This window comes from Streptomyces sp. NPDC014870 (assembly GCF_043081505.1).
Classification (GTDB): Bacteria; Actinomycetota; Actinomycetes; order Streptomycetales; family Streptomycetaceae; genus Streptomyces.
Genome location: NZ_JBIBWQ010000002.1, coordinates 114,705 through 170,442, shown reverse-complemented (window position 1 = coordinate 170,442; position 55,738 = coordinate 114,705). Strand labels below are relative to the sequence as shown.

The window sequence follows — 55,738 nt, the reverse complement described above, 5'->3', positions numbered from 1 at the left end:
GGCGATCGAGGCATCCAGGCATACAACTTCCATGGAAAGGGGCAGCGATGAGCGACCAGAGCGCCGGGCTGCCCGACCCGACGAACCACGGTGTGGAGCCGTCGCAGCCGCAGCCGCGGGAGTTCCCGGCCGAGCCCACCGGACGGCCGACCGGGTTCCAGGTCGGCGCACCGCACGCCGAGCCGCTGCCGACCGCACCGAGTTTCCACCAACACGGCGACCGCGGAGTCCAGGCGTACAACTACTCCGTGCACCTGAACGGTGACTACGTCCACCCGCTGCCCATCGATGCGCGCGACCCCGCCTCCCGGGCGAGCGAGGACGGACGCTTCGTCGAGCCCCGGGTACCGAACCGCCTGCCGGACGCCGCCAAGATCCTTGACGAGCAAGGCGTCGTCGTGCTGTGCGCGCCCGCCGGAAGCGGCCGACGGACGGCGGCGGTACGTCTCCTGCGCCGTGCGGCGGCACCGCAGGAGCCGTCGCTGTTCGATCTCGAACCGGAATGGTCGAAGCCCGGGACCCACTGCCTGCCGGTGCAGTCGGCGGCGGGCTACGTGCTCGATCTCTCCGACCTCCCCGACGAGCCCCCCGCCCGCTTCGGACAGGACCTGGCACTCCATGGTGCGACGCTGCGTAAACAGGGGTCCTTCCTGGTGGTGCTCGCCACTCCGGGGGACTGGCAGGGCCCGTGGGCCGACGCCATCAACGAGACCACCGTACGGCTGGAGTCCCCCCCTGCCCGACGCCTGGTCGAAGCCGAGCTCGACGCGCGCAATCATCGGGACCGCGTGGCGTGGTTGGGGGACAAGGAACTCGCCGCCATCTGGGCCACCGACCCGCCCGCCCGCGAGGCGTGCAGGCTGGCCCAACTCCTCGTCTCCGCCAAAGGCAGGGAACAGCTCAAGGAGACCGTGGACCGCTTCGGTGACTGGCACACCACGGTGGAGAATCTGCTCAACAAGCGCAGTACGGCGGACGGTGGCCCGTCGCTGTTGTCAACCCGGGTCACGGTGTGGGCGGGAGCGTTGCTCGACGGAGGGCGCCGCGGTTCCGTCATCCGCGCAGCCGACGACCTGCTCGCGTCGCTGGGCCAGGCCCGCGGGCCGGCCGATGTGCTCACCGACGCGACGTCGTCCTCCCGGCTCCAAGCTGCCGAGATCTTGCCCGTCGGGGACCGTGCCCACCACGACCGGAGCCGTCAGGGGCTGCCCGCTGCCATCCTGCGTCACCTTTGGGACGAGTTCCCCACCCAGCACGACCTGCTGACGAAGTGGGCGGTCGGTGTCGTCTCGGATCGGTCCATCCCGGAGGACGACGCCCGTTCGGCGAGCGAAGCCCTCCTGTCCCTGGCGGTGCGCCGGCATGACCGGAGCATGCTCGACGCCCTCGCGACGGGCCTCACCGGGCCTCGGCGGATCCTGGCCGTCGAGGCGCTCACGAAGGCCGCGGCCGACGCGGAACTCGGCCGCTACGTCCGGGACCGGCTTCTCAAGTGGGCTGAATCCAGCGCTCCGGAGAAGCTCGATCTGGTCATCGACGTCTGTGGCGGACCCTGGGGCCTGGAGCAGCCCCCACTCGCCCTGACCCGCCTGGGCAAGGCGGCGGGCGGGACTGAGTTCGGTGCCGGGAAGTTGATCGACGCCTTCCAGGGGCTCGTCCAGCGGGCACCCGAGACGGTGGACAGGCCGGTCGTGCAGTGGCTGAGGAAGTACGGATCCGAGGCCGGTGGGAAGGCGCGCCGCCAGGCGTTGGGGGCCTTCCTGGCGCTCGTCTCCGGTGACGCGGGCACAGACCTGGTACTCGCCTCGGCGCATGCCCCGCGCAACAGGGAGCATTTCGTCCACGCCTGGCAGTCGCTCCTGTCCATCGACGACGCCGTGGAAGCCGTCATCAGGCAGCTCACCCGGTGGCAGGAGCGGTTCGAGCACGACGCCGACCGAGAGGAGGCGGTGATCGCCTTGCTCGCGGAGGTCTTTGCCCCGCCTCGGCTGCGGCCGCGGCTCGACCGGCTTTTGGTGGCCGAAGGTGCGGTGGTCCGGCCGTTCTGGCGGGACATCCTCGGCCGCGCCGTGCAGCACTACGGCCTCGTACGAAAGGCGTCGGAGGCGTGACTGATCGTCCCGGCCCCTGGTGGAGACGGCGGGTCGGCCGGTTCACGGCGTACTGGCCCACCTGTCTGCCGGGCGTTCGCTTCCTCGCGCGCGGGACTCTCACCTACCTGGTCTATCCCCGGGCGGCCGGGACCCGCCACGGGGTCGCCGCGCGAGCGGCGGCCCGCCTGGCCCTGGACGAACTCGGTCGTGGCATCGCCGGGAAGCATCGGCCCGAGGAACTGGAGTGCGCTCGACAGAGGCTCACCCTGGCGGTCTCCCCGTGGCGCACCCCCGACGGCCATCCCGGCCTCTGGCTCAAGGCACGCCTCACCCTGCTGCTCCCCCAGCAGGACGCCGACCGGGCCCAGAGGCACCAGAACGCCCTGCGCGACGTGGAATTCCAGCTCGCGCAGGACCGGTTGCACCGAGAAGAGCTGGCACGGACCGTCTGCGCCGACCGGGACACCGCTCGCCTGTGGTGGCTGGAGCGACATCTGGACGACCTCTCGAGTCTCGACTGGGAGGCATTCCGGTCCACCATCCTGCCCATGGTCGGGACGTCGGTCTCCGAGTACACGGAAGCCGAGCGTCTCGCGCACGCCCTCCTCTACGCCTGGGAACGGTTGGATGCCGTGCCGGGGCAGCAGGCGCGATTCGTGGCCACCGCCCGCACGCTCTTCGACCAGATGGACTGGGCCGACGGGTTCCCCTGGCCATCGCCGTCCGACGACTTGGAGCCCGTGGCACCGCTGCCCGCGACCGCCCTCTTAGCAAGGGAGGACGAGCGGTGAAGAGCTCCATATTGCGCTGGCTGCTCGACCCGCTCACCAGTCTGTTGGCCCTCTGCCTGTGGTCGCGGGAGCGTGGCCGCAGACCGTACGATGCAGCGTGGCGGCTGGCCAGGGTCATGCGCCACCCGGACGAGCTCGTGTATCGCGTTCACGGCCACCACCCCGACGATCCTGGAGACGTACTTCCTTGATCACGGGGCAGTGCGGCCTGCGGGGGGGGACAAGCCATTCGAGCATGCCCGCTCGGCCTCCGAACGCTATGCAGTCAGCATTCGCGCGGCAGGACAACGGCTCCACCAGCGGTTGCCCTCTCCTAGATCAGCGTTCGCTGGGGAGAATCTGGGGAGAATGAAGCCGCGTCGGGGAGCGGTTGGGGAGAATCAACCGCTCAGAACGGCGTCACCGCGAAAGCCCCGGAAACAAGCAAAGCCGCAGGTCTGCACGGCTCGTACAGCGATCCGTGCAGGTCAGCGCCCCGAGGGCGAGGACTTCAAGAAGATCTCGTCGTGGGCGGCCATCCTCTTCGCCCCCACTCTGGTGGGAACGATCTACGGCATGAACTTCGACACCCTTGCCGGAGCTGCACTGGGTGGGCGGGTATCCGTTCGCGGTGGTGCTGATGGCGGTGGTGTGCACGAGCCTGTACGTGGTCTTCAAGAAGAAGGACTGGCTGTAGCAAACCCAAGCACCCTCTGATCAACTTCACAAACACGAACGTCCGCCTGGCGGTGTTCCGAACCCCTGGGGGAATGCGGCGAGAATGCGCGGCGGCTGGGGAGTGGACGCCCCCGCTTGCAGCACTGCGGCCACCACGGGAACGATCCCACGGCAAGGTTGAGGGTCGGCGGTCACCGAGGGTGTCGGGCTAAGAATTCCTAACAAAAGTGGTGGGCCTGACCTGGTCAGAGGTCGGTGTCGTGCACGAGGCTGCCGCGTAGCGGGGGGTGGGCAGCCGCGTATTCGCACGCGATAAACCCGGCGACGCCGGCGGTCATCCTCGGGATACTGGTCGCCCGTGGATGAGGTCAACGTCGTCGTCGCCCATTCCGAGCGCGCGACTCCACGCGTCGGCGACGTGTTCCTGAAGGTGGACGCCGATCGGGCGCGCATCGACGTCGAGGTCGAGGCGATGTCCCTTGCGCCGGCCCCGACCCCGGAGGTCCTGTGGCGCTTGATCTGGTCCTCCGGCCGCGCACGGTGCCGGGCGGGGAGGGCGTTCCCTGCCTCGACCTGGATGGCTCCGGGCAGGACCGTCTTGACGCAGATCCCGTACGGGCCCAGTTCCCGGGCGAGAGAGCGGGTCAGGCCCAGCAGCCTGGCTTTCGCCGTGCTGTACGCGACGAGGTGCGTCCGGCCGATGCGGGCGTTGACGCTTCCGATGTTCACGATCCGGCCCCAGCGCTGCTCGACCATGCCGGCGTGAACGCGTGGCAGGCGCGGTAGTGGGCGGTGAGGAGGGACGCCCGGGGGTCAGGCAGCTTCGCCGTGCGGTTGCGGATTCGGGGCCCTTCCCGGTCGGAACGTGGTGGTCAACGGCCAGATCGCCGAATAGACGAGGATCTTGGTCAGCGGGTTCAGCCAGACCAGCAGCGGCGCGCCCTCCTGTACCCCTCCGACCAGGGCGATCAGACCGACCGTCAGGCCGACACTGATCCCGTACGCCAGCGGGAAGCGCAGCCAGGAGAGCCAGGCCGCGGCGATCGCCTGGCGGCCGTACAGTGTCGGTGTCGTGGGTTTGGGCGCGTTGCCGTAGCGCTGTGCGAACTTCTGGTCGGCCCAACGCAGCGTGCTGTGGCCGTAGACCACGGTGACTCCGATGTAGGCGGCCGAGAGGCCGTGCCAGATACTCGGCTCCGCGCCGTTGCGCACACTGATGACGGTCGCTGCCAGCAACACGACGTCCAGCAGAGGCACGCACAGGAGAAGCGCCCCGCCCACTCTGCGCCGGCCGGCGATGTAGCGCACCGCCAATCCGCTCACCAACAGCACCCAGAACAGGACGTCACAGGCGACGATCAGGTAGAAGATGGCCTAGCTCCCCGGGCTCTCCATGGTGGCGCCCAAGGGCGGTCGTTCCCGGCCGAGTTCGCCGTTGCGAAGGGCCTGCAAGGGGTCGCCGGAGTCGTGAACGGGCCGACGATCGCGCTCATCCTGTCACTCGTACCGGTACTTCAGCGAGTCCGCCTCCGCCTGCTCGATGTCGGCGATCGTCAATCGGGGCATCCGCAGCTGGGCCAGCGTCACCTCGGCCGAGGTCGGCTGGGCGTCCGCCGGCAGCCACTGCTCCGGCTTCCAGGACCCTGAGCGCAGGAGCGACTTGGGACAGTGCGGGTACACCTCCTCGATCCCCACGACCAGGGCGCTGGCCGGCGGCTTGCCCACCGCGGTCAGCTGCGACAGCAGGTCCGGACGGGTGGAGACACAGGCTCGGCCGTTCACCCGGAGCGTCGTGGTGCGCCCCGGGATGACGAACAGCAGCCCGGCCCGGCCCGTGGCGATCACGTTCCGCAGGGTGTCCAGACGCTTGTTGCCCGTTGCGTCCGGTATCGCCACCGTCCGCTCGTCCAGGACCGCGACGAATCCGGCGGGGCCGCCGCGCGGGGACACGTCACAGTTGCCCTCGGCGTCCGCACTGGCGACCAGGACCAGCGACGAGCATCCGATCAACCGGCGGGTCTGCTCGGTGAGTTCGGTCATCTGCTTGCGCAGGGCCGTGTCCTTGGGGAGTTCGTAGACCTGCCGCAACGCCTGTTCGTCGGGCACGGCGTCCAGGAGGAGCGAGTCGAAGGCACTGCCGGTCAGGGAGGTCGTCATACCCCGAACCTAGGCCGTGTTTCGAAAGTGGATCTTGGGCGTTGGATGATCAGGGTTCATGGGGCGGGGAGATCTCACGGACGAGCAGTGGGCGGTGCTGGAGCTGTTGTTGCCGAAGGGGACGAGGGCGGGGCGGCCGCCTGTCTGGCCTCGGCGGCGGCTGATCGATGGCATACGGTTCCGGGTCCGTACCGGTGTTCCGTGGCGGGACGTGCCCGTCGAGTACGGGCCGTGGGGCCGGATCTATGACCTGTTCCGCCGGTGGCAGCGGGACGGCACTTGGCACCGGGTCCTCACTCAGCTCCAGGCCCTGGCCGATGCGCGGGGTGCGATCGTGTGGGACCTGAGCGTCGATTCCACGGTGTGCCGCGCCCACCAGCATGCGGCTGGGGCACGGAAGCAGGGTGACCTGCAGAAGGAACCCCCGGGCGGCATCTTCACCGAGCCCGCTGATCATGGCCTGGGACGCTCGCACGGTGGATTCACCACCAAGCTCCACTTGGCAGTCGAGCAGGGCCAGAAGCCCATGTCGATCGTGTTGACTGCTGGGCAGCGCGGGGACTCTCCACAGTTCGAACCTGTGCTGAAGAAGGTCCGCGTGCCCCGCATCGGGCCGGGCCGGCCGCGCGTCCGTCCCGATCGAGTACGCGCTGACAAGGCGTACGCCTCCCACAGGAACCGCGCCTACCTACGCAAACGCGGCATCCTCTGCACCATCCCGGACAAGGCCGACCAGGCCCTCCATCGCAAGAAGCGCGGTTCGCGCGGCGGCCGTCCGCCGAAGTTCGACAAGATCGACTACCGCGCACGGCACGCCGTCGAGTGTGGCATCAATCGCCTCAAGCGCCACCGGGCCGTGGCCACCAGGTACGACAAGCTGGCGGTCCACTACGAGGCAACTGTGCTGGTCGCGGCCATCAACGAGTGGCTGTGACCGCAGGCTCGCACCGGTCTTTCGTTAATCCTTTGCCGAGGAACCGATGCCCAGCTAAGTTCTCCCAGCCGCCTGATGTTGTTCGGGACCGGCGCTGTCGACGAGGAGGTGTGGAGCACATGCGCAGGAGTGCCCAGCAGTTGAGTCCGCGTACTGATCTTTGCCACTTCCTCACGACGGAGACACCTTGTCGTCTCGCATCACCCCACTGACCGACCCCGCTCACGGCCCGAACAGCCGGCGACTTGCATGGCTGGCGTCCGACGCTGATTCCATCCCCACCGGGACCGCCTTCCTGCGCCTGTTCAACAGCCCCGAACAGGAACATCTGGCCGAACTGACCCTCCAGGTCCATCCGGCGGAGCGACGCCGGCACATCGGCTCGCAGCTCCTCGGCGCCGCCGTGGCCGCTGCTCGGGACGATGCCCGCCGCTGCGTCATCGCACAGGCCGAGGCCGGATCGCCGGGCGACCACTTCCTGCCCGCGCACGGCTTCCGGAAGGTCCTCACTCTGAGGTTCACCCGCCTGCCGCTGGCCGACGCGGACATCAGCGCCCTCGCCCGCATCATCGAGCGCCCGCACTCCGGCTACCGGCTGACCTCATGGCACGGAACCGTGCCCGACGACCTCGCCGAGACGTTCGCCGCCTCACGTCGCGCCATGGACGACATGCCCATGGACGACACCGACTACGGCATCGTCGCCTGGGACGTGGACCGGGTCCGGGCCGCGGCGAAGGCCGTCGAACAGCGCGGCGACCACCTGCACACCGTCGCCGCCGTCGACACCTCCGACGACTCGATCGCCGGCTTCACCGAGCTGGTCGTCCCCGGCAACGGCACAGGTGACGCCCAGCACTACGGCACCGGCGTGCTGCCCGAGCACCGTGGACACGGCCTTGGCCGATGGATGAAGGCCGAGTCGATCCGACACGCCCATGGGCGCTACCCGGACATCGGCGGCCTCCTGACCGACACCGCCGACAGCAACACACATATGAGACAGATCAACGACAGTCTCGGCTACGTCCCCACGCACACGACACATCAGTACCAACTCGACCTCTAGCAGCGGACGGACGGGCCGGACCTGGACGTCACATTGTCCGGCCCGTCCATCCTTTCGATACACGGCCTAGTCCCGCTCCCGCAGGACCTTCACGGCCCGGTCGAAGGCCGAGTCCTTGTTCTGGTCGAACTCCTCCGTGGTGAAGACCGGCTCGGTGAGGTGCGGTGGGATGCCCGCGCCGTCGAAGGTCCTGCCCGACCGGGTCAGCAGCTCCTCGTTCGGCAGCCAGACCGACATGCCGTTGGGGAGCTTGCGCACCATGACGTCCGAGAAGACGCCCTGCGTGGGCTGCCCGATCCGCACGGTCCGGCCGGGCCGGTCCATGAGGGCCTGGGTGAAGGTCTCCCCCGCGCTGACGGTCGAGCCGCCGGTCAGCACGGCGACCGGCCCGGTGTAGCGGGGGCCCTGGCCGGGCGTGACGTACAGGGGCTGGAGGCGTGTGTGCCGGGTGGGGTCCGTGGGATCGTTGCGGGCCCGCTTGGAGTAGGCGAGGTAGGGGGTGTCGGTCAGCCGCCCGGCGATGTGGAGACCCATGGCGTCGGAGCCGCCGCCGTTGATCCGCAGGTCGATGACCAGGCCCTTCAGGTGCCGGGTTCGCTCCTTGCTCAGGACCGTGTCCAGCGCCTTGTCGAGCTCGGCCAGCTCGGCGGTGTAGGGGGCCTTGTCGCCGGCGTAGCCGCCGAAGCCGGAGATCCGCAGGTAGCCCTGACCGCCGGGGAGGTCGGCGTAGGTGATCCGCCCGGCGCCGAAGTCCTGGAGGTTCCGGGCGTCCTTGAGGTCGCGCTCCACGACGAACTTCTTGACCTTGGCGTCGAGCGTCCCGCCGGGCATGACGGTGCCGGGGCGGGGCTGCCCGAAGAACCGGTCGGGGAAGCCGTCCTTGTCGCCGTCGACGTCCCAGACGGCGACGTGGGCGTCGTGGAGCGGCTCCACCATCTTGCTGAAGACGGCGAAGAGTTCGTCCGGGGTCGTCCCTTCGTGGACCGTGGGCCGGTACCGGTCGCGTACGGCGTGCCAGTCGATGCCCTTGGCGGCGAAGAAGGGGTAGTTCTCCTCGAACGTCTGCCAGAAGACGTCGAAGGTGGCGAGCGGATCCCCGGGGGCGGGAGGCGTGCAGGCGTCGGGCAGTTCCGTCATCCGGCGCAGGTTCCGTTCGCCGACGTCGCCGGCCAGCCGTACGGAAGCGTGGTCGCGGTCCCCGCGGGTGCGCACGGTGAGGACGGTGCGTCCGGGCGTGGTGTAGGTGCCGGGGCCGGTCCGCTGCGCGGTGTCGCCCGCGATGCAGCTGACGGCGGTGGTCTGGTACTCCTGGAGGGTTCCGTTCCGGATGGACAGCACGGTGCCGTAGCCGTCGGTGCGCCAGATTCCGTCGGTGGCCGACTGGTGGGCGGTGGCGGCCGGCGCGACTGCGCCGACGAGGGCCAGGGCGACGGCGGTGGCCGTGACGATGCGCACGATCTTGCCTTCTCTGTAGGCGACTTGCTGGGTACGGTCCCTACCGTCGCCGACACGTGATCACCGGGCCATCCGGCTGTCCGGCCGACCGGAGGTGGGGCCAGCCCCCGCTACCACCCGCCCACCGGGGGCAGTGCCCCCGTCCACCCCCGTTGTGGGCAATCGTTCCTCCCCCAGACTCCGTCCGGGGGGACCCCCAGGGCGGAACGGGTGGGCACAACGGAACGGCGCCCCCTGCCGGGCCTAGTTGCGAATCGAGCACATGCTCGATAAAGCCATGCGCCGGTTGATGGGCGGAGCGCAAGGGGTGGGATGAGAGAGCATGGGCTGTCGATTTGGCCTGACCTTGAGTGAGTGATCATGACTGCAGCTGAGCTTGTGTCGGCATACTTGTCGGCGCTGGAGCGGGCGGATGCCGAGGCGGTGCTGGAGTTGTTCGCGCCTGGAGCGACGGTGCACTCTCCGCTGTACGGCCCCCGACCGGCCACGGAGTTCTATCCCGAGCTCTTCGCCGATACCAGCCGGGCGCGCCTGACGCTGCTGGGGGTGGCGGAGGGCCGGACCCAGCAGGGGGCCGCACTGACTTCGTTCTGGTTCCACTTTGATTGGCGCCTGCCGTCCGGAGCTGCCGCGCCGTTTGACGTGGTGGACCTGGCTGAGCTCGCCGAGGACGGCCGTATTGCCACGCTGCGTATCGTGTACGACACCGTTGACGTGCGTCCGGCGTTCGAACGCGAGACCGGCAGTTCGTGGCGGCCCACCACAGATCAGAGCTGACGGGCTGCTGTCCACCCTGGCTGTGAAACGATCTTCAGATGTCTCGGGGCGATCTGACGGATACACAGTGGGAACGGCTGGAAGCCGTGTTGCCGCCGATACCGAAGATGGGCCGACCGCCGCGGAATCGGCGGCAGGTCTTCGACGGGATCTGGTGGCGGGCGCGGACGGGCTCGCCGTGGCGGGATGTGCCCGAGCGGTATGGGCCCTGGGAGACGGTGTATGCGGTGTTCCGGCGCTGGCAGATCGGCGGCATCTGGCCCCGCATCTTGGAGAAGCTGCAGGTCAAGGCTGATGCCGACGGCATCATCGAGTGGGAGGTCTCGGTCGACTCCACCGTTTGTCGAGCGCACCAACACGCCGCCGGCGCCCTCAAAAAGGGGCTGACGATCCGAGTCGGACGCGTCCGAACGGCCTGGCGGCCGAGCCGGACGACCATGGTCTCGGCCGCTCCCGCGGTGGGCTGACCACCAAGATTCACCTCGCGGTGGACGCTTCCTTCCACGTCCTTGCGGCTGTCATCACCGCGGGCCAGCGGGGCGACGCACCGGTCTTCGAGCGGGTCATCGAGAAGATCCGCGTCCCTCGGGTCGGCGTTGGGCATCCGCGCACTCGCCCGAAGCACGTCCTTGCGGATCGCGCCTACTCCTCGCGCCAGATTCGGTCCTACCTGCGCAATCGCGGGATCGCGCACACCATCCCAGAGAAGCGCGACCAGGCCGGCCACCGGATCCGCCGTGGGTCGGCCGGTGGCCGCCCGCCCGGATTCGACCGCGAGATGTACAAGCGCAGACACAAGGTCGAGTGCCGGATCGGTCTGTTGAAGCAGGCCAGAGGCGTCGCGACCAGGTACGACAAGCTTGCCGTCCGCTACGAGGCCACCGTCCAACTCACCCTCATACGGCAAGCGCTGTGACCACATCTCAAACACGTCCTACTAGGCCGGTCCGTGGCGACCACGACCTGGTGGTCGATACGGATCCCCCGAACGCACGGTGGCGGAAGCCTCCCTCTCCTCCGTGGCGGGGACGGAATGCGGCGTGCTGGGTGGGTACACGCCCTGTCGCCCCGTCAGGCGGCGTTGCCCTGAGGGGGGTTCAGCAGACGTCTGATCACATGGAGACAGACCGTCGCGCCGACCACGAGGCGACGCTGCTCGATCCCGGTGCGTGGGTCGAAAGCCACGCGATAGCCCTGAAGGCCGTCGAACGCGCGCACGGTCGAGGCCGTCACCTCGGCGACGAGTCCGTCGCTGTCGTCCCATACCCGCCAGGCCCTGCCCAGGAGTGCGTTGCGGGTGATCCGCAACGTGCCACTTTGGGGCGTCCCCACGTCGAGCAGCCGGGTGTGGTGGAGGCGGCCCGCCGCACGGACCTCGCCGATCGGGTCACCCTCGGGGCCGGTCACCCGGAAGCCGGGTCTGGTGAACCCACCCCTTCCGGAGAGCAGGTCGACTCGCAGGAGCGGGCGGTCGTCGAGGTCGTGGAGTACGTACGCGAAGGTGCCGCGTTCGTCGAGGTACGCCAGGACCGTGCCGTCCTCCGCAGCCATGTGCATCCTCGGCCCCACGTACCGGCGCAGGACCGAGCGCCGCGGCTCCGCGAGGATCACCGTGTCGAGGCCGAACGGCCGGTGAACCGGGCTCGTGTCATTGCCGCCACCCATGCCGTGGCCTCCCGCCCTCGCCGCTCCCGTGGCCCGAGCCCGAGTATGGCCGCGCCGAGGGGTGAGGGACAGCGTTGTGCGCGGAGAGAAGTGGGTGGTGACCTGCCCTCAGTGGAGCGTGAGGGCCGCGCTCTCACTCGGTGTGCGGCGGTACGCCGCGGTACGCCAGGCCCTCGTCACGGACTCCCGCGCCACGTCCGTCGCCGATGCCGTGTCCGCGGGCAACCGCGGCGGGGCCCCGAGGTGGACATGGAGTCGGGGGCGGCGCAGAGGAGCGGTCAGGAGGCCCGCGAGTTGCTTGGCGACGCTCCCCGAGGTGATGCGGCGGGCGCCGGCCTGCCCAAGGGGCACCAACGGCACCCCGGCGGCAGCTGCCAGCCGGGCGGGGCCGCTGCGGAAGGCCTGTGGCGGGGCGTCCGCCGCGTCGGGGCGGTCCGGGATGCCGCCCTCTCCGTACACGAGGACGTAGCGGCCCGCGCGGAGGGCCGCCTCCGCTCCGATGAGGGCCTCGGCCGCTCGGGCGGTCCCGCGCCGCACGGGCACGTACCCCTCACGCGTCAGGGCGCGGCCGAGCAGAGGGATGCGCCACAGACCGGCCGCGCAGAGCACGACGGGTTCGACTCCCATGCGGCGCAGGGCCGCGAGGACGACGACGGGGTCGGCGAGGCTGGTGTGGTTGGCGACGATCACGGCACCGCCCTCGGGCATCCGAGGGATGTCGGCCGTGACGGCGAGCCGTCCCAGGGCGGGAACCACTGCTGCGGCGAGTCGACTGAGCATGCGGGGCGGCCTTTCCGGCTGTCGCGGTGTTGCCCTCATCGTCGGGCCGCGTGGCCGCCGCGGGCCTGAGCGCCGCTACTCAATCCGCCCTGTGTACTCGACCCGGCGGGGCGGTGTGCCGGGCGGAGGGCGGGTGGCGCGGCGAGGTCGTCGGGCCACCCGCCCGGTGATCAGTTCGCGTTCACGAGGTCGTGCGCGGGGACGGTCACGGTGCGCTTGCCGGGGGTGCCGCCGAGGACGATCTTCCGCAGGGCGCTGTTGTTGTCGAGGTTGGTCTCCTTCAGGCGCTTGGCCGGGTTGGCCAGGACCTGGATGTAGTACGTGCCGTTGGGGACGTCCGTGATGTCGAAGGACTGGCCCGGCAGGTCCTGGGTGTAGGTGTCACCGGAGCCGACGTCGAGGACCTCGCGGACGGAGATGGAGTTCTCCTGGCCGCAGGCGGTGGACAGGTCGGTGTTGTACGGGTGCCAGTTGGCGTTCTTCACCGTGTAGTCGACGGCGTCGGTGTTGGCCAGGCAGAAGGCCTCCTTGCCGCTGCGCACCGCTTCCTTCTGGTCCGCCTTCAGCAGCCGGTAGCTGGCGAAGTCGGTGAAGTGCCAGTGCACATGGCCGGGGCGCGGGTCCCACTCCATGGTGCCGGTCGGGGTGTAGCCGACCTGCTTGCCGTTGGCGTCGTAGAAGTACTGGTACGCGTCCATCATGGCCTTGCCGGGCGAGCGGAAGCCGTCCACCACGAGCTGGGCGGGACCGGCGTTCCAGACGTTGGCGCTGAAGGCCAGGTAGTCCTTGCCGGGTACGTCCTGGCCGCCGTCGCTGATGGTGATGCCGTAGGCCGGCAGCGACCGCAGGTCGGGCTTGGGGACGTTCGCCGGGACGGAGGCCTTGCCGGTGGGCCGCTGGGACATCGGATTGAGGGCAGGCGCCTTGCGCGATCCGTCGGTCTGCCCGGCGGTGTCGCCCGTCTGCAGCTGCATGTCGGCGCGCGCGGCCTGCTGCTGCTTCTTGAGCGCCCAGGGCAGGGCCGGCGGGGCGGCCTTCAGCGGTCCGTGGCCGACGTTGTACGAGACGCCCGCGCCGCTGGTCTCCGGCGCGCCCGCCTGGGCGGGCGTCGGGGCGTGCCCCGGCCCGTGCCCGGCGTGCGCGGCCGGGGCCTGGTGGGCGGAGCCGTGCCCGGCGTGCTCCCCGGCGGCGGCCGACCGGGCGGCCGCGCCACCCGGGCCCTCCTCCCAACTGCGCTCCTGGACAGTGACCTTGACGGTCGCGGGCTTGTCGGCGATACCGAAGAGGTCGCGGTACTTCTTGGCGACCCCGATCTTGGCCGTGTAGGTGCCGACGGCGAGCTTCAGGGGCTGGGTGTAGGAGCCGGCGTAGGTGTTGGACGCCCACCCCTTCTCGACGCCCCAGACGGAACCGAGGGTGAACGGGTTGGTGGGACAGCTCTCCGGATACTTCGAGGTGGCGGGCGCGTCGGGCCGTACCCGTCCGCTGGCGTTGTTCGGGCAGAAGCTCTCCGCCCGGCTGACGACCTTCTTGCCCGCCTTGTCGGTGAGCGTGATCTCCGTGAAGCCGGGCAGCCCGGAGAAGTCCTTCACGGTGCCCAGCGGCAGCGTCTTGGGCTTGGCCTTTCCGCCGTCGAACACCGTCTGGTTGATGGTCACCGGGTCCTTGTAGGACTTCCTGGTCACCTTGAACTCCAGCGGGCTGCCCTCCGCGGTCAGGTAGGTGCCCAGGTCGAGATAGACGCCGGGCTCCTCCTTCCACGAGGTGAGCGTGACGGCGTCGGTCGCCGCGATGAGACTCAGCTTGGGCCCCGTCGCGGCCTTCGCCTGGTCCGGCGCGGCGGTCATGAAACCGGCCGTGACGGCCATGGCGGCGACGGCCGTGGTACCGGCGAGCAGCGGACGCCGCAGCCGGGTGGTGCGCTTGGTGGTCATCGTTCCCTCGTCCTCCGGATGCTGTGAGAAGGAAGCGGACAGCGGGCCACCGGCCCGGCAGGACTGGGCAGAACTGGGCAGCGCGGGACTGCGGTCGTGCGGTCCGGCCGGCGCGGTGAGAAGCACTCGCTGCGCCCGTGGGGTGAGAGGAGGGGACGGGATGCCGGGTTGTCCGGCGGGGCGAATCCGTCGGGATGTTGGCCGAATTCCACCGCCTCGGGTGAAAGCCGACCACGCCGTGCGGCGCCGAGGAGTTCGGCGCCGCACGGTCGTGCGTCAGGGTCGTGCGTCAGGGTTGCGCGTCAGGGAGCGTCGCGTGACGCGTCAGGGGCGGGCGGCGAGGGCTTCGACCTCGAAGAGCACTTCGGGCGTGGCCAGGCTCGCGACGCCGATGAGGGTCTGTGTGGGCGGTTTCGTGCCCCAGAGCTCCTGTACGGCCCCGGCGATCGGGCCGAGCTTGCTGACGTCGTGGTTCACCACGTACGTCCTGAGCTGGACGACGTGACCGAGGTCGAGCCCGTGGGCGGCGAGGGCGACGCCGATGTTGTGGAACGTCCGCTTGACCTGCTCGGCGAAGTCGGCCGAGACGACCGCGCCGTCGGGCCCCGAGCCGTACTGGCCCGCGACAAGCACCAGTTCGGTGCCCGCGGGGACGGTGGCGGTGTGGCTGTAGCCGAACGGGGTCGGGTCGTGCAGGCCGTCCGGGTTGACGATGGCGTGTGCCATGCGGGTCACCTCTCCTGTGCGGTGGATGGGGCAGGTCTGTGGGGTGCGGGTACAGCCTGGCGGGCAATCACGACACCCTGTGTCACGTATTCCGGTAGCGTTCCGGCCGTGCGCGCCGATCGGTTGGTCTCGCTGGTGCTGTTGTTGCGGCAACACGGCCGGTTGTCCGCGGCGGCTCTGGCCCGCGAGCTGGAGGTGTCCACCCGGACCGTGCTGCGTGACATCGACGCGCTGTCCGCCGCCGGTGTTCCGGTCTACGCGGAACGCGGCCGGCACGGCGGTTTCGCGTTGCTGCCCGGTTTCCGTACCGAGCTCACCGGCCTCAACCACGACGAGGCGCTCGCGCTGCTGGTCGCCGGATCGCGGCGCGGCGCGCAGGTGTTCGGCCTCGGCTCGTCGCTCGCCTCGGCGATGCTCAAGGTGGTCGACGCGCTGCCCGCGAGCTACCGGGCCACCGCGGCGGGCGCGGCCCAGCGCCTGCTCGTCGATCCGGAGACGGATCTCCTCTCGCGCCGGCCGGTCACCGACGAGGTGCCGGACGTCATCGCGGCCGCGGTCCGGAGCGCGGTGTTCGCCGGGCACAAGCTGCGCATCCACTACGCGGCGGTGGACCAGGCGCCGAAGTGGCGCACGGTGGACCCGATCGGCCTGGTCACCGTGCGCGACCAGGGCTACCTGCTCGCGATCCGCTCCGGCGAGGACCGCACCTACCGGCTCTCCCGGGTCCTGGCCGCCGAGGAGCTCGCCGAACCCGCCGAGCGGCCGGAGCGGGTCGATCTGGACCGTGCCTGGCAGGAGCGCGCCAGGCGGTTCCGTACCGGCGGCGACACCGTCACCGTACGCATGCGGATGGACCCGGCCCGGCGCGAGGAGCTGGTCGGCACCGCGCTCGCCGTCCTGGCCGAGGAGGCCGACCCGGCGGACGGGTGGTTGCGTCTCGAGGTCACCTTCCAGGATCCGAGGCACGCCGAGTGGGCCCTGTGGCAACTCGACACGAGCGGGGAGGCGTTGGCCCCGCAGTGGTTGCGCGACGCGCTGCGCGACCGCGCGACGGCCGTCGCCCGCCGCTACGGGGGTTGAGGATCCGCAGGCCTCTTTCGGGCCGCAGGCCTCCTTCGGGCGCAGGCCTCCTTCGGGCGCAGGTCTCCTTCGGGCGCAGACTCCTTCGGGCCTCAGGCCCCTTTCCCCGTACCAGTCCCGCACATTGACGTTGCGTCAGGTCGCTCCTCTTCGCCCGTCCCGCATGTCCGGATCTGCAGGGGGTTCGTCATGGCGGCCCGGCGGTCCCGCGGCTGACGATGGAGGCCGTACCGGGACTCGCCGTCTGCGAGGAAGGGAATCGTGGACGGCTCCGCGCATTCGCTCTCCGCTGCTTCGGCGTGTGCCCTCACATTCCTGACGAGTTGGGAGACATCCATGCGTGCCAAGGCGAGGACCCTCACCGCGGTGACCACCGCGGTGGTTTCGGTCGCCCTGCTGGCAGCCTGCTCGGCCGGCGACGCCGAGGCGAAGGGCGACCAGGCGAGCAAGAAGGGTGGCGGCAGCGGCAGCGCGGCAGCCCCGGCGGCCACACCGCCGACCGCGAAGGCCCCTTCCGCGTTCCTCTCCTTCCCGTCCGCCGGTCTCGGATGGAAGGAACTTCCGGGGTCGGGCGGCGTGACGTACGCGAACGTGCGCGGCGATCTCGCGGGGAGCGGCAGCTACGAGGCGTTCGTCCGCTTCCCCGCGGGGAAGGACAATCCGATGCACGTCCACAGCCAGGACCTCCCGACCGTCGTCCTGAAGGGCACCTTCTACGCGGACATCGACGGGAAGCGCGTCCAGTACCCGGCCGGCTCCTACTACCGCCTCCCCGCGGACAAGCCGCACCTGAGCGGATGCGAGAAGGGAGAGGAATGCCTCCTCTTCCAGTACCAGGACGACCACTTCGACCTGGTGCCCACCAAGACCGGGCAGGAGGAGTAGGAGGCCCAGGGGACGACCCGGTCGACGGGCCGGGTCAGACGACCACCCGGTAGTGCGTCGTCAGACGGTGGTCGTCGTCGAGGACGTGGAACGCGAGGCCCGGCGGCTGGTCGCGGTCCGCGGGCCGGTCGCCCTCCCACGGCATCCGCAGGGTCCAGGTGACGGCGGGTCCGACGATCAGGGGGCGGCCGGCGAAGACGGAGGCGGCCGCGGTGTGGGCGTGTCCGGTCAGGACGGCGACCACATGGGGATGCGCATCGAGGAGTGCGGCCAGTCGCCCGGGCTCTTCGAGCCTGCACGAGTCGGGCAGCGGGTGGTGGAGGTCGACCGGCGGCTGATGGAAGGCGATCAGGGCCGGGGTGGACGGCGCCAGCGCGGTCAGCCGGCTGTCGATCCAGTCGAGCGTCGCCGCGTCCAGGCGTCCTTCGTCGCGGCCGGGGACGGTCGCGTCGCACATCAGGACGGCGGTCCCGGCGATGTGGTGGATCCGGTTGACGGCCCGTCGTCCGGCTCCTCGCCCAGCAGGGCCTTGAGGTAGGCCGGGCGCGCGTCGTGGTTGCCGGGGCAGGTCAGTACGGGGAAGGGGGCTGCCAGGATGCGGGCCGCCTCCTCGTACTCGGCCTCCTCGCCGTGATCGGCGATGTCTCCCGTGACCAGGACCGCGTCGACCGGCCGCGGGAGGGCCCGCAGGTGGTCCATGACCTGGATGGCGCGGCGGGTGGCCCGCTCGCTGCCGTCCAGGTGCAGATCGCTGATCTGGGCGAGCAGCAAGGTCATCTCGCATCCCCCTCGTTTCCCGACTAACGGAAGTTCTGTCGTTTTCCGTTAGGTGACCCTAGGGTGTGTGTACGCGTGTGATCAAGGGCCGCCGACCGGGCGGAGGAGGAGACGGTGATGGAGGAACGCTGGGTGGCGCTGGAACTGGCGAGCACCATCCGCCACGACGGAGCCGGCGGTGTCACCGACGACCTCGCCACCGCTCCGGGGACCACCCGCTGGATCCAGGAGCGGGCCGACCTGCCGGTCCTCGCCCTTCCGGCCGGAGGGATCGTGGCGGACGACAGCCTCAGGGCCGAGATCACCGAGTTACGGCGGGCCGTCCGGACCCTCTTCGCCCGGGCGGTCGGGCCCGCTCCGCCCAGCCCCGCCGACGCCCATCGGCTGCTCCCGGCCGATGAGGCGCTGGCCCGCCTCAACAGGGTCGCCGCCCGTGAACCCGTCGTCCCGCAGCTGGACTGGCCGCGGGACGGCGCGCCCGTCGTCCGTCTGCCGTCGACGGAGGGGGATCCCCGGGTGCGCCTCCTGGCGGCCCTGGCCCGGGCGGCCATCGACTTCCTGAGCGGGCCGCAGCGCGAGCAGTTGCGCGCCTGCACCGCGCCGCGCTGCGTGCGCTACTTCGTCAAGAGCCATGGACGGCAGGAGTGGTGCAAGCCGTCGTGCGGCAACCGCGCCCGGGCGGCTCGGCACTACCGGCGCGTGCGCGAGTCGGGCGACACCGGGGGATCGGCGCCGGGTTCCACCCCGCCCTGACCGGCGTCTGGCCGCCCTGCACGGCGGCCGGACATACTGGAGGTGTGCAATCGCCGTCACTGCTCGCCCAAGGACTGCGGGAACGAGCCGGTGAGGCCCTGCTGCAGCGGGTCGCGGGCCCGACGGCGCACGAGAAGCGCGCTCGTATCCACGGCACGCCGGGGCCTCGATGGTTCGGCCCCGATCGCCCCGTGCGCCGCGTGCACGCCGACGCGTCGATGTACGTCGGAGGTCTCGCGGCCCTGTTGCTCCAGTCGCTCCACCCGGTCGCCATGGCGGCGGTCTCGGCGCACTCCGGCTTCCAGGGAGATCCCTGGGGGCGGCTGCAGCGCACCAGCACCTTCCTCGCGGTCACGACCTTCGGAACCCGTGACGACGCGGAGCAGGCGGTCCGCAGGGTGCGGGAGGTCCACGCGCGCGTCGTGGGGCGGACGTCGACGGGAGTGCCGTACCGCGCCTCCGATCCGCACCTGCTCACCTGGGTGCACATCGCCGAGACGTCCTGCTTCCTGCGCGCCCACCAGCGCTACGGCCGCCGCCCGCTCGGTACGGCCGGACAGGACGGTTACGTCGCGGACATGGCGCTCGTCGCACGCCGGCTCGGCGTGGACCGGCCGCCCGAGTCGATGGCCGAGCTGACCGCCTGCCTGGCCGCCTACCGGCCCGAGCTGCGGGGCACCCCGGAGTCCCGCGCGACCGCCCGCTTCCTCCTGGCCCATCCGCCGATCCCGCTCCCCGCACGGCTCCCGTACGCCTTCCTGGCAGCCGCGGCGGTCGCGCTGCTGCCCCGCTGGGTCAGGGCCTCGCTGGACCCACCGCTCGCGGTGCGTCTGATGATGCCCGTCGCCCCGCTCGCCGGGCGCGCGATCATCGGCCTGATCCGCTGGGCGGTACCGCCCCCGCCGCTCCCCCCGCCACCGGATGCCGAGGCGCCGCCCGGTGCCGGGGTGACCTAGAGTGCGGGTGTGCCGTCGTACAGCATTGGGCAGGCCGCGCAGCTGCTCGGAGTGAGTTCGGAGACCGTTCGCCGGTGGGCGGACGGCGGCAGGCTGGGCATGGAGCGCGACGGGTCCGGCAAGCGCACGATCGACGGTGTGGCGCTGGCCCGGTTCGCGAGCGAGCGCGGCGCCGGGCTGCACGCCGTGCCGGAGGACGATGTGCCGACCTCCGTACGGAACTCGTTCGTGGGCATCGTGACGGCGGTACGGGTCGATGACGTGGCCGCGCAGGTCGAGGTCCAGTCGGGTCCGCACCGGCTGGTGTCGCTCGTGACGCGCGAGGCCGTCGAGGAGTTGGCCCTGGAGGTCGGTGTCACGGTCACCGCACGCGTGAAGTCGACCAGCGTGCACATCGACCTTCCCTGACCCCCGCCGGTCAGCGGCAGAGCAGGGCCGCCCGCAGGTCGAGCTTGTGGTCGAGTCGGGACAGGTCCCGGCCGGTGAGGGCCTCGATGCGCTCCACGCGGTAGTGGACCGTGTTCACGTGGAGGTGCAGGGCCTCGGCGGTCCTCGCCCAGGAGCAGTTGTGCGCCAGGAAGACCTCCAGGGTCTCCAGGAGGGTCGCGTTCGACCCCTTGCCGGCGTCCAGCAACGGGCCGAGGACGGTGTCCTGGTACACCGCCCGTACGTCGGCGGGGACACCGGCGAGCAGCGTCCTGAGGTCGGCGAGGTCCGCCGGCCGCGCCACCCGCGCAGCCGGCACCGCCGCCGCGTCGGCGGGGGTCGCCGAGCGGGCGCCCGCGAGGGCGTACCGGGCCTGGGCGAGGGCGCCGGGAAGGTCGCCCGGGCCAGGGACGGGGTCGCTGACTCCGGCGTGCAGGGCGGCGCCGGGGCGGCAGGCGTGGAGCAGCGGCCACACCTCGCGGAGCCGTGCGGGCACCTCGCCGCCGGGGTCCGGCTCGTGCGCGAGGACCGCGACGGCCTCGCCCCCGGGCCGCGCCGCGACGGCGGACGCGACCGCGCCCTGGTGCCTCAGGCCTTCGGTCAGGGCCGCTGCGGCGTCGCCCGGGTCGTCCGCGTTCTCCGAGACCGCGACCACCACGGTGTACGCGGCGGCGTCGGCGAGCCCGCACGAACGCAGGCCCTCCTCAAGGGCGTTCGCCTCCCCGTACGCCGCGCTCACCCGGGTCACCAGCTCCTCGTGGGCCTGGCGGCGGGGCGCCGTCCGCCGGTCCCCGCGTCGACGGTGACGGCCGACGAGCTCGCCGATCTCGTGCAGGATCCTGGGAGGCACCCGGGCGTCCTCCGGCAGGTGCAGGTACCAGGTGTCGAAGACGCTGTCGTCGGCCTCGATCCGCACGGTCGTGCCGTGCCGACCGCGCACCGCCTCCGCCGCGCGCTGGGCGGGGAGTTCGGCCGCGGTCGCGGTCCTGGCGACCGTACGGCCGCTGCCGGTGAGCAGGTGGCAGTCGGGCGTGCCGAGGTGGGCGAAGGAGAGGTCGAGCAGTTCGGCGGCCGACGCTCCCCGTTCCAGAGCGCGGTCGAGGTCGACGCGCACGTTCTCCGGCAGCGCGTAGTGGTCGGTGGGGCGACGGCCGAGTTCGCCCCACTGACGGAGGTAGACGGCCTCGGTGACGGCCCGGAAGCTGGTGTGCGCGGGTACGGCGAGCAGGGCGACGCGGTGCGTTCGGCAGGCGTCCACGAGCGCGGCCGGTACCTCGCCGTGCGTCTCCTCCCCGGCGAGCAGGGCCACCGCGCCCGCCTCGCGCAGGGCGGACACGAACCGGTCGGCCTTGGCCGGATCGCCGTCGGACGACCACCACACGAGACCGCTGAGGACGATCTCGCCCGGCTGCAGGAACCTGGCCGGGTCCTCCAGGTCGGTCGCCATGACGCCGCCGATCTCCTGGAAGAGCAGTGCCTCGTCCCCCCAGACCAGCGAGAGGTCGAGACGGTCGAGGCGGAGAAGGTGATCGACCTGCATGCGGGACTCCCAGGGTGCTCGCGGACGAGGCCCGCACCTCATATTCGCAAAGTGACTACGAGTTTCACCATGGTAGATACGAAGCCAGGACGACGAAACACCCCCTTCTACGCAGGCCCTGTTCGCTGCTCCCCCTGCATCAGGCGGGGCGGGCCGCCCCCGGGTGGAGCGGCGGGGTCGCGGCCGCGGCCCGGCGGTGGCGGCGACGCGCTCTCGGGGCGTCGGCGGGGCGGCGGTGGACGATGCGGAAGCGGTGGCTCTCGCGGGCCAGTTCGTGGCCTTCGGCGTCGAGGAAGCGGCCCGTCACGTCGTACGTCCCGCAGCCCCGGCCGACCGGCAGGCGTTCGACCGGCAGCTGGATCTCGTACGGTCCTCCGGCCCGGAACCCGCCGAGCACGTTACGGGCGGTGGCGATCGTCCTCCCCTCGCGCGACCGCTCCGCCACGAAGGTCAGCCCGTCGACCTCCTCGTCGGTACGGAAGGTCAGGGCGACGCCCACGACCGTCCCCTCCGGCAGCTCGACGACGTCCTGCCCCGGTGCGCCCTGGTCCACGGTGACCCGGCCGAACTCGTCCGACACCAGAGCCACGTTCAACAGCTGGAAGACCGCCATCTCGGACTCACGACCTCTCGCCCCGGACGTCCGCCGCGTTCCCTCCGGTGCCCTCCACGGTACGCCCCCCGGTGGCGGTCACACGGCGTGGTCCGGGGACCACATCGCGTCCTCAGGCCGCTGACCCGGAGGCTTCGGGGGCATCAGGGGCTTCCGTCGGGCGCGCCGCCCGGCGCTTGCGGTGCTGGTCGAGTTCGAACGAGGCGAGGACCGGGGCGGACATGTTCAGCGCGAGGACGAAGGCGTGGGAGGCGGTGCCGCCGTCCCTGACCCGCGTGACCGTCGCCGCCAGCGCGCAGCAGAACAGCAGCACGGGCAGCCCCCTGCGCCACAACGGCAGGTCCGCGATCCGCCAGACCCGGACGCACTGGACCACGTTGAGGACGATGAGGGCCAGCGCGGTGAGCGCGAGGAGCGGCAGCATGACGGACACGGGGGACTCCAGAGCAAGGGCGGAACGGTGAGCGGCGGTCGTCTCGGCCCACCGGCCCATGATCGTACCGGCGCCTTCTCCCCCGCCCGCCGCCTTCTCCTCCGCCCGGCTCCGCCGGGTCCGGTGCGGTTGCTACGCGGCCGTCCTGCGATGCCGGTAGTTCACGGCGGACGCCTTGGCCACCGCCAAGGGGTTCAGGAACCGCAAGGGGCCGATCAGGCGGGACGCGAACAGGTGCATGTGCCGCGCCAGCGACGCGTCTCGCGCCGCCGCCGAGAACATCAGCCGTTCCAGGGGGTTGAAGGGCCTGGCCTTCGCGAAGTCGGCGGCCAGGTTCTGGTGCGGGCCGAGTCGGCGCCGGTGCCTGCGGGCGTACACCGCGAGGGACTTGTCGAGGTCGCCCCGACCGGTCACGGCCGGACCGACGGCCTCCGTCAGCCAGTGCGCGGACTCCAGGGCCCACCCGCAGCCCACTCCCCACAGCGGGTCGCCGGTCAGCGCGGCGTCGCCGATGAGCGCGAGGCCCGGTGCCGTCGCCCTGCGGCTGCGCAGGGGGTAGTCGACCAGTCCGATGATCTTCGAGACGCGCTCGGCGGAGTCGATGGGCGGCGCGTCGGGCAGGGCGCGGACGAAGGCCAGGAAGCTGCCCTCCAGGTCCTCCCGGAAGTCCGGCAGCCGCTTCTTGTCCGGGACGACGGCGATGACCGTCACCCCGTCGTCGTTGGGGAACGCGTACGCCATGTCGGGCTCGAGGAACCAGGTGTGCCCGATCCCGTCGCGCAGCGGAAGGTCCCGGTAGTGCGCGAGATAGGCGAACCGGGTGTTCTCGTACTCCCGGGTGGCCACCCCGGCGAACTTCGCCACGGCCGAGTCCTTGCCGTCGGCGCCGACGACCAGGCGGGCCCGTATCTCCCGCTCGCCGCTCGGTGTCGAGGCCCGCACCCCGACCGTCCGCCCGCCCTCCGTGACCAGGCCGGACACCTGATGGCCGAGGAGCAGATCGACGCCGGGAGTCCGCGCGGCGCGGTCCCTGATCATCGGGTCGAGGACACTGCGCCGGATGTTGTACGCGTACGGCAGTTCCGGGCCGCCCGCCGCGGGCCTCGGCTCGATCCAGCCCCAACGGGTGTACCAGCGCGCGTCGTTGTGCACCGCTCCGGCCTTCTCCAGGTCGGGGACGAGGCCGATCTCCTTCAGCACCGGGTAGGCGTTGGCCGTGATGGAGTGGGTGCACAGCACCTTGTACGCCTCGGGGTCCGAGCGGCGTTCCAGCAGGGCGACGCGGGCGCCGCGCCGGGCGAGCAGGATCGCCGCGGCGCTGCCTGCGAGGCTGGCTCCGCCGATGACGACGTCGTAGTCGTCCGTGGCACTCTCGGGCATGGTCATGTGCTGATCTCCCCCTTCAGTACACAACTGCTGTCAGGCGCATGCCGAATAGTAGTGCGGGATACTGTGCCGCGGACGGTACGTACACGGGGGCGAGGCCGAACATGACACTGCGGGACGGGGATCCGCGGACGATCGGCGGGTACGACCTGATCGCCCGCCTCGGGTCGGGCGGTATGGGGACGGTGTACTCGGGGCGGGCCGCTTCGGGCCGGCTCGTCGCGGTGAAGCTGGTGCACCAGCAGTTCGCCGACGACCCCGAGTTCCGTACCAGGTTCCGGCAGGAGGTGGCGGCCGCCCGGCGGGTGAGCGGAGCCTTCACCGCCGCCGTGGTGGACGCCGACCCGGACGCGGAGCGGCCCTGGATGGCCACCCAGCTCGTGCACGGGCGGACGCTGGGCGCGCGGGTGAAGGCCGACGGGCCGCTGCGCGGGGCGGAGTTGCGGATGCTCGCACTGGGCCTCGTCGAGGCGCTGCGCGAGCTGCACACGACCGGCGTGGTCCACCGCGACCTGAAGCCGGACAACGTGCTGCTCACGGACGACGGGCCACGGGTCATCGACTTCGGGATCTCACGGGCCGCCGGGCAGCAGACGCTCACGTCGACGGGTCAGATCCTCGGGACTCCGCCGTACATGTCGCCGGAGCAACTGTCCGCGCCGGCACGGGTGAAGGCGTCGTCGGACGTGTTCTCGCTGGGCTCGGTGCTGGTGTTCGCCGCGACCGGCCGGGGGCCATTCGACGCCGACTCGCACTACCTGACGGCCTACCGCGTGGTGTCGGAGCCGGCGGACATCGCCGCGCTGACCGGCCCGCTGCGGGCCGTGGCCGCCGCGTGCCTGGCCAAGGAGGCCGCCGAACGGCCGGGCCCCGACGAGCTGCTGGCCGCGCTGGCGGAGATCCCGGCGGACGACTGGGAGTCCCCGCTCGACGGCTCGCCCACGTCGCCTGTCGCGCCGAGGCTCCACGAGGTCACGGGCGGGGACGGGCCGCCGACCGAGGACGCGGGTGGGCCGCCGACCGGCGACGCGGGCGGGCCGCCCACCGGACCGGTCGCGCACCCGCTGCCCGACGCCCGCGCGGTGGCCGAGCGACGCCGGCGGGTGCGTCGGCGCTCCCTCCTCGCAGTGGCGCTCGTGGCTTCGCTGCTGGCAGGCGGCGGGGTCTACCTGCGGTACTTCCAGTCGCCCGGCGCTCCCCGCGACGACGCCAGGACCCCTCCCTCCCAGAGCACCACGCGGCCGCCCGCCCGGCCCGCCACCACCACGACCCTCCCCGCGTACGTCGCCACCGACGGCGGCAGCCCGACCGGCAACCGGGCCTACGCCGACGCGCCCGCCCGGCGCCCCGCCGGCTGGCGGGCCTGGAACGGCCGGCCTGACATGGGGGCCTGCGTGTACGCGGACTCCTCGCTGGTGTGCACGGCCCCCGGCCCCGAGGCGGGCTCCGACGACGTGCTGGGCCGCTTCGACGCGGCGACCGGCGAGCCGCTGTGGGGCCAGCTGCTCGAAGACGTCGTGGAGGGGCAGAGCCCGTTGGTGGCCCCCGGAGCGGTCGCCGGACGCCACACGGTGATCGTGCTCGGCAGGGACGGGTTCACCGCCCACGACCTCGTCGACGGTGCCGAGCGCTGGACGTACCCGACCAGGAAGCGGCTGCGGCGGCCGGTGCTCGACGCGGACGGCAGCCGGGTGTTCGCGGTCGACGCGTCCGGCACGGTCACCGCACTGGAGACCCGGTACGGCAAGGTCCTGTGGCAGCGGACGGTGTCCGGGACCGGGGACGGCCCCCCGGTGCTGCGGGTGGCGGCGGACCGGGTGTACGTACAGGGGTCCCAGAGCTCCGGCGCGTCGGCCCACAGCTTCGTGACCGCCCTCGACGCGTCGACCGGTGAGGAGTTGCCGTTCGGTACGCCCGAGGACGGCACCCGGTTCGCGCTGCCCGGAACGTGCGCGAATCGCGGACTGACATTGGCCCAGGACGAGGGCCCGGGTCCGGCCGAGGGCGAGTCCGACTCCGGGTCAGGGGACGGGGCGACCTTCTTCCTGTGCGCCAAGGAGGACGGGACGGGTGTGCTGCGCGGTGAACCCGCCTGGCGGCGGACCACGGACATCCCGTTCGCCGGTACGACCCTGTCGGGACCCACCTCGGCCGGGCTCAAGGTGTACCTCCTGGCGGCCGCGCCGAACGGCGAACCGGGCTTCGTCCAGCTCGACCAGAAGTCCGGCGCGGCCGTGTGGCGGGTTCCGCTGGCGAAGGAGTGCCCCGGTCTCACGCGCACGGAGGCGGCGAACGCGGTGGTGGTCACCGACGGTCTCGCGTATGTCAGGTGCCGGACCTCGGGGGTGGTGATCGACCTGGTCTCCCGGAAGAAGACCGGCCGGTTCACCGTCCCCGACGGCGGCGTGCCCACCGGCCCGGACGGCGCGTCCGACTTCCTGGTGGTGGGTGGACTGGTCTTCACCCCGACCACCAAGGGCTGGTCCGCCGTCGAACCCACCCGGGCCTAGACCGGGGTGGGTTCGACGGCGGGGCCGGGTCAGGCGGCGGGCTGCTGCTGGGTGACGCAGTGGATGCCGCCGCCGCCCGTGCCGAGGCGGTCGATGTTCAGCTGCTCGACGACCCGGTCCGGGTAGAGCCGGGCCAGGGTCGCCCGGGCCGCCTGGTCGGCCTTCGTGTCGCCGAAGTGGGCGCTGATGACGGCGCCGTTGCAGAGGTAGAAGTTGGCGTAGGAGGCCAGGAAGTCCGGGTTGGTGGAGCGGATCTTGTAGTAGTCCGGGCCCTGGAGCTTCATCGTGTCCATGGGGACGCCGTTCGCGGTCGTCGAGGCGGACAGGATGCTGAACTGCTGGCGCGCGTCGCGTGCGTAGGCGTCGTTGTCGGAGGCCAGGGGCATCTGCACGAGGGCCTCGCCGGGGGCGAGGAAACGGGACGTGGCGTCGACGTGGTCGTCGGTGATGTCCTGGCCGCGGACGCCGTCGAACCAGATCATCTTGGTGGCGCCGTACGCGTCGAACAGCGCGGTCTCGATCTGGCGTTCCGTCATTCCGGGGTTGCGGTTGCGGTTCACCAGGCTGCTGCGGGTCGCCATGAGGGTGCCCGCGCCGTCCTGCTCGACGGCGCCGCCCTCGCCGACGAGGTCGGCGGAGGTGAAGGGGACACCGACCCAGGTGGCGATCCGCCCGGCCACCAGGGCGTCCTTGGCGTGGGTCTGCTTGTTGCCCCAGCCGTTGAAGTTCAGGCCGACGGCGTCCAGGCCGCCCTGGCCGTCCGTGCGGAAGACGGCACCCGTGTCGCGCATCCAGGCGTCGTCGACGGGGATGGAGCTGAGGACGGTGACCGCGGAGCCGCACTGCTGACGGGCCTTGGCGGTGCTGCCGGAGTTGGCGCACATCACGACCGGCTCGTACGTGGCGATCGTACGGGCGATCAGGGCGATGTCCGCCTGGACGCCGCTCAGCTTGTTCCCCCAGATGGAGGTGGAGTCGGGCCAGGCCATCCAGGTGCGGGTGTGGCGGACTTCCTCGTTGGGGACCCGGAAGGTGCCGGCGGCCGCCGTGGCCCGGCCGAGGTTCGTCGTGGTGGCGAGGGCCGCGCCGACGGCGGTCGCGCCGGCGGCGACGAGGAAGCCTCGCCTGTTCAGGGATCGCGTCACTTCATCCTCCTGTGTGGGGGTGTGCCTGCGGGGACGACAGCTCCAGGCGGGCCGCCGCGATCCCGTCCGGGTTCCAGCCGGGGCGCGGTACGGAGTCCAGGAGCAGCCGGGTGTACGGGTGGTGCGGCGCGGCGAGCACCTCGCTGGTGGCGCCCGCCTCGACGACACGGCCGCGGTGCATGACGAGGACCTCGTCGGTGACGCACCGGACCACGCCGAGGTCGTGGGTGATGAACAGGTAGCCGATCGGGGTCCGTTCGCGGATCTCGGCGAGCAGGTTGAGGATCTGGGCCTGGACGGACACGTCGAGCGCGGCGACCGCCTCGTCCAGGACGAGGACGGCGGGTTCGACAGCGAGCGCGCGGGCGATGGCCACGCGCTGGCGCTGTCCGCCGGAGAGCTGCCGGGGCAGGGCGTCGGCGGCGCGGGTGCCGAGGCCGACCTGGTCGAGGAGTTCCCTGATGCGGGGCTCGGGGTCGCGGTCGGGGAAGTGCAGCCGCAGGGTCTCCCGCAGGACCCGTTCGACGCTGGTCCTGGGGTCGAGCGAGAGGTACGGGTCCTGGAAGACCATCTGCACCTCGCGGGCCCGGGCGAGGCGCTGGGCCCGGCCGCCCGCCCGGGCGGGCCGGGCCCGGCCCCGTACGCGTACCTCTCCGGTGTCGGCCCGCTCCAGGCCGACGACGATGCGGGCGGTCGTGGTCTTGCCGGAGCCCGATCCGCCGACGATGCCGAGGGAGCCGCCCTCGGGCAGGGTGAAGGAGACGTCGTCGACGGCCTTGACGGCGCCGAAGGTTCTGCTCAGGCCGGCCGCGCTCAGCAGGGGTTCGGTTTCAGGCATCGACGACCGCTCCTTCTTGCGCCTGGTCAGCCGCGAGCCGGTCGCTGTGGTGGCAGGCGGCGGTGTGTTCGGTACGGCCCTGGGCGGGCCTGGCCTCGGGGGCGGTCTCCCGGCAGATCGCGGTGGCGAGGGGGCAGCGGTCGGCGAAGGCGCAGCCGCTGAGCGGGGTGCGCAGGTCGGGCGGCTGCCCGGGGATGGCGTGGAGCCTGCCGCCGGGGTCGGTGAGGCGGGGGGTGGAGGCGAGCAGGGCCGCGGTGTACGGATGGCGGGGGCGCTCGAAGAGGCCTTCGGCGGGGCCGGTCTCGGCGATCCGCCCCGCGTACATGACGTAGACGCGGTCGCTGATGGCCGCCGCGAGGTCGAGGTCGTGGGTGACGAAGAGCAGCCCGGTGCGGAAGCTCGCGCGGAGCCGGGCGAGCAGGGCGATCACCTCGGCCTGGGTGGTGACGTCGAGCGCGGTGGTGGGTTCGTCGGCGAGAAGGAGGGCCGGGTCGCCCATCAACGCGGCGGCGATCACGACCCGTTGCAGCATGCCGCCCGAGACCTGAGTCGGGTACTTCTGGAGCGTGCCGGCGTCGAGGCCCACGGCGTCGAGGAGTTCGGTCGCCCGCGCGGTGGCGGTCGGCCCGTCCATGAGCCCGGTCGAGCGGACGCCCTCGGTGAGGAAGTCCCCGATGCGGCGCAGCGGGTTGAGGGTGGCGCGGGGGTCCTGGAAGATCATGGCGGCGGTGCCGGCGCGCAGGGCGCGCAGTCGGTCGGCGGAGGCGGTCAGGACGTCACGGCCCTCGACCAGGACGGTGCCTTCGGTGGTGGCGCCGGGCGGCAGGAGTCCCAGGGCGGTGCGTGAGGTGAGGGACTTGCCCGAGCCGGACTCGCCGACGAGGGCGACGGTCTCCCCCGGGCCGACGGTGAGGTCGACGCCGTCGAGAACGGGGCGGGCGGTGCCGGGGAGTTCGAGGCGCAGGCCCCGGATGTCGAGCGTGGGCGGCGGGCTCTTGGGGCTCATCTGGCTCTCCTGGCTACGCGGTCGGCCCAGCGCTCTCCGACCACGTTGAACGCGACGACGGTGAGCACGACGAGGACGCACGGCAGGATCGCGGAGAGCGGGTAGCCGTGCTGGACGGCGGTCTGGCCGTCGAAGACCATGCGGCCCCAGTCGGGCGTGAGCGGGGGCACGCCGAGGCCGAGGAAGGACAGGCCGGCGAGGTCCATGAGGGCGTAGCCGAAGTTGATGGTGGACTGGGCGAGGACGACGGGGGCGATGTTGGGCAGGATGTGGCGCAGGCAGATCTGGAGCGCCGAGTGCCCCTGCACCTGGTAGGCGCTGACGTACGGGCGGGCCCGTTCGGCGAGGACGAGGGTGCGGGTGAGCCGGCTGACGTACGGCAGGTACGCCAGGCCGAGCGCCGCGACGGGGGCGAGCAGCCCCTCCCCGTACACGGAGACGACGAGGATCGCCAGGAGCATTCCGGGGAAGGCGAAGACGAGTTCGGTCGACCGGGAGAGCACGGAGTCGAGCCAGCCGCCGCGCCAGGCCGCGGCGGTGCCGACGGCCACTCCCGCGAGGGTCGACAGGGCGACGACGCCGAGCGGGCCGAGCAGGGAGGTGCGGGCGCCGAGCAGCAGCCGGGACAGGGTGTCGCGGCCGGCGGCGTCGGCGCCGAGAGGGTGGTCGGCGGAGGGTCCCGCGAGGGCGGCGCCGAGGTCGACCGCGTTGGGGTCGTGGGGTGCGAGCCAGGGCGCGCACAGCGCCGCGAGGACGACGAGCCCGACGAAGCCCAGGCAGGCCAGGTGGAGCGGGGAGCGGCCGGAGCGCGCGGTGATGCGGGAGAGTCCGGGGCGCCTGGTGAGGACGGCGGTCATGCGGTGGCCCCTCTCGTGCCGAGGGTGATCCGGGGGTCGACCAGGGGCAGCAGCAGGTCGACGAGGAGGTTCACGGCCATGAACAGGGCCACGATGATCAGCGAGACGGCCTGCACGGTCGGGAAGTCCTTGGTCGTGGTGGCCAGTTCGAGGAGCTGCCCGATGCCGCCGATGCTGAAGGCGGTCTCCACGAGGACGGTGCAGACCAGGAGGGTGGAGACGATCAGGCCTCCGGTGGTGAGCACGGTGCCGAGCGAGTTGCGCAGCACATGGCGCCGGATGACCTGGCGTTCGGGGACGCCCCGGCTGCGGGCCACGGTGACGTGCTCGCTGTCGAGGGCTTCGAGCATGGCGGCCCGGGTGACCCGGGCGAGCATGCCGATCAGGTAGAGCGCGAGGGCGATGGCGGGCAGGGTCAGGTGCCACACCATGTCGAGGAAGCCGTCGCCCGCCCCGCCGCTGGGGAACCAGCCGAGCCTGACCGCGAAGAGGCCCTGGAGCAGGACGGCCGCGACGAAGGACGGGGTGCCGACGGCGAGCGCGGTGGCGACGAGTACGGCGGTGTCCGTCCTGCCGCCGCGTACGGCCGCGACCTTGCCGAGCACGAGTCCGACGACGACCACGACGGTCAGCGCCATGGTGATCAGGAGCAGGGTGGTGGGCAGCCGGTCGGCGAGGAGCCGCGAGACGTCGGTGCGGTAGGTGAGAGACCGCCCGAAGTCGCCCTGGATCACGTCGCCGAGCCAGCGGAGGTAGCGCTCGGCGAAGGGGTCGTCGAGGTGGTAGCGGGCGTTGATCGCGGCGAGCGCCTCGGGCGAGGCGGAGCGTCCGGAGAGCAGGAAGCTCGCGGGGCTGCCGGGCGCCAGGTACATGGCGCCGAAGACGACGAAGGAGGCGACGAGGAGGGTGGCGGCCATTTCGGCGATCCGCCGGGCGGCGAACCTGAGGAAGGCGGTGGATCTCACGGCTTGGCCCCCGGCTGGGTGGCGGGCGCGGCACCGGCGGTTCCGGAGGCGCCCACGTCGGCGGCCCACGGGTAGTACATGTAGGCGATGGTGGTCGGGGCCCCGGTGATCCTCTTGTTGAGGAAGAGGGCGGTCGGCCACTCGGCCACCGGGATCCACGGCAGCTGCTCGGCGGCGTGCCGCTGGAGCTCGCTCTCGATGCGCAGGCGCCGGTCCTCGTCGTAGGTGGTGGTGGCCTCCTCGACCATGGCGTCGTAGCGCTTGTCGCTGTACCCGGCGAAGTTGAGGTACGCGCCGGTCCTGAAGTTCGTCAGCAGGTCCAGCGGGTCGGTGATCGAGTCGTAGTAGGTGAGCGGGAACATGTCGATGCCCTCGCGCGCCTCCGGGTCGGTGAAGAGCGCCGTGAAGGCGTTGGGGGCGACGGACTTGAGCTGGATCCGCAGCCCGATCTCGCTGCCCGCGGCCTGCACGGCGGTGGCGAGCAGGGAGACGTCCTGGCCGATGGAGCTGGTGGCGACGGTCAGGGTCTTGCCTTCGGCGCCGGCCTCCTTGACGAGCGCGCGCGCCTTCTCGACGTCCCGTTCGGTGGGCGGCAGTCCGGTGAAGGCCGCCTTGCGCACGTCCGGCGAGCCCGCCGCCCAGGCGGCGCGGGTGGTGACGGAGCTGGTGGCGGTACCGGCGCCGCCGAGCCCGGCCTTGACGAACCCGGAGCGGTCCAGGGCGAGGGAGAGCGCCTGGCGGACGCGGACGTCGCCCAGCGCGCCGCTCATGTCGGTGATGCCGAGGTTGACCGTGCTGAGCCCCTCGCCGAACCAGAGGGTGCCGACGCCGCTGTCCTTGAGGCGTCCGTAGCTCTCGGTCGGGATCAGGTAGCCGCCGTCGGCCTCGCCGCTGAGCAGCGCGTTGGTGCGGGCGGAGGGGTCGGTGAGGAAGCGGAAGACGACCTTTCCTGCCTTGGCGCGGGTGCCCCAGTAGCCGTCGAAGCGCTTGAGTTCGAGGGACTGGCCCTTCTGCCAGGCGCCGAGGGTGAAGGGGCCGGTGCAGGCGAGGCCGCCGGAGGTGCCGTAGTCCGCGCCGGCCGCGGTGACACCCGCCTTGGAGGCGACGACACCGGCGGCGGTCGCCATGTACTGCGGGAACTGCGAGTCGGGCTTCTTCAGCTTGACGGTGACCTGGAGCGGGCCGGTCTTGCGCACGGAGGCGACGTTCTGGAAGTTCTGCGCCCAGGCGGCGGCGTTCGCGGGGTCCATCTGGCGGCCCAGGCTGAAGACGACGTCGTCCGCCGTCATCGTCCGGCCGTCGTGGAACCGTACGCCGTCGCGCAGGTCGTACACCCAGGTGTTCGGGTCGGGGTTGGTGGCCTTCCGGGCGAGTCCCGGTTCGAGGGTGAGCCCGGGCGTCCAGCGCATCAGGCTCTCGCACACGTTGGAGAGGATGGTGTTCTGCGGGTAGTCGAACGCCATCGTGTGGTCGAGCGTGGGCGGTTCGGCGTAGATCGCCCAGGTGAAGGAGTCGATCTCCCCGGTGGGCTTGGGCGTACCGGCCGAGAGCGCGAACGAGGCACCGGTTCCGTCCGCCCCGGCACGGGGCGGGCCGGCGCAGGCCGCGAGGCCGGTGAGCACAGCGAGCGAGGCGAGGGCCGCGAGCGCGGTCCTGGCCTTGCGGCGTCCGGGGACGCGGGGCGGGGGCGGTGCGGTGCTCATCGTCGCGCTCTCTTTCGGTACGGCGGGTGGGGAGAGGGTGGGTGCCGAGGGGAGGGAGGGGTGAGAGGGAGGGGTGAGGATGCGGCGGGGTCGTCGCCGCCGCGGCCCGGCAGGCGCTACGCGCGGGGGCGGGGCGCCGGGAGCTGCTGGGTGATGCAGTGGACGCCACCGCCGCCGTACGCGATCACCGGGGCGGGGACGCCGACGACCTTGCGGTCCGGGTGGGCGGCGGCGAGCACCTCCATGGCGGCCAGGTCCTGGGGCACGCCGGCCACGGGGACGACCAGGCCGCCGTTGGCCAGGTAGTAGTTCAGGTACGAGACCTCGATCTGCACGCCGGCGACCTCGCCGAACGCGGTCTGGGGCACGTCGACGATCTCCAGGGAACGGCCCTTGGCGTCGGTGGAGACCTCCAGGACGGCGCGGTTGGCGCGCATCCGGGCGTGGTCGGGGTGCGCGGGGTCCGCGGGCAGGGAGACGACGACCTTGCCGGGGGCGGCGAAGGCGCAGACGCCGTCGACGTGCCCGTCGGTCTCGGTGTCGAGCAGACCGCCGTACGGGAGCCAGATCACCTTCTCGACCCCGAGCCGTGCCTTCAGCTCGGCCTCGATCTCGTCCCGGGTCAGGTCCGGGTTGCGGTTGGGGTGCAGGAGGCACTGCTCGGTGGTGATGAGGGTGCCCTCGCCGTCGACGGTGATCGCCCCGCCTTCGAGGATCATGTCGGAGGCGATGCGGTCGACGCCGAGGTGGTCCAGGAGCAGGGCGCTGATCCGGTCGTCGGAGTCGTAGGGGTGGTGCTTGCGGCCCCAGGCGTTGAAGCGGAAGTCGACACCGGCCCGGTTCCCGTCCTCGTCGAGGACGAAGAGGGGCGCGGAGTCGCGGAACCAGGAGTCGTCGAGGGGCAGTTCGATGACGGTGACGTCGTCACCGCAGTGCGTGCGGGCCTCGCCCCCGAAGCCGGGCGGGGCGACCATCGTGACGGGCTCGAAGCGGGAGATCGCCCGGGCGACCTCGGAGTACTCCCACTTCACGGCGGACAGGACGCCGCCCCACAGCTCCTCGCGGGTGGGCCAGGCCATCAGGCAGCCCTCGTGCTCGTCCCACTCGGCGGGCATACGGAAACCGGTCATGAGAGGTCTCTTTTCGGTCGTTGGAGAGGATGATGGTGTTAACTGAATTTTCAGTCAAGAGTCTGTTCGAGAGGAGGCCGGGGAATCACGGCGAGGCTTCCGAGGCGAGGCCGGTCGGCTCGGAACACGGGGGCGCGGCCGGACCGGCGGGCTCCGCGATGAACTCACTGTGGCACTGACTGAAATTTCAGTCAATGGTTTGGGGACACCCGGACGGAGAAGGGGCGGTACGGAGCCGGGACGCGTCCGTACCCCTCCGCGCGGGGCCGGAGAGGCCCGCTACGGCTGCCGCAACCGCGCCAGCTCGACCTCGACGGCCTCCGACAGGAGGGTGCGCGCGTGCTCGATCGCGAGGCCACCGCTCAGCCAGCGCATGCTCAGCCCCTCGAGGAGCGCCGTGAGCCGTTCCGCGGCCGCCGCGAGCGTGACGGCAGGCGTGAGGGGCTGCACCTGGCCCAGGAGCCCGGCCACCTCCTGCACCCACACCAGGGTCGCCCGGGCGAGGTCCTCGCGCAGGACCGGGTCGAAGACCGCGCTCGCCCTCAGCTCGCCCCAGGCCGTGCTGTTCTCCCGCACCTCGGGGGTGTCCTGGAGTTCGAGGAGCAGGACCTGGTCGAGCTCCTCGCGCGGGGTCAGCGGCTCCGCGTCGGCCTCCTGCACGGTGGTGTAGCGCTCGGCCCGGTCGTTGATGAACTCCAGGGTGTGGCGCAGGATCCCGGTGCGGTCCTTGAAGTGGTAGTAGATCAGACCGGTGGAGACCCCCGCCTCTTCGGCCAGTTCCTCCACGCGCAGCCCGCGGACCCCGCGCCGGGCGATCACCCGTGCGGCCGCTTCCAGGATCTGAGTACTACGAGACGCCATGCCACGAACCCTATCCGGGCCCGGTCAGCCCTGACGCCGGTACTGGCTCAGGACGAGCGTGACGGGACCGCCGCCGGCCGCCGAGGGGGGCGCGTCGACCAGCCGGGCCACGACGAGCCGCTTGCCGTCGGCGCTGCGCACGCAGAACGGCCGCTCGTCGGCCAGCTCTTCGTACGGCAGGCTCGTCACGGGTTCCGCGTCGATCCCGCGCTCGCAGTCGGCGGGACCGAGGGCGTACCCCGAGGCGACGAAGGCGTCGGCGTCCTCGGGAAGCACGAACCCGCCCTTGTCTCGGGCGAGATACCAGGCCGCGGTCTCGGCGGGCGCCACCTTCCCGGCCGCCAGGTCGAACTCGTAGCCGTCGTCGGGCGCGGTCAGCTCCACGTCGGAGTAGCCCGGGTCGTACCGGACGCCCGCCCCGGCATCTCCGGGGTCCCCCAGCCAGTACACGGCCCCGGCCGTCACCGCGAGCGCGGCGAGGACGGCGGTCGCGGCCATCAGTGACGTACGGCCCCGCCGGGACCTGCGGCGGCCTCTGCCGTGCGGGGCGCGACCCGGCGACGGTCGTTCCGCGGGGACGTGCTCGGTGGGGGCGTGCTCGGTGGGGGCGTGCTCGGTGCGGACGCGGTGCGTGGGGATCGGAGTGGCGGGGGCGGCCGGGCCGGAAGGCGTGGCCGGGGCGGCCGCGACGGCGGGGGCGCCGGACCGGCGCATGACCTCCCGCCCGACCGCGCCGAACTCGGGCGTCGCGCCCACGGCTGGGTGCGCGCGGACGGCCGCGATCAACTCGGCCGGGGTGGGGCGCCGCTCCGGCGCCTTGGTCAGGCAACGCCCGACGATCTCGCGCAGTTCCGCCGGTACGCGGGAGAGGTCGGCCGGCTCGTGGACCACGCGGTAGAGGGCCGCCGACTCGGGCCCGGTCCCGAAGGGCAGGGCTCCGCCGGCCACGTAGGCGGCCAGCGCGCCGAGCGCGAAGACGTCGGTCGCGGGCGTGACGGCGTGCCCGAGCGCCTGCTCGGGGGCCATGTACGCGGCGGTGCCGATCCTCAGTCCGGTGCCGGTGAGCCCGGTGGCGTCGGCCGCGCGGGCGATGCCGAAGTCGATGACGCGCGGGCCGTCCTCGGCCACGAGGACGTTGGCGGGCTTGAGATCCCGGTGGATCACCCCGGCCCCGTGGATGACCTGGAGGGCCTCGGCGATCCCGGCGACGAGCAGCAGGACCGTGGGCGCGGGGAGCGGGCCGTGCCGCTCGACCACCTGCTGCAGCGAGGGGCCCGCCACATAGGCGGTGGCGAGCCAGGGCACGGCGTCGTCGGCGCCGGCGTCCACCACCTGTGCGGTGAACAGGCCGTGGATGCGGCGCGCGCTCGCGACCTCCTGGGCGAAACGCAGACGGAACTCGGGGTCGGCCGCGAAGTCCTCGCGGACGACCTTCAACGCGATGGGCCGCCCGCCCGGCGTGTGGGCGAGGTAGACGACCCCCATGCCGCCCGAGCCCAGCCGGGCCTGGAGCCGGTAGCCACCTATCTCGTGCGGGTCGTCGGGCGTCAGCGGCGGGTGGACCGGCTGCGCCACGGGCGGCTGGGTCGAGGACATGGGCTGCTCTTTCGGCGGTACGGAACGGCGGGACCGATGGGGCGCACGGCACGCCCTGCGCCCGAGAGTGCCTGTTGACTAAAGTTTCAGTCAATCTCGACGATCGATCTCGGCCCTGTGAAGGAGCACACGATGGCGGAGCGCAGGACGGCGCAGCGCGCGGCGAAGGACCGGAAGACGGCGATCCTGGAGGCCGCGGCCCGGGTGATCGCACGGCGCGGGGTGCGCGGACTGCGGATGGAGGAGCTGGCGGCCGAGGCCCGCGTCTCCAAGGCGCTCGTCTACTACCACTTCGCGGACCGCGCCGACCTCCTGCGCCACACCCTGCGCTTCATCGGCGACCGGGCGGAGCGGTACACGCGCGACGAACCCCTGGAGCGCCGGCTCCTCCTGGAGCTCCAGGACACCCCCGAGGTCCGGGAGAACAGCACGGCCTGGGCGGAGCTGCGGGCCAGCGCCGTCTTCGAACCGGAGCTGAGGGAGGAGCTGGCGCGGGCAGGCCAGGAGTGGGTCCGGGAGATCGCCGACCTCCTGGGCGGGACCACTCCGGCGGCCCCGGACGCCGCCCTGGTCGCCGCCGCCGAGCGGCTCACCGTCCTCCTGGAGGGCCTGAGCACCCGGTGGCTGATCGGCCTGCTGCCGGTCGGCCACGCCTCGGAGCTGATGCGGGAAGCGATCACGGCGGAGGTCGAAGCGCTGCGGCGGAGCGCGGGCGCGGGGGAGGACGAGCGGCCGTTCCGGTCCGGGGCGCGTACCGCCTGCACCGTGGGCTGACGCGACGCGGCCGCTCCGCTCCCGGGCCGCAGACACCCGGCCCGTCCCACCGTCCCGTCGCACACCACTCCGTCATTTGACTGAAAATCCAGTCAGTGCCACAGTGGCGGCCACGGCCACCCCCACTCACGCACCGGCCCAGCCGTCACCCCGGCCGCCATCCGCGTGAGGCCAAGGCCCGCGATTCCGCCGCCGCGCCGCGTCACCGCGACCCGTCAGGCCGCCGCCGGATAGTCTCGCCAGCCCACGAACGGAGTACGTTGTGTCCCACTTCCTCCCTTCCCGCCGCACCGCCTTGCGTGCCTTCGCCGGCATCGGCGCAGCCCTCGGCCTCGGTGCGGCAGCCTGCGGACCGGAGGCGTCCGTCAGCGGAGACACCACCACAGCCCCCGCCCGTACCCCGGCCGCCGGTGGAGAGCGCCGCTTCGGCGCCGAGTGGGAGAGCCACACGCGTACGTTCATGTCCTGGCCGGCCCTCGCGTCGGTCTGGGAGGACGACCTGCCCTACGTCCGGGAGGACATCGCCCGGATCGCGCGGGCGATCGGGGAGTACGAGGCGGTCGTGCTGATGGCCCGCCCCGACCAGGTGGCGGCGGCCCAGCGGGCGTGCGGGTCGCAGGTCGAGGTCATCCCGCTCGCCGTCGACGACCTCTGGACCCGCGACACCGTCCCCGTCTTCGTCGAGGACGCCGGCAAGCTCGTCGGGGTCGACTTCAACTTCAACGGCTGGGGCAACAAGCAGGAGCACGCCAACGACTCCCAGGTGGGCCGCAAGCTGCTCGCCAGGTACGGCATCCCGCGCGAGGTGGCGCCGCTCGTCGCCGAGGGCGGTTCCTTCGAGACCGACGGCGAGGGCACTCTCCTCATCACCGAGAGCTCGATCGTCAACGACAACCGGAACCGCGGGAAGAGCCGGGACCAGATCGAGGACGAGCTGATCGAGTACCTCGGCGTGGAAAAGGTGATCTGGCTGAAGGGCGTCCGTGGCGAGGACATCACCGACGCCCACGTGGACAGCCTCGTCCGCTTCGTCGCGCCCGGCGTCGTCCTGCTCGACCAGGCGTTCCCCGGCACTCCCCCGGACTCCTGGTCCCGCTCGGCCGACCAGGCCCGCTCGGTGCTCGACACGGCGACCGACGCGAAGGGGCGGCGCTTCGAGATCATCGACCTCCAGCAGCCCGACCCGGACCTGATCACCGGCGAGGGGGACGACTTCCTGTCCACCTACGCGAACTTCTACATCGCCAACGACTCCGTGTTCCTGCCGAAGTTCGGCGACCGCACGTCCGACGCCCGGGCCAAGGCGATCCTCCAGGAGCACTTCCCGAAGCGGGACATCGTGCAGCTGCAGATCGACACCATCGCCTCGGGCGGTGGCGGCATCCACTGCGCGACGCACGAGCAGCCCGGAAAGCCCGCGGCCTGACCGTGACCCGCGGACGACCCTCGTCGCGGCGTCGCGGCGGACTCATCGGCGCCCTGCTCGTCCTCCTCGCCGTCGCGGCGGCCGTCGTCTGCGGTTTCTGGCTCCAGTACGGCGAACGCCAGGACCTGGACACCCGCTACGAGGCCGGCAGCACGGCTCCCGACCGGATCGACATCGACGCCACCGTGCAGCGCGTCGACGCCGCCGGCCGGGAGCTGCTGCTGCGGGTCCTGGTGACACCGCGCGGAGCCCTCGCCGAGGCGGGCGGGCTCTCGCCCGCCGAGAACCTGACGCTGCAGACCTCGCCCGCCGTCCGCGGCGATCTCGGCTTCCCCGCGCACAGCCGCATCGCCACCGTCGATGTTCCCGTCGCGCTGTCGGGCGGCCCGATCACGGACTACCCCTTCGACACGTACGACACGGAGCTGGAGTTCGCCGCCGTCCAGGGCGGCGAGAGCGTGCCCGTACGGATGCGGCTGTCCAACGGCGACACCCTGTTCTCCCTGGCCGCCGACGCCTCGGAGGTCCGGGGCGCCGCGGTCTTCTCGGTGGAGGCGGCCCGGTCGGGCAGCGCCCTCGTCTTCGCCGTGTTCATGATGGTGGCGATGTGGGCCCTGACGGTCGCCGTCCTCATGGGCGGCTGGTACCTCGTACGCCGCCGCAAGGGCCTGACCTGGCCCGCCCTGGGCTGGATGGCGGCCACGCTCTTCGCCCTCGCCGCCTTCCGCAACACCGCCCCGGGCGCCCCGCCGATCGGCAGCCTGCTCGACTATCTCGCCTTCTTCTGGGCGGAGATACTGATCGCGTTCTGCGTCATCGTGGTGGTCGTCGGCGCCGTGTGGGCGGAGGGCCCGGTGCCGTCCGAGCCCGCGCCCGCGCCCGCGCCCGGACAGCCGTAGCGTTCAGTCGCCCCTGGCGAGGAGGCGGCCGGTGGGCTCGGCGAGGGTGCCGCGGTCGGCGATGCGCTCACCGCGCAGCCAGGTCGACGTCACCACACCGTGCAGGGTCCTGCCCGCGTACGCCGTCACCCGGTTGCGGTGCTCGAGCTCGGCCGGGTCGACGGTGAACGTGGCCTCCGGGTCGAGGACGGCGAAGTCGGCGTCGCGGCCCACCTCGATCGCGCCCTTGCGGTCCAGGCCCGCCAGCCGGGCCGGGCCCTCCGCCATCCAGCGGACGACGTCCTCCAGGCTCCGGCCGCGGCGCCGCGCCTCGGTCCAGATCGCCGGCAGGCCGAGCTGGAGCGAGGAGATGCCGCCCCAGGCGGAGGCGAAGTCCGGGGTCTTCAGATCGGCCGTCGACGGCGAGTGGTCGGAGACCACACAGTCGATCGTGCCGTCGATCAGGCCTTCCCAGAGCGCGTCCTGGTTCGAGGCTTCCCGGATCGGCGGGCAGCACTTGAACTCGGTGGCGCCGTCCGGTACTTCCTCCGCCGTCAGGGTCAGGAAGTGCGGGCAGGACTCGACCGTGATCCTGACGCCCTCGTCCTTCGCGGCCCGGATCAGCGGCAGCGCGTCCGACGACGACAGGTGCAGCACGTGCACACGGGCGTTGAGCCGGCGGGCCTGGTTGATCAGGTTCTCGATCGCCGTGTTCTCGGCGTCGCGCGGCCGGGAGGCGAGGAAGTCCGCGTACTTCTCCCCCGCCCTCTGCGGGGCGGCCTCCAGGTGGTGCGGGTCCTCCGCGTGCACGATCATCAGACCGCCGAACCCGGCGATCTCGGCCAGCGACCTCGCCAGCTGCTCCTGGTCCAGCTGCGGGAACTCGTCCACACCCGACGGCGACAGGAAGGACTTGAAGCCGAAGACACCGGCGTCGAAGAGCGGGCGCAGGTCCTTGACGTTGTCCGGCAGCGCGCCGCCCCAGAAGCCGACGTCGATATGGGCCTTCGTACGGGCCACTTCCTGCTTGATCCGCAGGTGCTCCACGGTCGTGGTGGGCGGGAGCGAGTTCAGCGGCATGTCGAGCAGGGTCGTGATGCCACCGGCCGCCGCCGCCCGGGTCGCCGTCCAGAAGCCCTCCCACTCCGTGCGGCCCGGGTCGTTCACATGCACGTGCGTGTCGACGAGTCCCGGCAGGACGACGTCGTCGCCGACGTCCTCAAGCCGGGCGCCGGCCGGTACCTCGGCGTCGTACGGCAGCACACCGGCGATCGTTCCGCCGGACACCGCGATCGACGCGGCCCGCGTCCCCTCCGGGGTGATCACACGGGTCGAGCGCAGGACGAGCTGTACTTCGGGCAACGGACGTTCCTCTCCTGGAAGGGGCTGCGGGATCAGCGGGGGCGCGGGGGCCAGTTGACGATCCGCTTCGGGCGCGGCGGCGCGTACGTGCGGACCTTCGACGTCGACAGGCCGAGGCGGACGAGGGACTCGGCGATCGTCACGGCCGCGCTCACCCCGTCGACCACGGGGACTCCCGTGCGTTCCACGACGCGTTCGGTGAGGCCGGACATGCCCCCGCACCCGAGGCAGATCACCTCGGCCCGGTCGTCCTCCACGGCCCGCGCCGCCTGCTCGACGATGGCGTCCACCGCCGCCTTCTCGTCCCGCTCCAGGTCGAGCACGGCGAGTCCGCTGGCCCGGACCGAGGCGCAGCGCGCGCTGAGGCCGGCCACCTGCAGCCGCTCCTCGATCAGCGGGACCGTGCGGTCGAGGCTCGTGACGACGGAGTAGCTGCGGCCCAGGAACTGGGCGGTGCTCGCGGCGGCCTCGGTGATGTCGACGACCGGGACGTCGAGCAGTTCCTGGAGCCCTTCGCGGCCGTGCTCGCCGTAGCCCGCCTGGATCACGGCGTCGAAGGGCTCGGGGTAGGCGCGGACGGTCTCCATCACGGCGATGGCGGCCAGGTAGCTCTCGTAGTTGCCCTCGACGGACTCCGCCCCGAAGGCGGGGGTCAGCGGGACGATCTCGGTGCCGGGCGAGGCGGCGGAGGCGGCCTGCTCGCCGATGGACGCGGTGATGGACGGCGTGGTGTTGACGTTGGCGACGAGGATGCGCATGGCTGTTGTCTTCCGTACGTTCCGACGGGTCTGCTGGACCGGTTCGACGCGGTGGTTCATTCGGCGGCGACGGCGATGGCCTCGCCGTCCACGTCCCTGATCGGGGCCGTACGGTCCGCGATCAGCGCGTACACGACGGCGGCGAGGACGGCGCCGACGAACCAGGAGAACCCGGCCACCGCGTGGAAGAGGGGCAGAAGGGCGACGACCACGGCGATGCCGGCGCTGGGCACGAAGGCGGCGACGGCCCGCGGGTTGAAGCCGCCGCGGTAGTGGTACTCGCCCCGCGGGTCCTCCGTGTAGAGGTCGGGCACGTTGACCCGGGACTTCCGCAGCAGCCAGTAGTCGGCCATGATCACGCCGAAGAGCGGTCCGAGCAGGGCGCCGAGCCCGCCGAGGAAGTAGTTCACGACGATCGGGCTGTCGTAGAGGTTCCAGGGCAGGATCGCGAGGCCGATGACCGCGCTCACCACTCCGGCGCGGCGGAAGTTCAGCCGGCGCGGGAACAGGTCGATCAGGGCGTAGATCGGGGCCACGAAGTTGGCCAGCAGGTTCACCGCGATCGTGAGGGCGATGAGGGCGAGCGAGGCCGTCGCGAGGAGCGCCATGTTCGGGATGGTGCGGACGATGTCCGTGGGGCTGGTGATGACGTGCCCGTCGAGGGTGAACTGCGCGCCGCTGAGGACCACGACGATCACCGCGAAGAACAGCATGTTCACCGGTATGCCGATCACGTTGCCGCGCACGATCGAGCTCCGGCTGGTGGCCGAGCGGGTGATCCACAGAGTGGAACTTGAATTCCGCGAGACAGAACGTAGTTTTCGCCAAAGAGAGCGTCAACAGTCGGGGCATTCTTCGTAGGATCATCCGATGGGCGCGGAGGGCCCGCTTCCGCACCCCATGGGCGGGGTGGAAGCGGGCCCTCCGGTGGAACGGATGCCGATTCAGCGTGGGTGTCGGCGGCGCCACTCCTCCGCGAGGAGCCGGTACGAGCGGACCCGGTCCGCGTGGTCGTGCGTGATCGTGGTGATCAGCAGCTCGTCCGCGCCGGTCGCCTCCTGGAGCTGCTCCAGGTGGTCGGCGACCCGGGTGGGAGAGCCGACGAACTGGGTGTCCACGCGGTCGGCGACGAGCGTCAGGTCCGCCTCGGTCCAGTCGTGGTCCAAGGCCTCGTCCGGGGTCGGGAACGGGATGGCGCCCTCGCCGGAGCGGATGGAGCGGACCCAGAGGCCGTAGCCGGTGGCCAGTTCGCGCGCGGTCTCGTCGTCCTCCGCCACGACGACATCGGCGGAGACGCTGACGTACGGCCGGTCGAGCCGCTCGGACGGCTTGAAGGCGGCGCGATAGCCCTCGGCCGCCTCCAGGACGGTCGCCGGGCTGACGTGGTAGTTCGCGGTGAAGCGCAGCCCGTTGCGGCCGGCGACCTCGGCGCTCGTCCCGCCGCTGCTGCCGAGGATCCAGACCTCCACCTCGGCCCCCTCACCGGGCACCGCGTGCACCTCGACCCCGTCGGCGGAGCGGTACTCGCCGCGCAGCAGCGCCAGGATGTCGTCGACCTGCTCGCCGTACTCCTGGGAGCGGGCGCCGGGCAGGTGCAGGAGCTGGTGCTGGGCGCGGAAGCGCGGCGAGTCGACGAGGTGCTCGAAGGAGAACCGCGGCGGGATCGCGAGCCCGTTGGGCGCCCGCCCGGCGACGACCCCCGTGGTGGTGTCGGCGGCCCCGGGCGGCGGACCCGAAGGGCGGCCACCGGAACGGCCGAGACCCAGGTCGAGGCGCCCGGGGTGCAGGGCGTCGATCAGACCGAACTCCTCGACGGTGGACAGGGCCGTACGGTGGCCGAGCTGTACGGCCCCCGAACCGATCCGGATCGTCGAGGTCGCGGAGGCGGTCAGGGCGAGCACGACGGCGGGCGAGGCGCCGGCCACCCCCGGGTTGAGGTGGTGCTCGGCGAACCAGTAGCGGGCGTAGCCGAACTGCTCGGCCTGCCGGGCCAGGTCGATGGTGTTGCGCAGCGCCTCGCCTGCGGTCGAGCCGGACGATATCGGGACGAGGTCGAGGACCCCCAGGGGGATGGCAGGCATGAACGGTGCTCCTCTAGCTGTGGTCGGGGGCAGGGGTGGTCGGGCCGGCGTCGGCCGCTCCGGTCTCGGCCTGGACGGCGTCGGGCGGGGTCGCGTCGGTGCCGAGGACCGGGGCCCAGGGGAACGGCGGGTCGGGGATCTCCCGGCGCAGCACCGGCGCGATGTCGGACTGGAAACGTTCGAGGGACGCCCGGTGCAGAGCCTCCGTCAGCCCGCCCGCGTCGGCCTGCAGATGGAGCACGCTGTGCCCGAACCGCTCGTGGTAGCGGTGCACCTTGTCGATGATCTGCTGCGGGCTTCCGATGAGCGCCGAGCTGCGCTCGACGAAGTCGTCGAGGGTCCGGAACACCGGCTTGACGCCCTGCTGCTTCTGGAACGCGAGGCTCGCCTCGAACACCGGCCGGTACGCGGCGATCGCCTCCTGCGAGGTACGGGCCGTGTGGAAGCCCGCCGTGCCCGCGCCGACGACGGCGCGGGCCGGGTCGTGGCCGTGGTGCTCCCAGCGCTCGCGGTAGTGGCGGACGAGCGCGGCGTACGGCTCGATGGGGTGCGTGACGTTGGCGGAGAAGAGCGGGTCCCCGTAGCGGGCGGCCAGGTCGACGGAGTCCTCGCTGGTCGCGCTGCCGTGCCAGACGCGGATCGGGCGCTGGAGCGGCCTCGGCCACACCTCGGCCTCGTCGAGCCCCGGCCGGAAGCGCGGGGCTGCGGTCACCCGGTCCTCACGCCAGATCCGGCGGAACAGCGCGTACCCCTCGGCGTTGCGGTCCCACTGGTCCTCGGGGGTCACGTGGAACAGCTCGCGCTGGGCGGTGCCGTTGCCCTTGCCGATGATCAGGTCGAGCCGGCCGTCCGACAGGTGGTCCAGGGTCGCGTAGTCCTCGTACGCGCGCACCGGATCGAGCAGGCTGAGCGTGGTGACGGCGGTGAAGAGCCGGATCCGGGAGGTGCGGGCGGCGATGTGGCTGAGGAGGACCGGCGGCGAGGAGGAGAGGAAGGGCCGCTCGTGGCGCTCGCCGACGCCGAAGCCGTCGAAGCCGAGTTCCTCGGCGAGCACGGCGTTGTCGATCACCTCGCGGAAGCGCTCGCGCGTCGGCTTCTTGACGCCCGTGACGGGATCCGGGGCGTGCACGACGAGGGTGATGGCCAGGAACTTCACGAGGCGGCCCGTCCGTTCCGCGCGTGCGCGCGGTCCCGGCCCCGCGTGCGGTCGTCCGGGTGGGCGAGACCGAGATGGTCCCGGAGCGTGCTGCCGGTGTACTCGTGGCGGAAGACTCCGCGCTCCTGGAGCAGCGGTACGACGGTGTCGGCGAAGACGTCCAGACCGCCGGGGGTCAGGTGCGGGACCAGGATGAAGCCGTCGGCGGCGTCCGCCTGGACGAGGGAGTCGATGGTCTCGGCGACGGTGGCAGGGGAGCCGACGAAGGTCTGCCGGGCGGTGGTCTCGATGACCAGCTCGCGGATGGACAGCTTCTCCGCCTCCGCGCGGGCGCGCCACTCCCGGGCGACCGCGAGCGGATCGCGGAACATCCGGACGCTCGCCCGGCCCTGGACCACCGTGTGCTCGCCGGGGTCCGGGTCGATGTCGGGGAGCGGACCGTCCGGGTCGTAGCCGGACAGGTCCCGGTTCCAGACCTGTTCCAGGTACGCGAGGGCCGTCCGGCCGCTGACCTGCTGCCGGCGCACCTCGTGGGCCAGCTCCCGCGCCTCGGCGTCGGTGTCGCCGAGGACGAAGGTGGCGGCGGGGAGGACGAGCAGCTCGTCGTGGGTGCGGCCGTGGCGGGCGAGCCGCCCCTTGACGTCGGCGTAGAAGGCGCGTCCCGCGTCGAGGTCGCCGTGCCGGCTGAAGATCGCGTCCGCGTCCGCAGCGGCGAACTCGCGGCCCTCCTCCGAGTCGCCGGCCTGGAAGATCACCGGCCTGCCCTGCGGTCCGCGCGGCACGTTGAACCGTCCTGCGATGTCGAAGTGCCGTCCCCGGTGGGCGAAGGCGCCCGCCGCGGCGTCCTTCAGGAAGATCCCGGCCGCCGGGTCGGCGACGAGCTCGTCGCCGCGCCAGGAGTCGAAGAGTCCGCGGGCCGTGGCCAGGAACTCCCGGGCCCTGGAGTAGCGCTCCTCCTGCGGGAGGAAGCCGCCGCGCCGGAAGTTCTCGCCGGTGAACGCGTCCCAGGAGGTGACGACGTTCCAGGCGGCGCGCCCGCCGGAGAGGTGGTCCAGGCTCGCGAACTGGCGGGCCACCTCGTAGGGCTCGTTGAAGGTGGAGTTGATGGTGCCGGTCAGGCCGAGGTGCTCGGTGACGGCGGCGAGCGCCGACAGGACGGTGAAGGTGTCGGGCCGCCCGACGACGTCCGACTCGTAGATCCGGCCGCCCTGTTCGCGCAGCCGCAGCCCCTCGGCGAGGAAGAGGAAGTCGAACTTGGCGCGTTCGGCGGTCCTGGCGAAGTGGACGAAGGAGCTGAAGTCGATGTGGCTGCCGGCGCGCGGGTCGCTCCACACCGTGGTGTTGTTGACGCCGGGGAAGTGGGCGGCCAGATGGATCTGCTTACGGGGCTTGCCCGCACTCGAACTGCTCATCGTCGTACGGCTCCTGCTGCTCGCGCGGTCGTGTAGCGGTTGTCCGGACGGGCGAGCCCGAGCAGCCCGCGCAGGGTGTCCGCCTCGTACGCGGTCCGGAACGCACCCCGGCGCTGGAGTTCCGGCACCAGCTCCCGGGTGATCCGCTCCAGGTCGTGGGCGAGCACGCCGGGGCGCAGCCGGAAGCCGGTCAGGCCCGCCGCGCGCCACTCAAGGAGCAGGTCCGCCAGCTCGGCGGGCGTCCCCGTGAAGATCGTCGCGTCGCTGGTGAGGGGCTCGCCCGCGAGCGCGTCCAGGCGGGCCTTGCGGGCCTCGGCCGCGCCGGGCTCGGCGTCCAGGAGGACGACGAGGTCGCCGAAGACGTGCAGCGTGTCCCCGGTGCGCCCGGCCGTGCTCTGGGCGGTACGGATCTCGCCGACGAGAGCGCGGGCGTGCTCGGCGTCGCGCGGGGTGACGTAGCCGATGTCCGCCGCGCGGCCGACGAGCCCGTAGGGGATGCTCTGGTGCGCCAGGGCGCTCACGACGGGCTGGCCCTGCGGCGGGCGGGGGGTGATCGAGGGCCCTCGCACGCTGAAGTACCGGCCCTCGAAGTCGACGGGGTGGAGCCGTTCGCGGTCGACGAAGCGCCCGGTGGCGACGTCCCGTATCTCCGCGTCGTCCTCCCAGCTGTCCCAGAGCCGACGCGCCACCTCCACATGGTCGGCGGCCTCGTCGAACAGCTCGGTGAGCAGCTCCTGTCCCGCGGGGGTGTCGAACTCCTCGACGCCGACCCGCGGGAACGTGCGGCGGCCGAAGTGCGCGGCCTCGTGGGGCCGCCCCGAGACCTGGATCCGCAGTCCGGCGCGGCCGTTGCTGACGTGGTCGAGGGTGGCGATCGCCTTGGAGACGTGGAAGGGCTCGGTGTGGGTGGCGATCACGGTCGGCACGAGACCGATGTGCCGGGTCAGGGGCGCGATCCGGGCGGCGAGGAGCACCGCGTCGAGCCGGCCGCGCACCTGGTCGGTGCGCTCGTCGGGGTCCGTGGGGTGCGAGGACTGGGGGCCGAGCGCGTCCTCGATGGTCACGAAGTCGAGCAGGCCGCGTTCGGCCTCGGCGACGAGGTCGGCCCAGTAGCCGGCGGTGAACAGGTCCTGGGGCCGGGCGCCCGGCTCGCGCCAGGCGGCCGGGTGCCAGCCGGCGCCGTCGAGCGCGACGGCGAGGTGCAGGGGGTCGGGGGCGGAGGGGTCGGGGGCGGAGGGCCCGGAGACGGTGGACGGGGGTGCGGACACGGCGGGGGTGCCTTTCTGCGCGGGCGACGGTACGGGGCAGGCCTGCGGGCCCGCCGTCAACCGGCCGCCGCAAGGACGGCCGTACGGCCTCCGAGCGCCTCGGAGAAGCGGTCGACGACCTGCCCGAGCGACCGCGCCGGGCCCGGGGCGACGGTCAGGGTGCCGTCGCCGCCGACCGCGATGTCCTTGTCGAGCGTGAACCAGCCCTGGACGATGTGCGCGGCGCCCATGGAGCTGAGCACCGGGCGGAGCGCGTAGTCGATGGCCAGGACGTGCGCGGTCGTCCCACCGGTCGCCAGCGGAAGCACCGTCTTGCCGGTGAGCGCGTACTGCGGCAGCAGGTCGAGCAGGGACTTGAGGAGGCCGGAGTAGGCCGCCTTGTAGACGGGCGTGCCGATGACGACGCCGTCGGCGCGGTCGAAGAGCGCGGTCGCCTCGACGATCGCGGGGTGGCTGAAGTCGGCTCCGAGCAACGCCTCGGCGGGCAGGGTACGGACGTCCAGCGGGACGACCTCGTGGCCCTGGGCGGTCAGGCGCGCGTCCAGGTGGCGCAGGAGCCGGGCGGTGCGCGAGGTGGCGGAGGGGCTTCCGGAGACGGACAGGACGGTGGCCATGGCGGACCCTTCGGAGAGACGTGAGGTGGGGACGGCTACTTGTTGGTCCTGGGCAGGCCGGGAGGGTTGATCTCGGAGCGCGTCACGGCCTCGGCGGTGAGCCCCCAGCGCTTCAGCACCTCGGCGTAGGTGCCGTTCGCGATGACCTGGTTGAGGGCGTCCGCGAGCGGCTCGACGAGTCCGCTGTCCTTCTTCGTGGTGGCCGCGATGAGGCCCTGGAGGGAGGCACCGGCACCGGAGTAGGTGCCCACGACCTCCGTCCTGCCGGTGCTTGCCGCGTGGTAGGCGGCGGTCGGGTTGGGGCCGAGGAAGAGGTCGATCCGGCCGGACTGGAGGGCGAGGTAGGTGTCGGAGGCGTTCTGGTAGTAGGCGATGTCGACCTTCTCGCGACCGGCCTTCTCGTTCTCCTTGCTCCACTCGACGAGCAGCTTCTCCTGGTTGGTGCCGCTGCTCACCGCGACTTTCCTGCCGGCCACGTCCGCCGGTCCCACGACCTTCAGTCCGCTGCCCTTCTTCGCCTCGAAGGCGAGGTCGTCCTTGCGGTAGGTCGCGAAGTCGTACTTGTCCTTGCGCTCCTCGGTGACGGTGATGTTGGAGAAGCCGACGTCGTACTTGGCGCTGTCGAGGCCGACGAAGATGTTCTCCCACGACACCGTGTTGATCTTCGGCTTGAGCCCGAGGACGTCGGCGACGAGGTACGCGAGGTCGGTCTCGACTCCGATGACGGTCTTGTTGTCGGTCGCGTAGAAGGTCAGGGGCGCCGCCGAGCCGGAGGAGTCGACGATCTCCAGGGTGCCTCTCTTGCGGATCTTCTCCGGGACCTTGGCGGCTATGGAGTCGACCTTGGCGGTGCTGACGCGGTTCTGGTCCGGGCCGAGGTTGATCTTCGTCGTGGTGCCGGAGGCTCCCTCGACCTCCGTCGTGCCGCCGTCGGACGGGTTGCCGCAGGCGGTGAGGGCGAGGGTGAGGACAAGGCCGAGCGCGGCGGAGAGGGAGGTGCGGCGGGTGAGCGAGGTGGTGGACACAGTGGTGCTCCTTACGGGTCGGGTGGTGGTGTCGAGGGGTGGTTCAGAGGACCTTGGACAGGAAGGCGCGGGTGCGCTCGTGGCGCGGGGCGTCGAGAACGGCAGAGGGCGGGCCCTGCTCCACCACGACCCCGCCGTCCATGAAGACCACGGTGTCGGCGACCTCGCGGGCGAAGCCGATCTCGTGGGTGACGACGATCATCGTGGTGCCGGTGCTCGCCAAGTCCTTGATGACGTCGAGGACTTCACCGACCAGCTCGGGGTCGAGCGCCGAGGTGGGCTCGTCGAAGAGGAGCACCTTCGGTTCGAGGGCGAGGGCGCGGGCGATCGCCACCCGCTGCTGCTGGCCGCCGGAGAGCTGGCGCGGATAGGCGTCGGCCTTGTCGGCGAGGCCGACCCGTTCCAGGAGCCGCCGGGCGGTCTCCTCCGCCTCCTTGCGGGGGCGGCGCAGCGCCGAGACGGGCGCCTCGACGAGGTTCCCGAGCACCGTCAGGTGCGGGAAGAGGTTGAAGTTCTGGAAGACGAACCCGATGTGGGTGCGCTGCCGCAGGACGTCCTTCTCACGGAGCTCGTAGAGCTTGTCGCCGGAGCGGCGGTAGCCGATGAGTTCGCCGTCGATGGCGATCCAGCCGCGGTTGACCTTCTCCAGGTGGTTCACGGTCCGCAGCAGGGTGGACTTGCCGGATCCGGACGGCCCGAGGATCACGGTGACCTCGCCGGCCCGCACCTGGAGGTCGACTCCGCGCAGCACCTCCAGCGGGCCGAAGCTCTTGTGGACGCCGTGGACGTCCACCATCACCTCGCTCATCGGGTGCCTCCCAAGGGCTCTGGTTCTTGCGGGTGTTCGAGGGGCGGGACAGGCAGGTCGCGCCGGGCCGCCGCCGTCCGCAGGTCGCGGAGGAAGCGCCGGGCCCGCTGGAGCGGGGTGGGCGGCGGGGTGCGGTTGCTGCCCCGGGCGAAGTGGCGCTCCACGTAGTACTGGGCGACGGAGAGGACGGTGGTGAGGACGACGTACCAGGCGGTGGCGACGAGCAGCAGCGGGATCACCCGGCCGTTGCGGCCGTAGATCACCTGCACCTGGTAGAAGAGTTCGCCGATCGCCATCACGTAGACCACCGAGGTGCCCTTCAGGAGCCCGACGATCTCGTTGCCCGCGGTGGGCAGGATGGCCCGCATGGCCTGCGGCAGCACGATCCGGCGGATCTGCCTCAGCCGGGGGATCCCGAGCGCGGCGGCGGCCTCCAGCTGCCCGTGGTCGACGGCGAGCACACCGCCACGGACGATCTCGGCGGCGTACGCGGCCTGATGCAGCGTCAGACCGATGATCGCGGCGCCGATGGTGCCGATCAGGCTGTTGCTGTCGACGGACCAGAAGACCGGGCCGAAGGGGATGCCGACGCCCAACCGCTCGTACAGGGCGCTGAGATTGAACCAGAACACCAGCTGGACGATCATCGGGATGGACCGGAAGATCCAGATGTACGTCCAGGCCACGGTCTGCAGCACCGGGCTGCGCGACAGTCGCATGAAGGCGAGGACGGTGCCGAGGAGGAAGCCGAGGACCGTGGCGTACGCGGTGAGCTGGAGGGTGACCCAGACGGCCTGGACGATCGTCTCGGACAGGATGTAGTCGCGGAAGACGTGCCATTCCCAGACCGGGTTCGTGGCGAGTCCGTGGATGAACTGGGCGACCAGGATCGCCACGGCGACGGCGGCCGCCCAGCGGGCGTAGTGGCGGACGGGGACGACCTTGAGGGCGGACGGGTCGGACAGCCGGCCGGTTCTTCCCGCGCTGCCGGGCGGGGCGTGGGGGCCGGACCCGGACGGCGGCGCGGTCGTGGCGGGGGCGGGGTCGGTGGTGAGTCCCATGGTGACGACCTGCTCAACTCTTCTTGTGTTCGGCCGGGTTGATCCGCGACGTCTCGATCGCGGACTCGGACGTGCCCCACTTCTTCAGGATCCGGGCGTACGTCCCGTCCTTGATCAGCTCGTTGACCGCGGCCTGGAAGGCCGGGGTGAGCGTGGAGCCCTTCTTGAAGGCGAAGCCGACGTCGAGGCGGTGGAACTCACCCAGGAACGTGGTCTGCGAGGCGGGTTGCGCGGCCTGGTGGCGCAGCCCGTTGATGGTCGACATGACGACGTCGATCCGGCCCTGCTGGAGCGCGGTGAGCGTGGCCCCGTTCTCCGAGTAGACCTTCACGTCGTAGGGCTTCTTGCCCGCCTCCGCGCAGACTCCCTTGCGCGCGGTGAGGGTGGCCTCGAAGGTGGTGCCCGCGCCGGTGCCGATGGTCAGCCCGCAGAGCTGGGTGAGGTCGGTGACGCCGGTGCCGAGCGCCGTGTTGCCCTTCTTCACGGCGAAGCCCTGGCCGTCGTTGATGTACGTGACGAAGTCGATGGTCTTGAGGCGTTCGGTCGTGACGCCGAAGTTGCCGGTGCCCACGTCGTACTTGCCGCTGCCGAGGGCGGGCAGGATCGTCTCGAAGGAGGCGTCCTGGCGCTCCAGCTTCAGCCCGAGGACCTTGGCCACCGCGTCGGCGAGATCGATGTCCTGGCCGGCGGGCGGCTTGTCGGGGCCGTTCGGGTAGTACGCCCCGGGCGGGAAGCCGACCGAGCTGCCGACCCGGAGCGTGCCCGCCGCCCGGACGTCGCCGGGGAGCAGGGCCGCGACCTTGTCGACCTTCCGTACGGCGGCGACCGGGTCGTCGGCCGGCGGGGCGGACGCCTGTGCGCCGGCCGGAGTGGCGGCGGTGGAGCCGGACCCGCAGGCGGTCAGCGCGAGGACCGGGAGCAGCGCGAGGGGGACGGCGACGCGCAGCCGGGTGGAGAGCGCGCGTATCGGCGGGAGGTTCACTGGTCGACGGCCTTTCCGGGGAGGTCCGGGGGGAGGTGCTCGGACAGGTCCGAAGCGAGGTACTCGGGGAGGTCCGAAGGCAGGTCTTCGGGGACGGACTCGGGGAGGCGCTTCTCGAAGGGCAGGAGGCCGAGGGTCTCCGGGGCGGCCTCGGTGTCGAACAGCGGTGTGTAGCCGGTGACCAGGTAGAGGCCGCGCGCCTCCGGCTGGCGCGGGCCGGTGGTCAGGTAGATCCGGCGGTAGCCGCGCTCGCGCGCCACGCGCTCCAGTTCGGCGACGACGCGGCGGGCCAGGCCTCGCCGCCGGTGGGCGGAGTGCGTCCAGATCCGCTTCAGTTCGGCCGTCTCCGGGTCGTACCGGCGGAAGGCGCCGCCCGCGACCGGTTCGCCGCGCTCCAGGAGGAGGATCAGCGCGCCGCCGTGCGGCGCGGTGAACTCCTCGTCGGGATAGCGGGAGAGTTCGGTGTGGGCGTCCTTGCCGTAGCGGGCGCTGTACTCCTCGCCCAGCTCGCGGATGAGCGGTTCCACGCGCGGATCGGAGACGGGGACCTGAACAATCGTCACTTCCGCGTTCGAGGAGGACGGTTGGACCGTCTCTTCGACGTACGTCATGCCCACACCGCCGCGAGCGTCGGATCCTCCGCCGGCCTCTCGCCCCGCGTGCCCTGCGCGCCCCGCGCCGCGGCGCGCTCGGCGTCGCGCTTGGCGACCTCCTCGCGGACGATCGGGATCACGAAGCGGCCGAAGTCGACCGCGTCGCCCAGCAGGTCGTAGCCGCGGGCGGAGAGGATGTCGACGCCGAGGTCGTAGTAGTCGAGCAGCGCCTGGGCGACCGTCTCGGGGGTGCCGACCAGGGCGTTGGAGTTGCCCGCGCCGCCGGTCGCGGCCGCCGTCGGGGTCCACAGCGCGCGGTCGTACCGCTCCCCCGCCTCGGCGATGGCGATCAGCCGCTGCGAGCCGGTGTTCTGCGGCGCGTCGCCCCGGTGGTGCCGGACGACGCCCTGCTCGCGCCTGGCGCGGATGGCGCCGACCGTGCGGTGCGCCTTCTCCCAGGCCAGCTCCTCGGTCGGGGCGATGATCGGACGGAACGCCACCTGGATGCGCGGCGCCTCGGCGCGACCCGCGGCCTTCGCGGCGGCCTTGACCGCCTCGATCTGCGCGGCGGTCTCCGCGAGGGGTTCGCCCCAGAGGCAGTAGATGTCGGCCTCGGCGCCGCCGACCGCGTACGCGGCGGGCGAGGATCCGCCGAACGAGACGCCGGGCCTGGGCTGTTGGACGGGGAAGACATCGCTGACGAAGTCGTGGAAGCGGTAGTGCTCGCCCTCGTGGTCGAAGGGCTCGTGCGTGGTCCAGATCTTCTTGACGATCCGGATGTACTCGCGGGTGCGGGCGTAGCGCTCGTCCTTGCCGAGGGTGTCGCCCTCCCGCCCCTGCTCGTGGTCGTTGCCGCCGGTGATGAAGTGGACGGTCAGTCTGCCCTCGCTGATCTGGTCGAGGGTGGCGAAGGTCTTCGCGGCGAAGGTCGGGTACGAGACGTTGGGCCGGTGCGCGAGCAGGATCTGCAGCCGGTCGAGTCGGCTCGCGACGTACGCGGCGGCCGGCGCGGGATCCGGCGAGCCCGAGCCGTACGCGAACAGGACCCGGTCCCAGCCGTGGTCCTCGTGCGCCCGGGCGAGCCGGAGCGTGTACTCCTTGTCGAACGCGGCGCCGGAGCGGGCGGTGGTCTCGGAGCCGTCATGGGTGGCGGCGATGCCAAGGAACTCCACTGGCATGGGAGATGGCCTTTCCTCGGGTCCTGGGAGCGCGGTGCCGCCGCCCCGGGGCCGCCCGGGCACGCCGGAGCGGCCCTGGGGGCGGCCGGGTGCGACGGCGCTTCAGGGTGGGAAGCGGGAGGGTGAGCAGGGGTGATGACGCCCGGGGCCGGCTGGGCCTCGGCCGAGGTGGTGGTTCGGTGGTGGTGGCAGCGGCGGCGGCGCGCGTCACGTCGCCGTCACGCGGGACCTGCCGTACGGGGCCGTACGGCGGTCGTGCGACGGCGTGGGAGAAGGGCCCGCGACGGGGTTACCGAGGGAGGGAATGGGCCGGTCGGACGGCCCGCTGCCGCGTCAGGCGCAACACGAGGCCGACCACACACGACCGAAGTCGATGTGGTCGCGAGTGACCAGGCGCTGATCGGCATCCATGCGACCCATTCAGCAGCACATCTCGACTCTCGTCAACCATGGCCCGGCCTTGCGACCGGAGTTGGGCGAAACGTTTGCGTGGTTGACACAAACGAGAAGTGGCCGCCTACGATCGAGCCAGGAGCGGCTCCGCCTCGCGCGGCCGCCGCCCCGCCGCGTTGAGGGACGCGGTGCGTGTGATGACGTCGCGTCCGAGGGTCCGCCCACCCGCGCCTCCCTCTCCAGGAGCCCCGATGGTCCCGCCCTCCGCACCCTCGACCAGCCTGAAGGCCACCGGCCCCGACAGCCCCGACACCGGCCTCGGCACCGCCTCCCGCTCCCCCGACCCCGATCTGCCGCGCATCGTCCCCCGCAGGCGCGTCGGCCGCCTGGTGACCGCGGTCGTCGCGCTGCTGGTCTTCGCGCTGGTGGTCAACTCCGTCGTCCGCAACCGTGCGTTCCAGTGGGACGTGGTCGGCCAGTACTTCACCACGGCCGCCGTGCTCGACGGCCTGCTGCTGACCCTCTGGCTTACCGCCGTCGTGATGGTGCTCGGCTTCCTCCTCGGCACCCCGCTGGCCGTGATGCGCCTCTCGTCCAACCTGGTCCTGTCCACCTTGAGCTGGGGCTTCGTGTGGATCTTCAGATCCACCCCGCTGCTGGTCCAGCTGTTGTTCTGGTTCAACATCGGCGCCCTGTACCCGACGCTCGGCCTGGGCATCCCCTTCGGCCCGGAGTTCCTCACCGTCAAGACGGTGAACCTGCTCGGCCCCACGCTCACCGCCGTCATCGGACTGACCCTGCACGAGGCGGCGTACGCCGCCGAAGTGGTGCGGGGCGGGATCCTGTCGGTGGACGCCGGCCAGACCGAGGCCGCGCAGGCGCTCGGCATCGGCAGACGGCGCACCCTGTTCCGGATCGTCGTCCCGCAGGCGATGCGCTCGATCGTGCCGACGGCCGGGAACATGCTGATCGGCACGTTGAAGGGCACGAGCATCGTCAGCGTGCTCGCCGTGCACGACCTGCTGTACTCGGTACAGCTGGTCTACAACCAGACGTACCAGGTCATCCCCCTGCTGATGGTCGCCACGGTCTGGTACGTCGCGGTCACGACCGTGCTCAGCACGGCGCAGTTCTACGTCGAGCGCCACTACGCGCGGGGGTCCGCCCGCGCCCTGCCACCGACCCCGCTGCAGCGGCTCCGGGTCCGGCTCACCGCCCTGCGGGGCGTCCGGGGCGGTACGCGATACTGACGGGCATGCGGATATCGGCCAGGGCGGACTACGCGGTACGTGCCGCACTGCAGCTCGCAGCGGAACGGGACGACGAACCTCTGAAGACGGAGGCCATCGCCGAGGCCCAGGACATCCCCCACAAGTTCCTCGAAGGCATCCTGAACGACATGCGCCGTGGCGGCCTCGTCGTCAGCCGGCGGGGCGGCAACGGGGGATACCGGCTGGCGAGACCCGCGGGT

51 protein-coding genes and 5 pseudogenes (2 of these 56 only partly in view) are annotated in these 55,738 nt (G+C 71.9%); 20 read left to right on the top strand and 36 right to left on the bottom strand.

Going from position 1 to position 55,738, the window contains the following annotated elements; all coding sequences use genetic code 11:
• The 5 genes and pseudogenes from ACF09C_RS05375 to ACF09C_RS05355 all read left to right on the top strand — a co-directional run.
• Positions 1-51, top strand: partial view of a hypothetical protein gene (locus tag ACF09C_RS05375; protein ID WP_392088992.1) — the final stretch only. The gene continues 726 nt to the left of window position 1, outside the view; only the last 51 of its 777 coding nucleotides appear in the window; its start codon lies off the left edge, out of view; its stop codon occupies positions 49-51.
• Positions 48-2,111, top strand: coding sequence for a hypothetical protein (locus tag ACF09C_RS05370; protein WP_392088990.1), 2,064 nt, complete (start codon positions 48-50; stop codon positions 2,109-2,111). Before ACF09C_RS05375 ends, ACF09C_RS05370 begins: the two co-directional genes overlap by 4 nt.
• Positions 2,108-2,884: a hypothetical protein gene (locus ACF09C_RS05365; RefSeq protein WP_392088987.1), complete on the top strand. Its 777-nt coding sequence runs from the start codon at positions 2,108-2,110 to the stop codon at positions 2,882-2,884. Before ACF09C_RS05370 ends, ACF09C_RS05365 begins: the two co-directional genes overlap by 4 nt.
• A 477-nt stretch (positions 2,885-3,361) precedes the next feature.
• Positions 3,362-3,560, top strand: a pseudogene (locus tag ACF09C_RS05360) (CorA family divalent cation transporter); the annotation flags it as partial.
• Positions 3,561-3,899: 339 nt separating this feature from the next.
• Positions 3,900-4,055: pseudogene (locus ACF09C_RS05355) on the top strand (aminoglycoside phosphotransferase family protein); the annotation flags it as partial.
• Positions 4,056-4,063: 8 nt separating this feature from the next.
• Here the strand turns inward: ACF09C_RS05355 and ACF09C_RS05350 are convergent.
• The 3 genes and pseudogenes from ACF09C_RS05350 to ACF09C_RS05340 all read right to left on the bottom strand — a co-directional run.
• Positions 4,064-4,297 (bottom strand): annotated as a pseudogene (locus ACF09C_RS05350) (SDR family NAD(P)-dependent oxidoreductase); the annotation flags it as partial.
• Between the two features lie 57 nt (positions 4,298-4,354).
• Positions 4,355-4,849, bottom strand: a complete 495-nt coding sequence (locus tag ACF09C_RS05345) for a hypothetical protein (protein WP_392088985.1) — start codon at positions 4,847-4,849, stop codon at positions 4,355-4,357.
• Positions 4,850-5,038: 189 nt separating this feature from the next.
• Positions 5,039-5,698: an MSMEG_1061 family FMN-dependent PPOX-type flavoprotein gene (locus ACF09C_RS05340; protein ID WP_392088983.1), complete on the bottom strand. Its 660-nt coding sequence runs from the start codon at positions 5,696-5,698 to the stop codon at positions 5,039-5,041.
• Between the two features lie 58 nt (positions 5,699-5,756).
• Here ACF09C_RS05340 and ACF09C_RS05335 point away from each other — a divergent pair, with 58 nt between their 5' ends.
• Both ACF09C_RS05335 and ACF09C_RS05330 read left to right on the top strand, forming a co-directional pair.
• On the top strand, positions 5,757-6,632 hold the full coding sequence (locus tag ACF09C_RS05335; protein WP_392088981.1) for an IS5 family transposase: 876 nt from the start codon (positions 5,757-5,759) through the stop codon (positions 6,630-6,632).
• Between the two features lie 187 nt (positions 6,633-6,819).
• A complete protein-coding gene (locus ACF09C_RS05330) occupies positions 6,820-7,701 on the top strand; it encodes a GNAT family N-acetyltransferase (RefSeq protein ID WP_392088978.1) in 882 nt (293 codons plus the stop codon).
• Positions 7,702-7,767: 66 nt separating this feature from the next.
• On the opposite strand, the gene ACF09C_RS05325 is transcribed toward ACF09C_RS05330, so the two are convergent.
• Positions 7,768-9,156, bottom strand: coding sequence for a S41 family peptidase (locus ACF09C_RS05325; protein WP_392088976.1), 1,389 nt, complete (start codon positions 9,154-9,156; stop codon positions 7,768-7,770).
• 360 nt (positions 9,157-9,516) lie between these two features.
• Between ACF09C_RS05325 and ACF09C_RS05320 the strand changes: the two genes are divergently transcribed.
• Both ACF09C_RS05320 and ACF09C_RS05315 read left to right on the top strand, forming a co-directional pair.
• A complete protein-coding gene (locus tag ACF09C_RS05320; RefSeq protein WP_392088974.1) occupies positions 9,517-9,933 on the top strand; it encodes a nuclear transport factor 2 family protein in 417 nt (138 codons plus the stop codon).
• Between the two features lie 38 nt (positions 9,934-9,971).
• Positions 9,972-10,849, top strand: a protein-coding gene (locus ACF09C_RS05315; protein WP_392088971.1) for an IS5 family transposase whose coding sequence is annotated in 2 segments (ribosomal slippage) — positions 9,972-10,365 and positions 10,365-10,849 — 879 coding nt in all. Because the reading frame shifts where the segments join, the coding sequence is not laid out codon by codon here.
• Positions 10,850-11,004: 155 nt separating this feature from the next.
• Here ACF09C_RS05315 and ACF09C_RS05310 read toward each other — a convergent pair.
• The 4 genes from ACF09C_RS05310 to ACF09C_RS05295 all read right to left on the bottom strand — a co-directional run bounded on the left by ACF09C_RS05310 (position 11,005) and on the right by ACF09C_RS05295 (position 15,038).
• Positions 11,005-11,598, bottom strand: a complete 594-nt coding sequence (locus tag ACF09C_RS05310; RefSeq protein ID WP_392088969.1) for a hypothetical protein — start codon at positions 11,596-11,598, stop codon at positions 11,005-11,007.
• A 108-nt stretch (positions 11,599-11,706) separates the two neighbouring features.
• Positions 11,707-12,378, bottom strand: a complete 672-nt coding sequence (locus ACF09C_RS05305; protein ID WP_392088967.1) for a lysophospholipid acyltransferase family protein — start codon at positions 12,376-12,378, stop codon at positions 11,707-11,709.
• 170 nt (positions 12,379-12,548) lie between these two features.
• The gene (locus ACF09C_RS05300; RefSeq protein WP_392088964.1) at positions 12,549-14,312 is read right to left on the bottom strand and encodes a lysyl oxidase family protein; all 1,764 of its coding nucleotides are present in this window, start codon (positions 14,310-14,312) and stop codon (positions 12,549-12,551) included.
• Positions 14,313-14,636: 324 nt separating this feature from the next.
• Positions 14,637-15,038, bottom strand: a complete 402-nt coding sequence (locus tag ACF09C_RS05295) for a RidA family protein (protein ID WP_392088961.1) — start codon at positions 15,036-15,038, stop codon at positions 14,637-14,639.
• A 108-nt stretch (positions 15,039-15,146) separates the two neighbouring features.
• Between ACF09C_RS05295 and ACF09C_RS05290 the strand changes: the two genes are divergently transcribed.
• Complete coding sequence (locus ACF09C_RS05290) at positions 15,147-16,118, top strand: helix-turn-helix transcriptional regulator (RefSeq protein ID WP_392088959.1); 972 nt, start codon at positions 15,147-15,149, stop codon at positions 16,116-16,118.
• Positions 16,119-16,454: 336 nt separating this feature from the next.
• Positions 16,455-17,003, top strand: coding sequence for a cupin domain-containing protein (locus tag ACF09C_RS05285; RefSeq protein WP_392088958.1), 549 nt, complete (start codon positions 16,455-16,457; stop codon positions 17,001-17,003).
• Between the two features lie 34 nt (positions 17,004-17,037).
• Here the strand turns inward: ACF09C_RS05285 and ACF09C_RS05280 are convergent.
• Positions 17,038-17,780 (bottom strand): annotated as a pseudogene (locus ACF09C_RS05280) (metallophosphoesterase).
• A 117-nt stretch (positions 17,781-17,897) separates the two neighbouring features.
• Between ACF09C_RS05280 and ACF09C_RS05275 the strand changes: the two are divergent.
• Genes ACF09C_RS05275 through ACF09C_RS05265 form a run of 3 tightly spaced genes read left to right on the top strand, consistent with a single transcriptional unit; the run spans position 17,898 to position 19,897 of the window.
• Positions 17,898-18,533 (top strand): CGNR zinc finger domain-containing protein, encoded by a 636-nt coding sequence (locus ACF09C_RS05275; RefSeq protein WP_392088956.1) that lies wholly within the window; start codon positions 17,898-17,900, stop codon positions 18,531-18,533.
• A 44-nt stretch (positions 18,534-18,577) separates the two neighbouring features.
• Positions 18,578-19,489, top strand: a complete 912-nt coding sequence (locus tag ACF09C_RS05270) for an oxygenase MpaB family protein (protein ID WP_392088953.1) — start codon at positions 18,578-18,580, stop codon at positions 19,487-19,489.
• 9 nt (positions 19,490-19,498) lie between these two features.
• Positions 19,499-19,897: a molybdopterin-binding protein gene (locus ACF09C_RS05265; RefSeq protein ID WP_392088952.1), complete on the top strand. Its 399-nt coding sequence runs from the start codon at positions 19,499-19,501 to the stop codon at positions 19,895-19,897.
• A 10-nt stretch (positions 19,898-19,907) separates the two neighbouring features.
• Here ACF09C_RS05265 and ACF09C_RS05260 read toward each other — a convergent pair whose 3' ends face one another.
• The 4 genes from ACF09C_RS05260 to ACF09C_RS05245 all read right to left on the bottom strand — a co-directional run bounded on the left by ACF09C_RS05260 (position 19,908) and on the right by ACF09C_RS05245 (position 23,887).
• A complete protein-coding gene (locus ACF09C_RS05260) occupies positions 19,908-21,455 on the bottom strand; it encodes a PucR family transcriptional regulator (protein ID WP_392088950.1) in 1,548 nt (515 codons plus the stop codon).
• A gap of 139 nt (positions 21,456-21,594) precedes the next feature.
• Positions 21,595-22,068, bottom strand: coding sequence for a hypothetical protein (locus ACF09C_RS05255; RefSeq protein ID WP_392088947.1), 474 nt, complete (start codon positions 22,066-22,068; stop codon positions 21,595-21,597).
• Between the two features lie 112 nt (positions 22,069-22,180).
• On the bottom strand, positions 22,181-22,501 hold the full coding sequence (locus ACF09C_RS05250) for a hypothetical protein (protein WP_392088945.1): 321 nt from the start codon (positions 22,499-22,501) through the stop codon (positions 22,181-22,183).
• Positions 22,502-22,633: 132 nt separating this feature from the next.
• Positions 22,634-23,887, bottom strand: a complete 1,254-nt coding sequence (locus tag ACF09C_RS05245) for an NAD(P)/FAD-dependent oxidoreductase (protein WP_392088944.1) — start codon at positions 23,885-23,887, stop codon at positions 22,634-22,636.
• A 104-nt stretch (positions 23,888-23,991) separates the two neighbouring features.
• Here ACF09C_RS05245 and ACF09C_RS05240 point away from each other — a divergent pair, with 104 nt between their 5' ends.
• Positions 23,992-26,397: a PQQ-binding-like beta-propeller repeat protein gene (locus tag ACF09C_RS05240; protein ID WP_392088942.1), complete on the top strand. Its 2,406-nt coding sequence runs from the start codon at positions 23,992-23,994 to the stop codon at positions 26,395-26,397.
• 29 nt (positions 26,398-26,426) lie between these two features.
• Here the strand turns inward: ACF09C_RS05240 and ACF09C_RS05235 are convergent, their stop codons facing one another.
• The 9 genes from ACF09C_RS05235 to ACF09C_RS05195 all read right to left on the bottom strand — a co-directional run bounded on the left by ACF09C_RS05235 (position 26,427) and on the right by ACF09C_RS05195 (position 36,498).
• Positions 26,427-27,542: an agmatine/peptidylarginine deiminase gene (locus tag ACF09C_RS05235; RefSeq protein WP_392088939.1), complete on the bottom strand. Its 1,116-nt coding sequence runs from the start codon at positions 27,540-27,542 to the stop codon at positions 26,427-26,429.
• A 1-nt stretch (position 27,543) separates the two neighbouring features.
• Positions 27,544-28,380, bottom strand: a complete 837-nt coding sequence (locus ACF09C_RS05230) for an ABC transporter ATP-binding protein (RefSeq protein WP_392088936.1) — start codon at positions 28,378-28,380, stop codon at positions 27,544-27,546.
• Positions 28,373-29,386 (bottom strand): ABC transporter ATP-binding protein, encoded by a 1,014-nt coding sequence (locus tag ACF09C_RS05225; RefSeq protein WP_392088934.1) that lies wholly within the window; start codon positions 29,384-29,386, stop codon positions 28,373-28,375. Before ACF09C_RS05225 ends, ACF09C_RS05230 begins: the two co-directional genes overlap by 8 nt.
• The gene (locus ACF09C_RS05220) at positions 29,383-30,243 is read right to left on the bottom strand and encodes an ABC transporter permease (protein ID WP_392088932.1); all 861 of its coding nucleotides are present in this window, start codon (positions 30,241-30,243) and stop codon (positions 29,383-29,385) included. Before ACF09C_RS05220 ends, ACF09C_RS05225 begins: the two co-directional genes overlap by 4 nt.
• On the bottom strand, positions 30,240-31,208 hold the full coding sequence (locus tag ACF09C_RS05215) for an ABC transporter permease (protein ID WP_392088930.1): 969 nt from the start codon (positions 31,206-31,208) through the stop codon (positions 30,240-30,242). Before ACF09C_RS05215 ends, ACF09C_RS05220 begins: the two co-directional genes overlap by 4 nt.
• Positions 31,205-32,911, bottom strand: a complete 1,707-nt coding sequence (locus tag ACF09C_RS05210; protein ID WP_392088927.1) for an ABC transporter substrate-binding protein — start codon at positions 32,909-32,911, stop codon at positions 31,205-31,207. The genes ACF09C_RS05215 and ACF09C_RS05210 overlap by 4 nt, the downstream gene beginning before the upstream one ends.
• Positions 32,912-33,027: 116 nt before the next feature.
• Complete coding sequence (locus tag ACF09C_RS05205) at positions 33,028-34,041, bottom strand: agmatine/peptidylarginine deiminase (protein WP_392088926.1); 1,014 nt, start codon at positions 34,039-34,041, stop codon at positions 33,028-33,030.
• A 279-nt stretch (positions 34,042-34,320) separates the two neighbouring features.
• A complete protein-coding gene (locus tag ACF09C_RS05200; protein WP_392088924.1) occupies positions 34,321-34,902 on the bottom strand; it encodes a TetR/AcrR family transcriptional regulator in 582 nt (193 codons plus the stop codon).
• A 24-nt stretch (positions 34,903-34,926) separates the two neighbouring features.
• Complete coding sequence (locus ACF09C_RS05195; RefSeq protein ID WP_392088921.1) at positions 34,927-36,498, bottom strand: serine/threonine-protein kinase; 1,572 nt, start codon at positions 36,496-36,498, stop codon at positions 34,927-34,929.
• 132 nt (positions 36,499-36,630) lie between these two features.
• On the opposite strand from ACF09C_RS05195, the gene ACF09C_RS05190 reads away from it, so the two are divergent.
• The 3 genes from ACF09C_RS05190 (at position 36,631) to ACF09C_RS05180 (ending at position 39,597) form a co-directional block, all read left to right on the top strand.
• Positions 36,631-37,272: a TetR/AcrR family transcriptional regulator gene (locus ACF09C_RS05190; RefSeq protein WP_392088920.1), complete on the top strand. Its 642-nt coding sequence runs from the start codon at positions 36,631-36,633 to the stop codon at positions 37,270-37,272.
• Between the two features lie 262 nt (positions 37,273-37,534).
• Positions 37,535-38,698 (top strand): agmatine/peptidylarginine deiminase, encoded by a 1,164-nt coding sequence (locus ACF09C_RS05185; RefSeq protein ID WP_392088918.1) that lies wholly within the window; start codon positions 37,535-37,537, stop codon positions 38,696-38,698.
• Between the two features lie 2 nt (positions 38,699-38,700).
• The gene (locus tag ACF09C_RS05180) at positions 38,701-39,597 is read left to right on the top strand and encodes a DUF4436 domain-containing protein (RefSeq protein WP_392088916.1); all 897 of its coding nucleotides are present in this window, start codon (positions 38,701-38,703) and stop codon (positions 39,595-39,597) included.
• Between the two features lie 3 nt (positions 39,598-39,600).
• On the opposite strand, the gene allB is transcribed toward ACF09C_RS05180, so the two are convergent.
• The 14 genes and pseudogenes from allB to ACF09C_RS05110 all read right to left on the bottom strand — a co-directional run bounded on the left by allB (position 39,601) and on the right by ACF09C_RS05110 (position 53,874).
• Positions 39,601-40,938: an allantoinase AllB gene (allB, locus tag ACF09C_RS05175; protein ID WP_392088914.1), complete on the bottom strand. Its 1,338-nt coding sequence runs from the start codon at positions 40,936-40,938 to the stop codon at positions 39,601-39,603.
• 32 nt (positions 40,939-40,970) lie between these two features.
• Positions 40,971-41,696, bottom strand: a complete 726-nt coding sequence (locus ACF09C_RS05170; protein ID WP_392088912.1) for an aspartate/glutamate racemase family protein — start codon at positions 41,694-41,696, stop codon at positions 40,971-40,973.
• A gap of 56 nt (positions 41,697-41,752) precedes the next feature.
• Positions 41,753-42,472, bottom strand: a pseudogene (locus tag ACF09C_RS05165) (cytosine permease); the annotation flags it as partial.
• 168 nt (positions 42,473-42,640) lie between these two features.
• Positions 42,641-43,777 carry an LLM class flavin-dependent oxidoreductase gene (locus tag ACF09C_RS05160; RefSeq protein WP_392088910.1) on the bottom strand — a complete coding sequence of 379 codons (1,137 nt, stop codon included), beginning with the start codon at positions 43,775-43,777 and terminating at the stop codon, positions 42,641-42,643.
• 13 nt (positions 43,778-43,790) lie between these two features.
• Complete coding sequence (locus ACF09C_RS05155; RefSeq protein WP_392088908.1) at positions 43,791-44,933, bottom strand: LLM class flavin-dependent oxidoreductase; 1,143 nt, start codon at positions 44,931-44,933, stop codon at positions 43,791-43,793.
• Complete coding sequence (locus ACF09C_RS05150; protein ID WP_392088905.1) at positions 44,930-46,345, bottom strand: NtaA/DmoA family FMN-dependent monooxygenase; 1,416 nt, start codon at positions 46,343-46,345, stop codon at positions 44,930-44,932. The genes ACF09C_RS05155 and ACF09C_RS05150 overlap by 4 nt, the downstream gene beginning before the upstream one ends.
• Complete coding sequence (locus ACF09C_RS05145) at positions 46,342-47,613, bottom strand: LLM class flavin-dependent oxidoreductase (protein ID WP_392088903.1); 1,272 nt, start codon at positions 47,611-47,613, stop codon at positions 46,342-46,344. Before ACF09C_RS05145 ends, ACF09C_RS05150 begins: the two co-directional genes overlap by 4 nt.
• A 56-nt stretch (positions 47,614-47,669) precedes the next feature.
• Positions 47,670-48,227, bottom strand: coding sequence for an NADPH-dependent FMN reductase (gene ssuE, locus ACF09C_RS05140; protein WP_392088900.1), 558 nt, complete (start codon positions 48,225-48,227; stop codon positions 47,670-47,672).
• 35 nt (positions 48,228-48,262) lie between these two features.
• Positions 48,263-49,252 (bottom strand): ABC transporter substrate-binding protein, encoded by a 990-nt coding sequence (locus ACF09C_RS05135; protein ID WP_392088898.1) that lies wholly within the window; start codon positions 49,250-49,252, stop codon positions 48,263-48,265.
• A gap of 43 nt (positions 49,253-49,295) precedes the next feature.
• Entirely contained in the window at positions 49,296-50,060 is a 765-nt protein-coding gene (locus tag ACF09C_RS05130; protein ID WP_392088896.1) for an amino acid ABC transporter ATP-binding protein, read from the bottom strand.
• Positions 50,057-51,121: an amino acid ABC transporter permease gene (locus ACF09C_RS05125; protein WP_392088894.1), complete on the bottom strand. Its 1,065-nt coding sequence runs from the start codon at positions 51,119-51,121 to the stop codon at positions 50,057-50,059. The genes ACF09C_RS05130 and ACF09C_RS05125 overlap by 4 nt, the downstream gene beginning before the upstream one ends.
• A 13-nt stretch (positions 51,122-51,134) precedes the next feature.
• Positions 51,135-52,103 (bottom strand): ABC transporter substrate-binding protein, encoded by a 969-nt coding sequence (locus ACF09C_RS05120; protein ID WP_392088892.1) that lies wholly within the window; start codon positions 52,101-52,103, stop codon positions 51,135-51,137.
• The gene (locus ACF09C_RS05115) at positions 52,100-52,714 is read right to left on the bottom strand and encodes a GNAT family N-acetyltransferase (protein WP_392088890.1); all 615 of its coding nucleotides are present in this window, start codon (positions 52,712-52,714) and stop codon (positions 52,100-52,102) included. The genes ACF09C_RS05120 and ACF09C_RS05115 overlap by 4 nt, the downstream gene beginning before the upstream one ends.
• Positions 52,711-53,874: an LLM class flavin-dependent oxidoreductase gene (locus ACF09C_RS05110; protein ID WP_392088888.1), complete on the bottom strand. Its 1,164-nt coding sequence runs from the start codon at positions 53,872-53,874 to the stop codon at positions 52,711-52,713. Before ACF09C_RS05110 ends, ACF09C_RS05115 begins: the two co-directional genes overlap by 4 nt.
• Positions 53,875-54,518: 644 nt before the next feature.
• Between ACF09C_RS05110 and ACF09C_RS05105 the strand changes: the two genes are divergently transcribed.
• The gene (locus tag ACF09C_RS05105; protein ID WP_392088885.1) at positions 54,519-55,517 is read left to right on the top strand and encodes an amino acid ABC transporter permease; all 999 of its coding nucleotides are present in this window, start codon (positions 54,519-54,521) and stop codon (positions 55,515-55,517) included.
• A 5-nt stretch (positions 55,518-55,522) separates the two neighbouring features.
• Positions 55,523-55,738, top strand: partial view of an Rrf2 family transcriptional regulator gene (locus ACF09C_RS05100; RefSeq protein WP_362412797.1) — the start only. It continues 243 nt past the right edge of the window; the window shows 216 of its 459 coding nt (coding positions 1-216); it begins with the start codon at positions 55,523-55,525; its stop codon lies beyond the right edge, outside the window.

Bases quoted from the DNA above. Each gene is read 5' to 3' on its own strand.
- ACF09C_RS05370 (WP_392088990.1), top strand. From the start codon at position 48: ATGAGCGACCAGAGCGCCGGGCTGCCCGACCCGACGAACCACGGTGTG.
- ACF09C_RS05340 (WP_392088983.1), bottom strand. From the start codon at position 5,698: ATGACGACCTCCCTGACCGGCAGTGCCTTCGACTCGCTCCTCCTGGAC.
- ACF09C_RS05335 (WP_392088981.1), top strand. From the start codon at position 5,757: ATGGGGCGGGGAGATCTCACGGACGAGCAGTGGGCGGTGCTGGAGCTG.
- ACF09C_RS05320 (WP_392088974.1), top strand. From the start codon at position 9,517: ATGACTGCAGCTGAGCTTGTGTCGGCATACTTGTCGGCGCTGGAGCGG.
- ACF09C_RS05310 (WP_392088969.1), bottom strand. From the start codon at position 11,598: ATGGGTGGCGGCAATGACACGAGCCCGGTTCACCGGCCGTTCGGCCTC.
- ACF09C_RS05305 (WP_392088967.1), bottom strand. From the start codon at position 12,378: ATGCTCAGTCGACTCGCCGCAGCAGTGGTTCCCGCCCTGGGACGGCTC.
- ACF09C_RS05300 (WP_392088964.1), bottom strand. From the start codon at position 14,312: ATGACCACCAAGCGCACCACCCGGCTGCGGCGTCCGCTGCTCGCCGGT.
- ACF09C_RS05295 (WP_392088961.1), bottom strand. From the start codon at position 15,038: ATGGCACACGCCATCGTCAACCCGGACGGCCTGCACGACCCGACCCCG.
- ACF09C_RS05285 (WP_392088958.1), top strand. From the start codon at position 16,455: ATGCGTGCCAAGGCGAGGACCCTCACCGCGGTGACCACCGCGGTGGTT.
- ACF09C_RS05275 (WP_392088956.1), top strand. From the start codon at position 17,898: ATGGAGGAACGCTGGGTGGCGCTGGAACTGGCGAGCACCATCCGCCAC.
- ACF09C_RS05260 (WP_392088950.1), bottom strand. From the start codon at position 21,455: ATGCAGGTCGATCACCTTCTCCGCCTCGACCGTCTCGACCTCTCGCTG.
- ACF09C_RS05255 (WP_392088947.1), bottom strand. From the start codon at position 22,068: ATGGCGGTCTTCCAGCTGTTGAACGTGGCTCTGGTGTCGGACGAGTTC.
- ACF09C_RS05245 (WP_392088944.1), bottom strand. From the start codon at position 23,887: ATGACCATGCCCGAGAGTGCCACGGACGACTACGACGTCGTCATCGGC.
- ACF09C_RS05240 (WP_392088942.1), top strand. From the start codon at position 23,992: ATGACACTGCGGGACGGGGATCCGCGGACGATCGGCGGGTACGACCTG.
- ACF09C_RS05230 (WP_392088936.1), bottom strand. From the start codon at position 28,380: ATGCCTGAAACCGAACCCCTGCTGAGCGCGGCCGGCCTGAGCAGAACC.
- ACF09C_RS05225 (WP_392088934.1), bottom strand. From the start codon at position 29,386: ATGAGCCCCAAGAGCCCGCCGCCCACGCTCGACATCCGGGGCCTGCGC.
- ACF09C_RS05220 (WP_392088932.1), bottom strand. From the start codon at position 30,243: ATGACCGCCGTCCTCACCAGGCGCCCCGGACTCTCCCGCATCACCGCG.
- ACF09C_RS05210 (WP_392088927.1), bottom strand. From the start codon at position 32,911: ATGAGCACCGCACCGCCCCCGCCCCGCGTCCCCGGACGCCGCAAGGCC.
- ACF09C_RS05205 (WP_392088926.1), bottom strand. From the start codon at position 34,041: ATGACCGGTTTCCGTATGCCCGCCGAGTGGGACGAGCACGAGGGCTGC.
- ACF09C_RS05200 (WP_392088924.1), bottom strand. From the start codon at position 34,902: ATGGCGTCTCGTAGTACTCAGATCCTGGAAGCGGCCGCACGGGTGATC.
- ACF09C_RS05195 (WP_392088921.1), bottom strand. From the start codon at position 36,498: ATGTCCTCGACCCAGCCGCCCGTGGCGCAGCCGGTCCACCCGCCGCTG.
- ACF09C_RS05190 (WP_392088920.1), top strand. From the start codon at position 36,631: ATGGCGGAGCGCAGGACGGCGCAGCGCGCGGCGAAGGACCGGAAGACG.
- ACF09C_RS05170 (WP_392088912.1), bottom strand. From the start codon at position 41,696: ATGCGCATCCTCGTCGCCAACGTCAACACCACGCCGTCCATCACCGCG.
- ACF09C_RS05160 (WP_392088910.1), bottom strand. From the start codon at position 43,777: ATGCCTGCCATCCCCCTGGGGGTCCTCGACCTCGTCCCGATATCGTCC.
- ACF09C_RS05150 (WP_392088905.1), bottom strand. From the start codon at position 46,345: ATGAGCAGTTCGAGTGCGGGCAAGCCCCGTAAGCAGATCCATCTGGCC.
- ssuE (WP_392088900.1), bottom strand. From the start codon at position 48,227: ATGGCCACCGTCCTGTCCGTCTCCGGAAGCCCCTCCGCCACCTCGCGC.
- ACF09C_RS05130 (WP_392088896.1), bottom strand. From the start codon at position 50,060: ATGAGCGAGGTGATGGTGGACGTCCACGGCGTCCACAAGAGCTTCGGC.
- ACF09C_RS05125 (WP_392088894.1), bottom strand. From the start codon at position 51,121: ATGGGACTCACCACCGACCCCGCCCCCGCCACGACCGCGCCGCCGTCC.
- ACF09C_RS05115 (WP_392088890.1), bottom strand. From the start codon at position 52,714: ATGACGTACGTCGAAGAGACGGTCCAACCGTCCTCCTCGAACGCGGAA.
- ACF09C_RS05110 (WP_392088888.1), bottom strand. From the start codon at position 53,874: ATGCCAGTGGAGTTCCTTGGCATCGCCGCCACCCATGACGGCTCCGAG.
- ACF09C_RS05105 (WP_392088885.1), top strand. From the start codon at position 54,519: ATGGTCCCGCCCTCCGCACCCTCGACCAGCCTGAAGGCCACCGGCCCC.